The following is a 57,671-nucleotide window of genomic DNA, read 5'->3' on the forward strand; positions in this document are numbered from 1 at the left end:
GGAAAAATTTTTAATTTTTCCAACGGGTAATTTGGAAACAATCTATTATATGGCAGGGGCGGCTGGATTCGAACCAACGGATGCCGAGATCAAAACCCGGTGCCTTACCACTTGGCGACGCCCCTAACGTGTAACTGAGAAATGTCTTAACGGAGACTCTGCTAAACTGTTGACCAAGTAAGATTTACAAGGCGAGTTTTGCAAAATTTGCGCTGTATCCATTTCACCGGTTACTTCAATAAAAACACAAGCACCTGTACCTGTAAGCTTTGCTCGACCAAACTGATCTAAATACTGCATTGCTTCTTCTACTTCAGGGTATAACTGTCGAGCCAGAGGTTCAAAGTTATTTCCAAAATTAGAAGGTTCTATCTGATAGGCGCAAAATTTAGTGATCTTAGAGTCTCTTGTCAATGTTTTTTGCGAAAAAAGCTGTTGAGTGCTGATAAAACAGTCAGGTTTCAGGATTATGAATTTTTTTTGAGCTAAGTCTATGAATGATAAATGTTCACCGATGCCTTCAGCCCAAGCATTGCGGCCAAAAACAAAGATCGGGACGTCCGCACCTAGTTGTACACCATAGTCGGCGAGTTGCTGCTCGTTTAAGCCACATTGCCAGAGCTGGTTCAGCACAATCAGGGTGGTCGCGGCATTGGACGAACCGCCACCGAGCCCAGCACCCATCGGAATATTTTTTTCAATCCGGATATTCAGCCCACATGATTTTTTGGCATGTGGACGCAATAACTGTGCAGCGCGATAGATTAAATTTTGTTCGAGTTGTACTTCTGCCAGACCTTCAATCTGAATATTTTCTTCCGCATGCGGTTCAAAAGTCATCCAGTCGTATAAATCAATCAACTGAAAAATGGTCTGTAATTCATGATAACCATTGTCACGACGACCGGTGATATGCAGAAACAAATTCAGCTTGGCGGGGGAAGGCACTCTAATCATAAAAAATAATCTAAAAAATTATCGGTTTTGAATCACCATTGTAATACGGTTTTCTTTACCGTCTGCAAGAGCTTGCTTCAACAAAAGCTTATTCGGAAGGGTTTGTGCATCGTTATAACTGAAATCTACAGTCCAGCCATCTTCAACCAGCTGTTTAAGACGATTTTGCTCATCTTTACTGACTTGAGCATTTTGGGTTGCAGGTTTGGCTTGTATCCAGTATGCAAGATGCATGATGGGTGCTTGCCAACCGGTTGCTTTTTCCAGTAATTCTTCTGGTGTTGCGGCCGTAATCAAGCCTGTTTTGGCACTATTTAAAGTGACTTGACCAGGTTTGCCTTCAATCTGGGTTTTACCTACGCCGAGGATACCGGTCAGCTCAATATCAAACTGATCCTGTTGTTGTACCCATGTAAAAAATGCACTGCCAGATTGTTGCGGTGTGCGGACACCGATTTTACCTTGCAGGTTAAAATTATTTTCGTCTTGTAGTTGTGGTGAAGCAATCACTTTATTGGGCTGGCTCAAACTCTGACAACCGGTTAAAAACAAAATGCTACTGCTACACACGGCGAAGCATAATTTTGAAAACACGCGCATGGGTTTAACTCTTTTTTACAGTGATGGGTAAGATTAAGCTATCAAGCTGTTGTAATTGTGGGGCATTGGCATGTTTTTGTTTCAATTGCTGTAACACCTCGCTAAATTGCGTGAGTGCGCCTTGCATATACAAGGCTTTGGCATAGCGAATACCAATATTGACATTTTGACTGAGCGAATAGGCCTGACCGAGTACTTTGGCAGCCGTGTCAAAATCATTTTGTAAGAAAGCGATATAACCCAGAGTATCCAGAATCGATGCCTGTTCAGGTGCAAAATCCAGTGCCATCTCGGCGTATTTACGCGCCTCCTTGAGGCGACGGTTTTGCAAAGCTAAGGTGTAGGCATACGCATTTAGATAAGTTGGGCTATTCGGCTCAAGTACCAGCAATTGCTTTAAGGTTTTGTCTAATTTGTCCCGATCTGTGTATGGGTCGAGTAACAGGACCTCAGCATAAATCAGTTCCGGATCATCCGGCAAATTCTTGATGGCTTCATCCAGCAACGCCAAAGCGGCCTTTTTGTTATCCATTTTCTTGAGAATATCGGCCTGTGCCTGATAGAGGAAACTGGCATGTTGCGGATAGTTAACACGTTCCTGCGTCAGGAAGCGTAAGGCATCATTGAGCTGTTCTTGTTTCTCGAAAATCGCAATCATATTGCGTCGGGAAACGATATATAGGCTACCATCGACCAGACGATAATAAGCCTTTGCCGTTTCATAATGCTGTTTGCGCTGGGCATTGATTGCCAAATAGTAATAGGCTTCATTTTGATATTTGGCCGATGAACGCAATTCCACCAGATATTGCTCGGCTTTTTCATATTGCTTCAGGTCAATACTGGTCAAACCTGCAATAAACAGCGCTTCTTCGGCTTTGGGATGATCTTTAATGATATCTTCAAGTTTGTCTAAAGCTTGCTGCTGCTGGTTGATCTGAATGTAATAGCGTGCTTCGGCCAGACGAATATCAATATTGTTTTTATTCTTGCGACTTGCCTTGGCAAACCATTTCTGTGTTTCTTCATCATCTTGCAAAGCCATGAGCAGGTTGGCTTTCATTAAAATGAAACTGGTGGTTTTCGAGCGTTTTCGTAATGCCCGATTAATATTTTTAAGCGCTTGTTCATACAAACCATCTTGCGCTTCTAAACCAGCAATCAAGGCCAGAATAGAGGGATTGTTACGCTCTTCGCTGGCACGCAGGGCATTTAACAGCACTTCGCGATCTTGCGCCTGTTCGGGGGCAATCCCGGCTAAAATTTCTTCCAGATCGGCAGTCGGATCAATATTTAAAATTTTATCCAGCGTTTTTGCAGCCAGCTCGTACTCATGCGTTTTGAGCGCGATATGCGATAAATAGAATAACGCTGGTACATCTTTGGGTTCTTGCTCCACCCAGTGGGTTGCAATGTCTAAGGCAGACTGTAAGTCATTATATTCTAAGGCAACATCTAAGGCGCGCTGCTTGATGGTGGTTGAATTACTACGAATTGCAAGCACGGTATAATTGTGTAGAGCGGTTGCAATATCATCATAAGCAAGAGAAAATTCAGCAATCATGCTTTGTTGTAAAGCATTTTCAAAGCTGTTATCTGCATACATGTCGTGTATTGCTTGTGCAGAGACATAAGAGCTCATGCTACCTAACAACAAGATTGTGGTAGAATACCGTCTAATCGTCTTGCCGCTAAAAAGGGTACGGCGATATAGCTGACGCAATTTTTATTGATCCAAAGTAATGCTTTTTATGACACCGATGTTGCACAATAACATAAATTTAGCGAAATGATGATCTGATATGTCTTTCTTTGCATTGGGTGTCAACCATCAAACAGCTTCTGTTGAACTTCGTGAACAAATTGCTTTCAATGCAGAGCGATTAGCTGCGCTATTGCTTGAACAAAACCAGAAGTCATCCTTGAATGACCTTGTGGTGGTGTCGACCTGCAACCGTACCGAAGTCTATGCCATGACAGAAGATGCAGAAAGTGTCCTGAACTGGCTGGCCCAAGTGAATAATATTGATGTAAAACAGTTAATTCATCATGTTTATCGTTACGAGAATGCTCAGGCTGTTACACATTTGATGCGGGTTGCCAGTGGTCTGGATTCGCTGATGCTGGGTGAACCGCAGATTTTGGGACAGGTAAAAAGTGCCTTGGCGCTGTCAAAAGAGGCAGAAACCGTTTCGCCTGAACTGAACAGTGTCTTTGAGTATGCCTTTTATGCCGCCAAGCGGGTCCGTTCTGAAACCTCTGTCGGAAGTCATGCCGTTTCAATGGGTTATGCCGTTGCTCAGTTGGCATTGCAAGTATTTAGCCGTCCAGAAAAACTGACCGTAATGGTGGTGGCTGCGGGAGAGATGAACAGTTTAGTCGCTAAACATTTGGCTGAAATGGGGGTGGCAAAGATCCTGATCTGTAACCGTAGCCGTGAACGTGCCGATGTTCTGGCACAGGAAATTGCCCATCAGGTCGATGTTGAAATTATTCCTTTTACGGAACTTGCACAGAATTTGTATCGAGCAGATGTCATCTCAAGTTGTACAGGTAGTTTGCATCAAGTGATTGAATATTCAGATGTCAAAGCGGCATTGAAAAAACGTCGCTATCAACAGATGCTGATGGTCGATTTAGCGGTACCACGTGATATTGATCCCAAAGTTGAATCACTGGATAACGTGTATTTGTATGGCGTTGATGATTTGCAAAGTGTGATTGATGAAAATCTGGCACAACGTCGTCAGGCAGCGGTTGAAGCCGAGGTTATGGTTAATCAATTGGCCACCCAGTTGATGACCCAGCAAAAAGTCAAAGAGGCGAGTGGTACCATTCAGGCCTATCGTCAGCATAGTGAAGAAGTCAGTCAGAAAGAATTGACGCATGCCTTAGAGTCATTACAGCATGGTCATGCCGCCGAACAGGTGTTACACGAGTTCGCGCATCGTTTAACCCAAAAGTTAATGCATCCGACCTCAATCTTGCTAAGAGAAGCCGCCAAAGCTGAAAATCCGGATTATTTCGAATGGTTACAGCAGCATTTACAAGACGTGTTTGAGCACGAACGTAAACCGAGACAGTAAGGTTGTGGTTCTAAGATAGCAACCGCAAACTAATCTGTTTGGTTAACTCATTCAGCTGTTGACGCAAATTGCGTGATTCAATCAAGGAAATCGGCGATTTAAGTTTTAAGCGCAGATATTTTTCTTGTAAACCCAATGCATATTCTTTAGCAAGTTTATCTGCAATTTCAGGTGCCTGAGTTAATGACTGAATATTAGTGCGTTGCATAATATCAGCCAGCTCATGGCTATAACTGCTACATGCACCTAGCACATAATAAGTTGCCAGCTCCTGATCATCAGGCAATTCATCAAACACAATATTCAATACGGCTAAAATTTTTGCCAACAGTTCATCCTGATCAATCACCGCGCGTAATTCTTCAAAATGAATGTACAAGAAGGGATGGTGCATCAAAATCGCTACTGCAAAATCTTCATCTTTGGTCTGAATGTTAAAAGACAACGAGGCATCATGGCTGACTTGGGGGGTAAAACGTTTGCCTAAACCCAGCTTTTCACGGAAAGATTGACTCAGCAAATAGCGGAATGAACCGTGCTTCGGCAACAAGTCGGTCAATTCACGCAGTTCACCCATCACCAGACTTTTACCCTCAGGCGTGCTGACGTCATGCTGGCCGGTTAAATGGGCAAACACAAAGTCGGATAACAGCGGCGCCTGTTGCAGTAATTTCTGGAAGTTTTCCAGACCCTCACGGCGGATCAGCGAGTCAGGATCATGTTCATTGGGCAAAACAAAGAATTTTAATTCACGGCCATCATTCAGTAGCGGCAGTGCAATTTCCAGCGTGCGTCGTGCTGCCTTTTGTCCTGCGGCATCCCCGTCAAAGGCAATAGTAATACGGGAGTTCTGTTTAAATAACGTGGTTAAGTGATCCGCATTACTGGCTGTTCCAAGTGTTGCGACGGCGCCATTGATGCCGTATTGCTGTAGTGCAATTACGTCCATATAGCCTTCCACCATCAACCAGTCATTGGCTTTCAGTTTACGGCCTTCATAGAGGCCGTAAAGCAACTGGTTTTTATGGAACACTTCCGAGTCAGGCGAGTTAATGTATTTCGGTTTAATCTCATCATTCAGTGCACGACCACCAAAACCGACCACACGACCTTTATGATCGCGAATGGGAAAAATCACCCGTTCACGTAACAAGTCAAAATCCCGGCCACTGTCGCTTGAGCGAATCAGGCCGAGCTGTTTTAAGCCTTCAATATCTTGTGGAAAGGCTTTTTCAAGATGCTGCCAGTCTTCTGGTGCATAACCTAAACGCCAAAACTGGATGGTTTGTGCCGAGAGACCACGTTGTCTGAAATAGTGTTGTGCTTTTTGACTATTCGGTAACTGGCGTTCATAAAACTGCGCCACATTCTCCAGCAGATCATACAGATTACCTTCCTGTACCTGCTCATCCATGTTGAATGAGGGATCAAACTGGGCAAACGGATCATCCATCACCCGATCCATATCGACAAAATGTCCATCGATAAATTCGTCGACTACAGGTGGTGCGACTGGATTTTCTTGTGCTGGTTTTACTGGCTGAGGTGTAGCGGCTTGTTGTGGACTGCGTTTATAAGAGAGTTTTTTATTGTCGTGATTATCTTTGGGGAGGTCGACACCGGTCTTGTTAGACAGCTCTTTCATCACATCGACAAAGTTACGGCCGTCGATATCCATCAGGAAACGGATGGCATTGCCGTTGGCCTGACAACCAAAGCAGTGATAATACTGCTTGTCACGATAGACGTGGAAAGACGGTGATTTTTCCTGATGAAATGGACAGCAGCCGGAGTAGGTACGGCCCGTCTTTTTTAACTTCACACGCTGACCGATCAAATCGACAATGTCGGTTCGATCCAGAATTTGATCAATCGTATGCTGTGGAATTGCCATGTGCGTTAAACCATTTCAGACAGAAAATAAAACATCGTTGCTCTGCAAAAATGTCAGCAATCATTGTTGCATAAAATAAAAAACAGGCAAGGGAGACTTGCCTGTTTGCTGTATCAGATGATTGCAAATTAGTTTGCAGCATCGTCCTCAGTCGTGGTTTTTGCTTCCGGCTTGTCTAACAGGCCAAAGCTTAAACGGTTTTTCCAGCTTGGTTTGTCTGTACTTGCTGCTGGTGCTTCCGGAGCAGCCACAGGTGCTGGTGCAACAGTTGCTTCAGTTTCAGGTTTATCCAGTAGGCCAAAACTTAAGCGGTTGGTTAAGCTGCGTTGTTCCGTATCGCTTTTGGCTTGTTCTTTCACCTGTACGGTTTTTGATTCACGTCCTAACAGACCTAAAGTGGCACGGTTGACCCAGCTACCTTCTTTACGTGCTGCACGTAAATTCACTTCACCATTCGATTTAACTAAATTCGGATAGTTCAGCTTGAGAATTTCAACATATTGTTGAGAGGTCGCCTGATCACCAAGTTTTTGATAGCTATATGCCAGAGTGGCTAAAGCTTCAGGTGTTTGCGGAGTTTGTGGGTAATGTTCAATCACCCATTGTGCGCGTTCAGCCGCAGCCAGCCATGCTTTACGTTCAATGTTGAAACGCGCTGCATTCATTTCACTTTCAGCCAGTTCCTGACCAATAAATTTCATGCGCTGTGCAGCATCTACAGAATACTGGCTACTTGGGAAACGACGGATCAGGTCAACAAAGTTCTGATACGCCACTTTGACATAGCTCACATCACGGTGTGATTGCTGTAGGGAAGTGTAACGAATCAGGCTGTCGTAATTCATTTCCATGTTGGCGACGCCACGCACGTAGTAAGCATAGTCAACATTCGGGTGTTGCGGGTTTAAACGAATAAAACGCTCTGCAAGCGCAATCGTCCCTTCATAATCTTTCTGTTTGAATTTCGCGTAGAGAAGCTCAAGCTGTGCCTGTTGGGTATATTGTCCCGTTGGATAGTAGGTATCTAACGCTTCAAGTGATTTGACCGCGTCGGTATATTGATTGCGTTCAAGTGATTTCTGCGCTTTTTCGAAATAAACTTGTTCACTTGATTGTGGTCCTTTATCAACCACTTCTTTCTTACTTGGATTGCTGCTACAGCCCACAAATGCAGACGCTACACCTAAAGATAGTGCAAGCACCGTAATTTTATAACGTGGTAGCGACATAAAAACTCCTCTGTTATTCTGGGCAATGAGCTACAATGGTGCTATTAAACCATTTTTGTACCGATCATCAAATGACTTCAGCACAATCTTCCAATTCAAACATCTCTGAAACAGATTTCTTACTCGAAGATTCTGTCGATGCAGATAATCATAATTCTGACTCAACTGCAACACGTTTATCGTTGCAAATTCAACTCGATGAAAACTATTTAGGGCAACGTATTGATCAGGTTGCCGCAATGGTATGGAGCGAGTTTTCACGGGAAAAACTCAAGCAATGGATGAAAGACGGCCATCTGTTGGTAAATGGTAACATTGTCAAGCCAAAGTACCGCTGTGAAGGAAATGAGCTTCTTACACTTGAAGTTGAACTTGAAGCGCAAACCTCAAGCCAGCCAGAAAACATTCCGTTAAATATTGTCTATGAAGATGACGATATCATCGTGATTAATAAAGAAGTCGGCATGGTGGTGCATCCGGGTGCAGGTAATCCATCTGGAACTTTGGTAAATGCATTGCTTTATCATGAACCAAAACTGGCCGAACTTTCTCGTGCCGGTCTGGTGCATCGTATTGATAAAGACACCAGTGGTTTACTGGTGGTGGCTAAAAACCTGGAAGCTCAGTTTTCACTGAGTAAGCAACTGGCAAAGAAAACGGTTTATCGCGTTTATGATCTGATTGCCTACGGCAATATCATCGCGGGTGGCACCATTGATGAGCCGATCAAACGTCATCCAGTGGATCGTGTCAAAATGGCAATCTTGCCAGGCGGTCGTGATGCAGTGACACACTATAATGTGAAAGAGCGCTTCCGTGACTTTACCCGTGTTCAGGCCCAGCTTGAAACAGGGCGTACTCACCAGATTCGCGTCCATTTTAGTTATTTAGGCCATGGTCTGGTTGGAGATCCGGTATATATCAACCGTGTGCGTTTTCCTGCAGGTGCTTCAGAAAAGTTAAGTAATATGTTGCGTAACTTTAAGCGTCAGGCCTTACATGCAGCCAAACTGGGTCTGGTGCACCCGCGCACAGGCGAAGAAATGATGTTTGAGGCGCCGTGGCCAGAAGACTTCACGCAATTGGTAGAAGTGCTACGCAGTGAAAATGAAGCCTATTAACTGAAGCGCTAGCTCCCTCTAAATCTTCCTCGTTAAAGGCGGAAGACTTTGGTGAATTTAATGTCTTACAGTGCTTTAAATTCCCTCTTCTTTGAGGAGATGAGGAACGATTATAGTTCCGCAAGGGAGAGGTTGAGGGTAGGAAATATAGCTCAGGAGATATTTATGCAATTTGTACAAGGTCTGCCCCAAGGTGTTTTTGTCGGCCAAACACGCATTGACCATCCAGACACAGTCGCAACGCCGAATCAGAGTTTGTCAGGGTTCAATCTGGCTTTGCATGTCAATGATGAGGCGCAGCGTGTTCAGCAACATCGTATGATCTTGCTGAATCAACTGAGTGAATTCGGCGTGGATAAAATCACCTGGATGACGCAAACCCACAGCACCATTTGTCATACCGTGAATGAACAGATTCCATTTGTTGCCCTTGAGGGCGATGGTCTGGTCACACAACGTGCCGGTCATGCCTTGATGATGATGACAGCTGATTGTCTGCCTGTGGTCTTGGGCAATGCTGAAGGGACTGAAGTTGCCAATCTGCATGCCGGCTGGCGCGGTTTGGCGGCAGGCATTGTGGAAAATACAATCGCTGAAATGAAATCTCAGCCGAGTTGGGCATGGTTAGGCGCCGCTATTAGCCAGCCATGCTTTGAAGTCGGGGCAGAGGTCAAGGCTGCTTTCTGTGAGAAATATCCTGAACTGGCATCTGCATTTATGGCAGGGCAGGTCGAGGGTAAATATCAGGCAGATCTGTATGCAATCGCTCGTTTTATCTTAAAGCATTTGGGCGTGGAAACGGTGCTGGGGGGGGATCAGTGTTCGTATCAGCAAGCTAAGGATTATTTTTCCTATCGCCGTGATGCCAAAACCGGTCGCATGGCCAGCTTTGTATTTATGCAATAAATTGCCGGCATTGCATTGCCGATTGGCCTTGTCGCGTTTAAAAATGTTAAACTTGATCTAATTCCTTGGTTTTTTAAATTTTCCATGTCTGTTATTGAGTTGAATTCTTCCCAGGTCAAAGTGTGTGTGGTTTATCACAGTCCTTATGGGCACACGGCCAAAGTTGCGCAATACATTGCTCAGGGCGCAGAGCAGGCAGGTGCCGAAGTGCATCTGTTGTCTGTGGCTGCACCGCAATGGGACTTACTTGATCAGGCGGATGTGATTGTCATGGGCTGTCCAACTTATATGGGAAGCTTAACTTCTGCCTTGAAACAGTTTATGGAAGATTCCTCCAAACGCTGGTTGGCACGTACCTGGCAAGGCAAACTGGCTGCCGGTTTTACCAATGGCGGTGGACTCAGCGGTGATAAGCTGGCCGTGTTGCAGCAGATTAATTTATTTGCAATGCAGCATGGCATGTTATGGGCCGGTTTACCGTTTATGCCCACTGGACGTGGTCAATCGGATATTAACAGGATGTCAAGCTTTCTCGGTTTAATGACGCAATCAGACAATGCCAGTGTTGAAGTAACGCCGCCAGAAGGTGATCTGGAAACAGCACGCAAGTTTGGCCAATATCTGGCTGAATTAAGACTCAAACATGTGTAAGTTGAAGATCGAAATAAAAAAAACCTCCATCAATTGGAGGTTTTTTTTATTTGTGCAGGATACGTGCTTTATCACGCTGCCAGTCACGATCTTTTTCGGTGGCACGCTTGTCATGTAATTGCTTACCTTTTACCAGGGCAATTTCAAGCTTGACCAGATGACCTTTCCAGTAACATGCCAATGGTACACATGAATAACCTTTTTGATTGACTGCACCGAGTAGCTTTTCCAGCTCACGGCGAGACAATAGCAACTTGCGGGTGCGGGTTGCTTCTGGAACCACATGTGTTGATGCAGACAGTAACGGCTGAATTTGTGAACCAAATAAATAAGCTTCACCATTTTTAAAAATGACATAGCTTTCCGTCAGGCTCATACGCCCAGCGCGTAGGGATTTTACTTCCCAGCCTTGGAGAGACATGCCTGCTTCAAATTTTTCTTCGATAAAGTAATCGTGGCGCGCTCTTTTGTTTTGAGCAATCGTGCCACCATTATGTTTTTTTACAACTGTTGCTTGCGCCATAATTCAAACTTCCACAATTGCTTCTATTGTGCCGCAAAACGCAATCTTTTTCCAATGTTTAGGAATTTCGCGTTTAGGCTGAAGATTTGTTAAAATACGCACCTTATCTCATTCACTAGAGTACACCGCATGTCTAAAACACGTGTGATTTATCCGGGGACTTTTGATCCAATAACCAATGGACATGTTGATTTGGTTGCAAGAGCATCAAAAATGTTTGATGAAGTTGTGGTTGCCATTGCGATTGGTCATCATAAAAATCCGGTATTTAGTTTAGAAGAGCGTGTTGAATTGGCAAAAGCCTCACTCAGTCATTTGAACAATGTTGAGTTTGTCGGTTTTGATGGCTTACTGGTCAATTTTTTCCGTGAACAGCGTGCGACAGCAGTACTGCGTGGTTTAAGAGCAATTTCAGATTTTGAATATGAATTTCAACTGGCCAATATGAACCGTCAGCTTGATCCACATTTTGAATCGGTATTTTTAACTCCATCTGAGCAATATTCATTTATTTCATCGACACTGGTGAGAGAAATTGCCCGTTTAAAAGGTGATGTAAACAAATTTGTGCCTGCCGTTGTGGTCGAGGCCTTTGAACGTAAACATCAACAAGGTTGGTAACGTGTCTTTATATATTACAGATGAATGCATTAACTGCGATGTCTGTGAACCTGTCTGTCCTAATGACGCCATTTATATGGGTGAGCTGATTTATGAGATTGATCCTGCACTGTGTACAGAGTGCATCGGACATCATGATCAGCCCCAGTGTCAGTTATTTTGCCCGGTCGACTGTATTCCGCTAGATCCTCAGCATGTGGAATCGCATGATGAGTTGATGGAGAAATATAAAAAGCTGACTGCGCAAAAAAATGCAAGCAATTAACAGCGAACTTTGGTAAGATGCGCCACGAAGTGGGCCGGACGGTCGCTGCTGTGGAGGTCTCCGTGACTGAAGCAGGGGAGGAAAGTCCGGGCTTCAAAGGGCAAGGTGCCAGGTAACGCCTGGGCGGCGAAAGCCGACGGCAAGTGCAGCAGAGAGTAGACCGCCTCATTCGTGAGGTAAGGGTGAAAGGGTGCGGTAAGAGCGCACCGCGTGTCTGGTAACAGTTCACGGCAAGGTAAACCCCACCTGAAGCAAGACCAAATAGGAATCCTGAGGCACGGCCCGTGCTGGATTCGGGTAGGTCGCTTGAGCGTATGAGTGATTGTACGCCTAGAGGAATGATCGTCCTCGACAGAACCCGGCTTATAGGCCCACTTCTTAAATTTTTTGAAAATTGTGCTTGACGTGTGTAGCGAAAGTTAAGATAATGCGCCCACAGTTTTCGGCTATGTAGCTCAGTTGGTTAGAGCACCGCACTCATAATGCGGGGGTCACAAGTTCAAGTCTCGTCATAGCCACCATTTTATAGACCACGCTCCTGCGTGGTCTCTTTTTATCTGCTGTTTTTAAATAGATAACTCTAATCCGACTTTGACCCGATCTAAAACGATCAGTGTCCGATAAGTGCTGACATCCTGATTATCTGCAAAGTGCTTGCGTACCAACGCCTCAAAATGGGATAAGGTATCGGAAATCATAATGATAATAAAAGAAACGCCACCATTGACGAAATAACACTGCTGGATCTCATCGACATGGGCAAAATATTGTTTGGCCCGATCCATCACAATAGAACGGTCTTCTGCTAAACGCACCTCAATAATTGATGTAATTTTTTCGCCAAACTTTTTGGGGTTGAGTACGGCACAATTTTTCTCAATCACCTGTTCTTGTTCAAGTCTGGCAATACGCCGTTGTACAGACGCTTGGGAGAGATTGACCAGTTCGGCTATTTTCCGATGTGACATTTTATTATCGTGTTGCAATTGTCTTAAAATTGCATAATCGAACTGATCCAATGAAATGTCTGACACGATTAAATCTCTCATCCTAAGAATAATAAAGCGTAATTTACTCGTATTCTTGCATAAAATTGCAGAATTAAACGCAGAGGTGTGAATTAAAATTGCATCTCTATATTACAGGGCATGGTCATGGTCGGACTGGATTCGCGACAAAGCATTGCATTTCTCGCTGCGACATTATCGTTGGTGTCTGTACAGATCGGGGCATCAGTGGCCAAAACCCTGTTTCCGGTTTTAGGCCCAGAAACAGTCGCATTGGTTCGTCTGGGCATAGCCGCCATTCTTCTCTGTGTTATTTTCAGGCCGTGGCAATTATTCTATCAGCAGACCAACTGGCGCAATCTGGTGATTTACGGCATGTTTATCAGTGGAATGAATGTATTGGTTTATAAAGCTTTTGCTTATATGTCGGTTGGTCTTGCAATTTCAATTGAAGTTCTCGGTCCGTTGACTGTTGCGATGTTAATGTCCAAGCGTAAGCAGGACCTGCTGTGGGCGGGGTGTGCATTGATTGGAATCGTCATATTGCCATTGGGAGGCGTTAACCAGAATTTTAGTTACCAAGGCATGGGGTTGACATTGGCGGCGGCGATCTGCTGGGGGTTGTATATCATCTATGGACGTCGAGTCGCTTCTGCCGGTGGCAGTTCTGTCGCCGTCGGAATGTTGGTGGCGGCGTTATGTGCTCTTCCTGTAGGTTTTCAGCATTTAGATTTAGTGGTGAGCTCGTATAAGGTTTTCTTTACCTGCGTATTTGTGTCCTTATTCTCAAGCATGATTCCTTTTTTGCTGGATATTGTGGCGATGAAAAGACTGGCTGCACATGTGTTCGGGATGTTACTCAGCGCTTCACCTGCCATTAGCGCTATGGCTGCATGGTGCATTCTGGGGGAAGCATTGAATCTTTACCAGATTCTGGCAATTATCATGATTATGGTGGCGTGCATTGGCTGTTCCTACGCGTCTTATCGGGAAAAACATTAAGCCGAAAAGAAGTATTCAGAGCAATATCGGCTGGAAGATGAGGTGGAAATTGCTATCAGAACAGACTTTGAGTTAAAAATATACAGTTGATAATATCTTTGTGCAAAAACCACGCATATGTCTTCTGTTTTCAAGATCATAGACTTGACCCGTTGCACGTAACACTAGATAATGCGCACACAGTTTACGGCTATGTAGCTCAGTTGGTTAGAGCACCGCACTCATAATGCGGGGGTCACAAGTTCAAGTCTCGTCATAGCCACCATTTTAAAAACCACGCTCCTGCGTGGTTTCTTTTTATCTATATGATTTGAAAATAATTGATACGTATATAAGCCTGTAAATGATGTATTTACAGGCTTTATTTTTATAGGTGTTTTTCGATGGCGGCAAGCGTGTCAGCGCTGTCATAGAACGGTTTCAGGATCAGGGTAATGATCGGTTCGAGGACACCGTGCTGGTCTAAAGCGGCCACAACTTTGGGATAAAAACGCACCGCCTCATTCAGTAGGTCGGCTTCTTCCAGTCCAATGGCAGCAAAGACATCGGCCAGACTTTCATCTTTATAGAAATCATAAAAGACTTTGACGCCGTAGAGGATTAAATCCTGTATGAAAGCAGACTGACGTAATTCTTTCCAGTATTCATAAATCATGACAAAGAATTCTTCCACATCCAGTGGCGTGACCTGTTGGGTATATTCTGATAAAGGTTTGGCTTTATTGTCATCCCAGACATTACGGGCCAGACTTTCCAGATCATCATTAGACAGCAGGCTAAGATCGGCCAGCTGTTCTTGAATAAACCGGGCAATACTTTCTTCAATTTTCTGTTCAATACGCTGTTGCTGGCGATGTGAAAAGCTTTTTAGTTTTTGTTGCCACTCATATTTACTTTCTGAAATTCTATCGTCATCTGACTGAGTAAATAATTTAGGTAGTTTGTTCTGTAAGGTTGTGGTCGCAATGTATTGGCATAATTGCTGAATAGAAGGGCTTTCTTTTAGAAACTGGTTTAAATAATGACGGATATTTTCAAGTTCCAGAAACTTGGACAGCCACATTTCAAACTGATGGTCTGAAAATACATCTTGTAACTGGGCGGATGACTGTAGCGAAAACACATGCAGTCTTTGTGCAATCTCGCCAATAAATTCCAGTAAGCCTGCACCCAGCTGCATTTCAAAAGCATAACGTTTGACCACAGCCTGAATCTGTGCTAATTCGACTACTTCTTTGAGTTGAATATTGGGTGCATGTTGCAGAAAGAGCTGGATAAATTGCTGGAAGAAATCAGCGGAAAGTTGTGTTGTAAGTTGATTTTTATAAAACTTAACTTGCTCAAGCAAAAGTGCTTGAGCAAGTAATTGTGACTTTTCAGAAACAATTTTTTCAGTCATTCGCGGTCCATCCGTTGACGATCGGGTAGCGTCGCTCACGACTGAAAGCACGTGAACTGATCCGCGGCCCAATCGCGCCCTGACGACGCTTGTATTCATTACGATCCACCAGACGAATTACTTTCTCGACTACATCGCTTTCATAACCTTTGGCAATGATATCGGCCTGGCTGAGATCTTCTTCTATATAAGCATACAAGATGGCATCAAGTACATCATAAGCAGGTAATGAGTCCTGATCTTTTTGATCTGGACGGAGTTCTGCTGATGGTGGACGGCTAATCACACGTTCCGGGATAACAGGGGTGTCTTCCAGTGTGTTACGGTATTTTGCCAGTTCAAACACGATCGTTTTGTAGACATCTTTAAGCACCGAGAAACCACCGACCATATCACCATAAAGTGTACAGTAACCGACTGAAATCTCGGATTTGTTGCCTGTCGCAAGAACAAGGTTGCCAAATTTATTAGATAGGCCCATCAGCAGGGTACCACGGGTACGTGCCTGCAGGTTTTCTTCTGTCGCATCCGCAGGGGCATTGCCGAAGAACGGGAATAGGGTTTGCATGAAGCTATTCACGATTGGATGAATCTCGGCAATACCGAAAGTCACGCCCATACGACGTGCCTGCTCAGTCGCATCTTCAACACTCATTTGTGAAGTGTAGGTATACGGCATCATCACGGCCTGGACTTTGTCTGCTCCAATCGCATCAACAGCAATTGCCAAGGTTAATGCTGAATCGATCCCGCCAGATAAACCCAGAATAACCCCAGGGAAACCTGAGCGTTGTACATAGTCACGGGTTGCCATGACCAACGCTTGATAAATTTCAGCAAAGGTTTCTAAAGCTGGAACTGCTGCAGCTGCCTTGAACTGTTTTTGTTCTGCATCATATTCAGCAAAATGAACAGCTTCCTGGAAACTCGGTGCCTGTAATGCCAGCTCACCGCTATTGTTGCTGACAAAGCTACTGCCATCAAAGATCAGGTCATCTTGACCGCCAACCTGGTTGACATAAACAATATTGAGGTGCAACTGTTTCGCCAACTCATTCAGGGTCTGAATACGGTGCTGTGGTTTACCCACTTCATAAGGCGAAGCATTGAGTACCAGTACGGTTTCAACATTGAGCTGGCTAAGCTGCTTCACCGTGTTGAGTGACCAGACATCTTCACAAATCAAGACGCCAAATTTATGACCGAGATATTCAAAAACAAGGTGCTGATGGCCTTCCTGGAAGTAACGTTTCTCGTCAAACACACCGTAATTTGGCAGGTTATGTTTGTTATAAATACCCAGTACCTGACCGTCTTTCATCACCGCAGCAGAATTATAACGGTGACCATCTTCAGTCTGATGTACAAAGCCAAATACCATCACGATGTCTTTGACTTCACTTAGCTGGGCAAAAGCTTTTTGAGTACGTTTTTGAAGATTTGGGCGAAGCACTAAATCTTCCGCAGGGTAACCGATGGTTGAAAGTTCTGGAAAGATGATCAAATCAGCCTGTTGTTGTTTCGCTAAATTTGCTTGCTCAATCATCTTTTGAGTATTTGAGTCAACATTGCCAATATGCGGAGAGAACTGAGCAAGGGCAATTTTAAAATTTTTCATTCAAACCTAATCCTAAGTCTTAACAAGTTTTGATACACAAGTTTTTGATTTATATAAGTATAGTTGTTAAAAACGATTGTATATCATGGCGCCAAACATTTTATATCTTAAAGAAAAATGACAAGTTTACTAATATATACTAAATGCGCATTTTTCTGCGTAAAAATAACGAGTTTTTCTGTATGAAAAAGCAACATTTCTCAATGTTTAGGTAGTTATGGTGCATGATTGTGAATAAATTGAATATAACCACATCAAGTTTTTTTCATGTCATCTTCGCCTATTGAGATGACACCCCGGTGACAAGTGCAATAAATTCTAAAATTTCTAATAAAAAGAGCGGCTTTGATAAAGCTATTAAATAATTCAAAAAAATTAGGAACAGCTGTACCTGATAAAAAATAGATTTATTTCAAGCACTTGTTTGGTTTTTGTATGTTTTATATACCGTTTATCGGGAATATCTTTGCTACACTTGAGTGTACATTTGTGCACTGCTATGATCCTCATTAATGTGAATGGCTATACACTTTGAGCTTACTCAAGTGTATTGCAACACTTAAATCAAGAGGTGGTTGATATGTCAGTTTTATTATTTCCAGTTGTTGCGTTTGGTTTAGCGGTTGTGGTTGGTCGTATCGGTACGGTCATGTTCCGTGAACAAGAGCCACAAGCTTAAATATCAGATTCGCTTTTAAATAACGTGAGGTGAGAGATTATGAGTTCAACGATTTTATTGCCAGTGATCGCTTTAGGTTTAGCGATAGGCTTTGGACGTATGGGTACCATTGTTAAGGATGCAATGCGTGTAGATTTTACAACAGATATGGATGTCGATCATGAACCTGCTAATGAAACTGGCAAAGGCACAGCTGCATAACACCGGTTGCGATGCTTTAACTTAAAAAGCCCTGTATAGAATGACAGGGCTTTTTTTATTTTTTCAGAATAATATTGGGAATTTTCTTGAAGAAGATATCGCGTGCAATATCTCCCTGCTGTTCGATGTTGTAGCTGGAAAAGGCTTTATCGGGTTCGAATTGATATTGATAAGGATCGTATGTTTTAAAACTGAGATAATAGCCCAATTGCAGCATTGCCCCTTTAAAAATGACATGGACCTGTTGCTGAAACTGTAAAACATGGGCCAGCTCATGAATAAAAATCCCTTGTAAGGGGGCAGAGCACTTTGAATAATCCGTACTAAAATATTTTTGATGTACAAATAAATTGCCATTTGGTGCCATAAATATATTTACGGGTTGCCAGGGCAGATAGGGAATATTAAAAACTTTGACCTGTGCATAATCAATCAGGTCACCAAACACAGGACGTGCAATTTCAATCTCGCCAGAGCTTAAGCCGCGATAGTGAAACTGATTCATTTTGAGATGTACGATCAAGTTTGCAATGAACCAGTTATTTATTTGTCTTAGCGCCTGTTGAAGTGCTTTGATCATCTGAAATTCAAGTATGAAAATTGATAGGATGTATTGAATTCTAAAATAAAAAAACCTCAGTTAGAACTGAGGTTTTACAACAACCAGAATAACCACCGCAAATAAGATCAGGGTCGGCATCTCATTAAAGAAGCGCCAGAACTTATGTGTTTTGTAGTGGGCATTGCCAATCAGTTTTTTACGATAATAACCACACACTAGATGGTAAATCACCAGAAGACCGACCAGACCGACCTTGAGATAAAACCATAAGGCTTCATGATAATGCCGGGTTGCATCACCCCAGTCGACCAGAAAGTGGGCGGTAATTAATGTGGCAATCATGGACGGCCACATAATCCCGCGATACAACTTACGTTCCATCACTTCAAAGCGTTGATGACTGACGGCATCTTCACTCATGGCATGGTAAACATAAAGGCGTGGTAAGTAGAACAAAGCAGCGAACCAGCAAACCACGGCAATAATATGTAATGCTTTTACCCACAAGAAAGCATCAGAAGGTGCATCCATCGATAATCCTGCTAAGCGGGATTATGCATCCCACTTCTTGAAAATAAGGCAGGCGTTTACACCGCCAAAACCAAAACTGTTACTCATGACAGTATTCAGTTTTGCATCACGTTTTTCAAGTACAATATCGAAACCTTGTGCACCTTCATCCAGCTCAGTCACGTTGATGTTCGGTGCAATAAAATCATTTTGCATCATCAATACAGAATAAATCGCTTCCTGAACACCTGCAGCACCCAAGCTATGGCCAGTCATCGATTTGGTTGAGCTGAGTGGTGGAACCTGACCTTCACCAAATGCACGTTCCATTGCCTTAAGCTCGGTTACGTCACCTGCCGGTGTTGAAGTACCGTGAGTATTGACATAGTCAATCTGCTCAACGCCATGCTGCTTTGCTTCATCCAGTGCCATGATGATACAGCGTGTTGCGCCTTCACCACTTGGTGCAACCATATCGGCACCGTCACTATTTGCTGCATAACCAATCACTTCGGCAAGGATATTGGCACCACGTGCCTGTGCGTGTTCAAGTGATTCAAGCACGACGAAACCGCCACCGCCAGCAATAACGAAACCGTCACGGTCTTTTGAATATGGGCGTGAAGCAGTTTCCGGGGTGTCATTATATTTTGAACACAATGCACCCATCGCATCAAACAGCAAGCTTTGTGACCAGTGATCTTCTTCACCACCACCTGCAAGCATCAGATCCTGTTTACCTAATTGGATCAGGTTGTAGGCATAACCAATTGCATCGGCAGAAGTTGCACATGCACTGGTAATCGAATGCGCCACACCTTGAAGTTTAAAGGCAACACCAACGTTTGCAGTAATGGTATTTGACATGTTGCGCGGCACGAAGAAAGGACCGATTTTACGTGCACCTTTTTCTTCTAGCAGTTTGATCATTTCTGCAACAGAGGCAGTTGAGTTACCACCAGAACCACCGGCAATACCGTAGCGTGGATTATTTGCCAAATCTTCTTGTTTTAGTCCCGCATGCTCAACTGCTGCGACTGCCGCGTTATAGGCATACATGGCGCAAACGCCCATAAAACGTTTCAGTTTGCGGTCAATGCCATCAAAATCCTGTTCAGCTGCAGCGCTAACATGGCTCTTGAAATTCAGTTCTGCATAAGTTGGGTTTAAACGTGTGCCTGAGATTCCATTTTTTAAAGAATGAGTGACCTCTTCTAAAGAGTTACCGATACATGAGTTAATGCCCATACCAGTGATTACAACACGTTTCATTTACAGATCCCTTTTATGGTAATACTTAAGCCCTGTGCATCTCGCTATGAATACAAATCAGGAGAAAATAACGATTAGAATGGCTTATGAGTGAATGACACCATGATAGCAGAAAGGTTTTTTATTTCTTATGGCAAATCTTATGCCTATTTCTAGTTGTGTAAATATTCGTAAATATTGCAGTTCTGGTGACGAAACGTAATGAAAGTACACACATAAAAGTTGAGATAAATCTGCATTCAACCTAGTATTTACCTAGAAATTCACATATTACACAACAGAGGTTCTTGATGACAAAATCTAAAAACAAGCAATCTTCAGGTTTATTTGCACAAGCCTTTGGAGTGGCTAAAAAGCTCAGTTCTGAATTACAAAAATTTCAAGTAGCGCCAATTACATCTGGGGCGGAACTTGCAAACACTTCCAAGACGGTTGAAGGAAAAGCTCGTTTTAAAAGCCCGTTTGAAGTGGAGAAATATGAAAGTCCACAACAAATGTTACGTCAGCAATTTCCTAAACTTTCACATCAGTTTCTAGGTCGTCATTACACGCGCGTAAACAGTATCGCATCTTTCGTATCGCCTGATCTGGGAGAAAAAGCCTCTGACTATTTATTCCAGTGGCTGAACGAGTTCAGTTCGAATAGTTCCCTGACTGAAAAAATCCTTGAAGAAGCTGGGGTTAAGGACATTATCGAACTCACCAAAGATACAGGTCGTTCCCAACGTTTAAGTCAGGCCCTGATTGAGCAGAATAAATTATTGGCAGCTGTTCAGGGTGCGGTCACAGGGGCAACAGGTGTATGGGGTGCAGCCATCGATATTCCTGCATCAATTGTTTTGACCTTGCGAACCATTTATCAGACAGGACGTTCCCACGGCTTCGATTTGTCCGAAGAGACTGATCAAGAGATTGTGGCATTTATCTTCAAGGAAATTGACCTGAGTCTAGTGGCAGAAAAACAAACCCTGCTGGTGGCCTTGAAAGCCTTGAAGTCAATGCTGGAAACACATGACCTGCAACAGTTTCAGCAACTACTCGGATCGAATAATGATTTTGATTTGGTCAAGAAGTGGCTGGTAGATGAACAAGGACAATTTAAGTTTGGCTGGTTAAACCGTGTTCCTCAAGTTTCTGTGGTCGGTAAGCTAACCCCTGTTGCCGGGGCTGTCTTGAGCGGTTTTTATAGCTGGAGATTGCTGGAAGATGTCGGGCACAAATCACAAGCTATTTTTGGTGCAGCACGATTCTATTTAAATGAGCACCCGGATGAAAAAATTTCTCCACTGGAAGCCTACTATAAAGCCGAGACTTTATTGAAAAAGGCAGCACCGCGCTTGTTAAATGCAAGTGGGGAAGAGGTTAAGCAGGGTGTGATTTCAGATGCACCAAAAAATGATGTCATTAGCAGTGTTTCAATTCAGGCTAAAGATAGTGATGTTGCCAAAACGCCGGTTGATGAGAAGGTAGAGCAGGGAATTCAACAGCTTGCAGAACAGCATGTGGTTGAACATGAGCATACTGAACAGCAACCTGCGTTAAAAACGGAACAGGATCAGACTCTGGATGGGGAGGGAGCTGAAGTTACCTCTGAACAGAAGTCGGATAAGGTAGAAGCTGCTGCTACGCAGACTACAGCTTCAGATGCGTCAAAGAATGATGTGATTGCCAAGGTTTCGATCCAGGCAAAAGACACGGATGCAGTCAAACCGCCAGTGGATGAAAAAGTAGAGGAAGGAATTCAACAACTTGCAGAGCAGCATGTGGTTGAGCATGAGCATACTGAACAGCAACCCGCATTGAAGGCAGAACAGGAAGAGATTTTCGATGAAGCTGAAGCGCAAGTTGCGCCTGAGCAGAAATCAATTGATGTCGAACCTGCTTCAACAAAACATAGCTAATCCTAGGATGATGTCTCAGACATCAAAACACAACAAACCCAAGAAATGGTCAGCACTAACAATGTTGACCATTTTTACTTCTTAGCTTACAATTATGTGCCCTTAAAAAGAGGTCGTTTTCTTTTTTTAAGGTTGTTTAATAACGGGAGAATTGCCAAATGGCAACAACAAATCAGTTGATCCGTAAGGGTCGTACGACTTTGATTGAAAAATCAAAAGTTCCTGCGTTGAAGGCTTGTCCACAACGTCGTGGTGTATGTACACGTGTTTATACTACTACACCTAAAAAACCTAACTCAGCAATGCGTAAGGTTTGCCGTGTTCGCTTAACTTCAGGTTTTGAAGTATCTAGCTATATCGGTGGTGAAGGCCATAACCTACAAGAGCACAGTGTTGTTCTTATCCGTGGTGGTCGTGTTAAAGACTTACCAGGTGTACGTTACCATACCGTTCGTGGTTCTTTAGACTGTGCTGGCGTTAAAGATCGTAACCAGTCACGTTCTAAATACGGTGCTAAGCGTCCTAAGAAGTAATTCTAGGAAACTAGCCCAAGCAACCCTTTAGCGTTTCGCTTGTTTGAATTCTTCATAGATTTGTAATTCAAGCGACGTATAGTAAGGCCAGCGTCGTGTACATGACACTTGTACAAACTGCTGGATTATCCTGAAGTGTCATATTATTAGGTGTATTAAAATGCCAAGACGTCGCGTAGTCGCTGCTCGTGAGATCCTTCCAGATCCAAAATTTAGCAGCCAAACAATCGCTAAATTCATGAACCACGTAATGCAAGATGGTAAAAAATCTATTGCTGAAAGTATCGTTTACGGTGCTTTAGACCGCGTTCAAGAAAAAAACAAAGTAGACCCAGTTGAATTTTTCGAGACTACTCTTGAAAAAGTTCGTCCTATGGTTGAAGTAAAAGCACGCCGTGTTGGTGGTGCTACTTATCAAGTACCTATGGAAGTACGCCCATCCCGTCGTACTGCTCTAGCGATGCGTTGGTTAGTAGATGCTGCTGCTAAGCGTTCTGAAAAAACGATGGCTTTACGTCTTGCTGGTGAGTTGCTTGATGCAGCTGAAGGTAAAGGTGCAGCGATCAAAAAACGTGAAGACGTGCATCGTATGGCTGAAGCCAACAAAGCCTTCTCTCACTACCGTTTCTAAGCGGATAAAACAGTCCCTAATCAGGAGAATATTCATGCGTACTGCAGCTCGATTCAACATCGCTCTCTATCAAAGTGGAGGCTTTGCGGGTATTTAAGTTGCCTGCTTGGATATTCGTGCGCATCAATTTAATTGATGCGTCCTGTTTTAAATATAACATTTAGGAATGTAGACATCATGGCTCGCCAAACCCCAATTAGTAATTACCGTAACATCGGTATTTCTGCGCACATCGACGCAGGTAAAACAACTACAACAGAACGTATTTTGTTCTACACAGGTGTATCTCACAAAATCGGTGAAGTACACGACGGTGCAGCAACAATGGACTGGATGGAACAAGAGCAAGAGCGTGGTATTACAATTACCTCTGCTGCTACAACTTGTTTCTGGTCTGGTATGGCTAACCAATTCCAACAACACCGTATCAACGTAATTGATACACCGGGACACGTAGACTTCACAATCGAAGTTGAACGTTCTATGCGTGTTCTTGACGGTGCGTGCATGGTTTACTGTGCAGTTGGTGGCGTACAACCTCAGTCTGAAACTGTATGGCGTCAGGCAAACAAATATAAAGTGCCTCGTTTAGCATTCGTGAACAAGATGGACCGTACTGGTGCAAACTTCTTCCGTGCTGTTGAGCAAGTTAAAACGCGTTTAGGCGGTAATCCTGTACCTATCGTTGTGCCAATCGGTGCTGAAGATACATTTACAGGTGTAGTTGACCTTATCGAAATGAAAGCGATTATCTGGGATGAAGCATCTCAAGGTATGAAGTTCGAATACGGTGATATTCCTGCTGACCTCGTTGAAACTTCAAACGAATGGCGTACTAAGATGGTTGAAGCTGCGGCTGAAGCATCTGAAGAGTTAATGGACAAGTACCTAGAAGAAGGCGATCTTTCTAAAGAAGAAATCATCGCTGGCTTACGTGCTCGTACATTGGCATCTGAAATTCAAGTTATGCTTTGTGGTTCTGCGTTCAAGAACAAAGGTGTTCAACGTATGTTGGATGCTGTAATTCAATTCTTGCCTTCTCCAACAGAAGTTAAAGCAATTGAAGGTATCCTTGACGACAAAGACGAAACTAAAGCGTCTCGTGAAGCATCTGACGAAGCTCCGTTCTCTGCGCTTGCGTTCAAAATCATGAACGACAAGTTCGTAGGTAACTTAACATTCGTACGTGTTTACTCTGGTGTTCTTAAACAAGGTGATCCGGTTTATAACCCAGTTAAATCTAAGCGTGAACGTATCGGTCGTATCGTGCAAATGCATGCGAACGAACGTCAAGATCTTGATGAAATCCGTGCAGGTGATATCGCAGCGTGTGTAGGTCTTAAAGACGTTACTACGGGTGATACATTATGTGATGAGAAAAACATCATTACACTTGAGCGTATGGAATTCCCAGAGCCAGTAATTTCATTGGCTGTTGAACCAAAAACTAAAGCTGACCAAGAAAAAATGTCAATCGCTTTAGGTCGTTTGGCGAAAGAAGATCCATCGTTCCGCGTTCGTACAGACGAAGAATCTGGTCAAACAATTATTGCTGGTATGGGTGAGCTTCACCTTGACATCATCGTTGACCGTATGAAGCGTGAGTTCAGCGTTGAAGCGAACATTGGTAAACCAATGGTTGCTTACCGTGAAACCATCAAAAAGTCTGTTGAACAAGAAGGTAAGTTTGTTCGTCAAACAGGTGGTAAAGGTAAATTCGGTCATGTATATGTTCGTTTAGAGCCTATGGATGTTGAAGAAGCTGGTAAAGAATACGAATTCGCTGAAGAAGTTGTCGGCGGTACTGTACCTAAAGAATTCTTTGGTGCGGTTGACAAAGGTATTCAAGAACGTATGAAGAATGGTGTATTGGCTGGTTACCCTGTTGTGGGTATCAAAGCGACATTATTTGACGGTTCTTACCACGATGTCGACTCTGATGAATTGTCGTTCAAAATGGCAGGTTCATACGCTTTCCGTGACGGTTTCATGAAAGCAGATCCTATCCTTCTTGAACCAATCATGAAAGTTGAAGTAGAAACTCCAGAAGACTACATGGGCGATATCATGGGTGACTTAAACCGTCGTCGTGGTATGGTTCAGGGTATGGACGATCTTCCTGGCGGAACAAAAGCAATTAAAGCAGAAGTTCCACTTGCTGAGATGTTCGGTTACGCGACTCAAATGCGTTCTATGTCTCAAGGTCGCGCGACTTACTCTATGGAATTCGCTAAATACGCTGAAACTCCACGTAACGTGGCGGAAGGCATCATCGCTAAGTTCCAAGCTGGCGGTAAAAAAGGTGACGACGAGTAATCTTTCGATTACTATATTACCCAACTAAAATTTAGTTAAAAAACCAAGTGCTCATGGGCGACCCTCATGAGCAGTTTATAAAGGAAGATCATCATGGCTAAAGCCAAGTTTGAACGTAATAAACCACACGTAAACGTGGGTACAATTGGTCACGTTGACCATGGTAAAACAACTTTAACTGCTGCGATTGCAACGATCTGTGCAAAAACTTACGGCGGTGAAGCGAAAGATTACTCACAAATCGACTCAGCTCCTGAAGAAAAAGCACGTGGTATTACAATTAATACATCACACGTAGAATACGATTCTCCAATCCGTCACTACGCTCACGTAGACTGCCCGGGCCACGCCGATTATGTTAAAAACATGATTACTGGTGCTGCTCAGATGGACGGCGCGATCCTTGTATGTGCTGCGACTGATGGTCCAATGCCACAAACTCGTGAACACATCCTTCTTTCACGTCAGGTTGGTGTACCTTACATCGTTGTGTTCTTGAACAAGTGTGACCTTGTTGATGACGAAGAATTACTTGAATTGGTAGAAATGGAAGTTCGTGAACTTCTTTCTACTTATGACTTCCCAGGTGATGACACTCCAGTTATCCGTGGTTCAGCGCTTAAAGCGTTGGAAGGTGATGCTGGTCAATATGGCGAATCAGCAGTTATCGCTCTTGTTGAAGCGCTTGACTCTTACATTCCAGAACCAGAACGTGCAATCGACAAAGCATTCTTGATGCCAATCGAAGACGTATTCTCAATTTCTGGTCGTGGTACTGTAGTAACAGGCCGTGTGGAAGCTGGTATCGTTAAAGTTGGTGAAGAAGTCGAGATCGTTGGTATTAAAGATACAGTTAAAACAACTGTAACTGGCGTAGAAATGTTCCGTAAACTTCTTGACGAAGGCCGTGCAGGTGAGAACTGTGGTATCTTACTTCGTGGTACTAAGCGTGAAGACGTACAACGTGGTCAAGTACTTGCTAAACCAGGTACAATCAAGCCGCACACTAAATTCGATGCAGAAGTATACGTACTTTCTAAAGAAGAAGGTGGTCGTCACACTCCATTCCTTAACGGTTACCGTCCACAGTTCTACTTCCGTACAACTGACGTAACTGGCGCGATCAAATTACAAGATGGCGTAGAAATGGTAATGCCTGGTGACAACGTAGAAATGTCAGTAGAGTTAATCCACCCGATCGCAATGGACCCAGGTCTACGTTTTGCGATCCGTGAAGGTGGTCGTACTGTAGGTGCTGGTGTTGTTGCTAAAGTAACTGCATAATCGCCTAGAGTGATAAAAAAACACCCCTTTGGGGTGTTTTTTTTGCCTATTGTTAGACAATCCTTTTGTAAGAGTGTCCTTAACTGATAGCTTGCTGTCCTAAACTGCACTTAATTGATTTGCATAAAAACGTAATATAAAACGCAAGAAACAGATAAAAGTGCTCAGTGGAATGTTTCACTGAAAAGGAGTTGGCAGCATGAATGCTAAAGTAAATATTTCAAATCGTGCGGGTGCAAGCTTTCCAGTCCGTCGTATGAATTTTGATTTTGATCAGGTCCCAGAATACTGGATGGATGGTTCAGCAGGTTTAACCCATTTCATGACAGGTTTATCTGCACTGTTTCCAGATGGTGAAAAATTATTTATTGATGCCGTACGTGCGGTTCGTTACTACCCAGCGATTAAAGACAATGAAGAACTACAAAAAGAGATCAGTGCCTTTATTGGTCAAGAAGCCATGCATACGCAAGAGCATGTCAATTTTAATGCTTCTGCCCAGAAATATGGCCATGATGTAAGAACCTTGGAACGGATCACAGGACGTTATATCCAATTTGCCTTAAGCAACTTCGCTAAAGTGGTCAAACCGTTTGGTATGACCAGAGAAATGGTCAACCTTACCGCGACAACAGCTTTAGAACATTTTACCGCGACCATTGCGTCTGAATTATTACGTAATCAGCATATTCAGGATTTAATGACCGATGAGACCATGTCGTATATGTGGTTCTGGCATGCAATAGAGGAAAATGAGCATAAAGCCGTTGCCTATGATGTTTATGAAGCCGTATTTGGTAAAGGTTTAAAAGCCTATAGCTTGCGTACCTCTGCGCTGGTGTTTGCGATGGCCCTGATTTTTATTCTGCAGTCTTATTTCACTTTACGTTTATTGCAACAGGACAAGAAGCTGAACTTTAAAGAATTGGCCATGATTTATAAATATGGTTATAGTCCTTCAAAAGGCATTATTACCGGCATGGCCGCGGAGATGCTGGCTTATTTTAAACCTGGTTTCCATCCTAATGATCTCGATACAGTTCAGCTGTTAAAAGACTGGAAAGCAAAACTTGGTTTCTAACTTTTCATTTTGACGTGAAGGGTTTAAAAAGGGCAATTATAATTGCCCTTTTTTTATTTTGTAGCCTTTATTTCATAGATGATTTTTAGTGTGGTGACATGTCCTAATATGATGTTTTTCTGACCTTATCTGCACTTATGAGAACGACTGAAAAGGGCGTATAAATGAACTATTCAGCATGATTTATCAAGAATATTCACGGATAGGAGAAAAGGGTATGAATGCTAAAGTCAATATTTCAAACCGAGCTGGCGCCAGTTTCCCTGTACGCCGAATGGATTTTGAATTTGGTGAAGTACCACGTTACTGGGCCAATGGAGATGCTGCCTTAACCCATTTTATGACTGCGCTTTCAGCACTCTTTCCAGAAGGTGAGCAATTCTTTGTCAATAGCACACGTGCAGTCCGTAATGATCCTAAACTGGCAGATCCGAGGTTGCAGAAAGAAATCAGTGCTTTTATCGGTCAGGAAGCGATGCATTCAAAAGAGCATTTGGCTTTCAATGCATCTGCCCAGGCCTATGGATACAATGTCCGTAAAATGGAAGCACAAACCGGCCGTTTGATTAACCGAACCATTGGAGTAACCTCGAAACTCCTGAAACCTTTTGGTTTCACCAAAGAAATGATCAGTTTGACCGGGACCTGTGCTTTAGAACACTTTACCTCGACCATTGCCGAAGAGTTATTGAGTAATCCGGATATCCAGGCCATGTTTATGGATGAGACCATGTACCACCTATGGATGTGGCATGCGGTAGAGGAAAATGAGCATAAGGCCGTCGCTTTTGATGTGTATGAGTCGATGTATGGTCAGGGTGCTAAAGCCTATTTTATGCGTTCATTGGCCTTGGTGATTGCCATGGGGCTGATCTTTATTACCCAATCTTATTTCACTGCAAAATTACTGCAGGTAGATGGCAAACTGACCTGGCGTGATACCAAGTACATGCTGAAGTTTATGTATGGTTATAAAGGCTTTATGACACGTCAGATTCCAACATTGCTGTCTTTCTTAAGACCGAAATTTCATCCCAATGATGACGATACGACCGAACTACTGAATAAATGGCGGGCTGAATTGGGCTTTAATCCAAGTTAATGTTCAAGGGCAGTAAAACTGCCCATTTTTTTATTCAATTTTCAGCTGAAATTGTCGATAATCTGCCACAGTAATTTTTAGAGTGTTAACTTGTGATTCGATTGATGCGAGACAGTGATCTGGAAAGTGTGGCAGCCATTGAACGCTTGGTCCAGACCCATCCATGGAATAAGCAGCAGTTTCAGGAGTCTTTAGCTTCATATCAATGTACGGTTTACGAACAGGCTAATCAGGTGGTCGGTTTTTGTATTCTGCAGCCCGTTTTGGATGAGGCTAATTTATTGTTGATGGCGATCCATCCGAGTCAGCAGGGCAAGGGTCTTGGTTATAAATTATTGGACCAATCTATCCAGCAATTAAAAAACAATCCAATCCAGATTTTTTTAGAAGTCCGTGAAAGTAATACAGCCGCAATTCGTTTGTATGAAAAAACAGGTTTTCATCAAATTGACTTACGTAAGAATTATTATCCAAACCCTGATGGCTCAAGAGAGCATGCCGTGATTATGGTCAAGACATGCACTGATGATTTTGCAGCGTTATTTAATAATTAAATTGTTCCACTCGGAAGGCAATGTACTCATTAATGAATTCCCGAGTTGCTGGATTTCATTGTCTGCGAGTGGGCGGTTGAGTCTGCGCCATTGACCATCCAGTAATAATTCCAGTGGGGTATATTGCGATTTATAATTCATTTTATCTGAATGCGGGACCCAATAACCCAGATATAAATATTCCAGATTCAAACTGCGGACATATTCAATCTGTTTCAGGATTGCGAACACCCCTAACGAACGGCGCTGCTCATCTGGATCGAAGAAGGTATAAACCGCTGACAGTCCATCATCCATCAGGTCACAGGTGGAGACCGCGACCAATTTCTGGTCTTTCCATAGTTCTATAAAGAAGCTTTCGGTGCAGCTATGCACCAGAAATTTTTCAAACTGGTCCAGACTCGCAGGGTACATATCGCCATCTGAGTGGCGTTCATTAATATAGCGTTCGTATAAATCGTAATGTTGCTGAGTGGCCTGCGAGGTCGGCAGAATACTCATTTGTAAATCTTGATTGCGTTTCCAAGCCTTTTTCTGACTGCTATTCATGCTGAATTCTTGCACGGGAACACGACAGGATAAACATTGACGACATAAGTGACATTCAGGACGATAGACAAAATCACCACTACGACGAAAACCCACACGAGAAAGTTCTGACAATGTCACCACATCAATACGGTGAATCGGGTCCAGAAAGACCATCCGCGCAGATTTATTATCGAGATAACTACAATCATGCGGTGGGGTAATGTAGTACTGTAAGTCATTTAAAAGGGACTTGGGTTGGTATAATTTCATTAATCTGTCCCTCCAAGGTGTTAATCCGTTAACCGTCTAATGTGGCAAAAACTGCTATTGTTTTACTTGAAAATACACGTTCTTGATAACTTTTCCAATTGATAGAGGGGGCAATAATTACATCTTGTAACGATTTAAGATAGGCTTGGCGAGAAAGTGTACTCGCACCAAGGCTTAAAAGATGGTCATTGACCAGCTGGCAATCAATCCACGGCAGCTGGTTTTCCCGTCCGATCAGCATCAGGGCGTAGAATGCCATTTTCGACACGTCGGTTTCAGTGCTAAACATCGACTCACCAAAACAGCCTTTACCGATGCTGACGCCATATAAACCACCCACCAGTTTCTCTTGCTGCCAGACTTCCACACTATAGGCATAACCGGCATTAAATAAGTCACAATAGCCTTGAATAATGTCTTCACTGATCCAGGTTTCATTGGCATAACTGCGAGGTAAGGAACAGGAACGAATCACCTGTTCAAAAGCACGATTCACGGTGATTCGATAATCATGCTTTTTCATATTGCGAATGAGTGACTTACTGGGCTTGTATTGCTGTGGTTCAATCACACAGCGCGGTTCAGGACTCCACCAACAGATCGGCTCATCTGCATTGAACCAGGGGAACAGACCATGTGTATAGGCTTCAAATAAGGTAGAAGGATGAAGATCAGCACCAATACAGATAAAGCCATGGCCTTCAGGATCGGCTTCTACAGGATCTGGAAAAATATATTGAGAAGGGGGAAGTGATTGCATAGCAAACAAAGTAAATAGGAATGATTCTAAACTAACTGAACTGGGTAGGAATGGCAATCTTTGGAGCTACCATTCCCAAAACAGCTTTAATTAAATAAGCGTAGCTGTTTCGCAATTTGTAGTTTGTTACTATCCAAGAAAAGCTGTGCTTTAGCTTGAATAACTTCGAGACTTTTTTCTCGGTCAGTAATGGATTTTCCATCACTGTCTAAAACCAACCAATTTAACTGACTGATGACATTCTGAACATAATGTGCAAAGTCACTTACTGACGCTAAACCATCAATGAAATGTGCGCGATAGAACAGTTGATGGAAATGCTCCGTCGGAATTCCGATACCTGTAATTGGGCTAATTAAGACCTTATAGTTTTGATGAAAACTCGCCTGTTCTAATAAATAATGATTTAAGCGATGACTTTGTTGCAGTATTTCATTATTCGGTTCCAGTGTCTGGCAAGGCTGAGCCAAACCTAGATGTGATAAAATCACCAAAGCATTGAGAATTTGGGCGTAATTCAGTTCAGGAAAACTTTGTTCTAGTTCGGCAATGGTGATTGGACGATAATTTTCCTCTGAAAATTTATTTCCGATCGGCGTATAAATTTCTTCAATTAAATTAAATGTACCTAAAAGTCCATTGATACTATGAGGCAGTTTCTCCTTGGCGGTCAGTAAGACAAAGGCAGTTTTTCTCAAACGTTCTTGAACTTGTAAGGGGGTTAAATTATTTTTGCCACGGATAAATAAATCGCGTCTGAATTGAGTATTGGCAAAATAATCACGACATTGCTGTTTAAAAATCGGGTGTTCAATTGCTTTTAAAAATGCTTGGTGTTGTTCAGAAAAATTGATGTTATCTAAGTGAGTACTTAGATCCGTTGAACCCGCATATGACAATTTAATTTCATCCATTATGCGAACGACTTGCTGAAACGAAAAACACTGCCAGTCCTGATTGAGATACTCATGAATTAAATAATTGGGATTTTGCTGCTTGAGATCAGCCACTTTATGAGCGGTATTAGGATTACGTTGAACAAAAATAGGATTTTGTTTTAATAGTTCTTCGCTAAAATTAAGGGCTTCATTGACCTTTTGTAAGGGATTGGTACTTTTACTATTAAATTTAAAATGACTATGAAACAGTTCACGGATCGGCATATTGGCTGCCCAGCCGGTGAGGCAGTTATAGCTGATATAGACAATGCCATTGGGCTTTAAGAACTGACGTATAAATTTTAAAATAATGTGCTGGTTTTCATGACTGATCCAGCTCCAGATCCCATGTAAACTAATCGAATCGAACATCGGTAAATCCTGACGGTTGAGTAGCTCTTCAAAACTGTCGTCATAGAAATAATGCTCAACCTTACTTTGCTCCGCCAGTTGATTGGCATGTGCGGCGTGTGCTGGATTGAAGTCGCTGCCATAAAAGCTGGATTGGTTGCTAGTGGCATGAATATTGATACTAACGCCTTGACCAAAGCCAAGTTCGCAGTGATTCTGGTTTTCCTGAAAGTCTGGACTGTCGATTCCATTGAGTAATAAACAAAACTTTTGGAAATTCGGACTAAGATCTCGATAATAACCATAGGTATAATTCACTTCAGTTTGATAGCCATTGGTCCAGCTTGTTGTCATTTATTATCCATCCTATTCATCAATATATTTCTGTCTAGAAAATAACTTTGTTTAGAAAGACATCATTTTGATTGTAGGGAGGCAGGCATAAAAAAACCACCAATGACTGGTGGTTTTTAAATTTTGGCCTAATTAGTTTAAATTATCGAGATATTTTTCTGCATCAAGCGCTGCCATACAGCCTGAACCCGCTGAAGTAATCGCTTGACGATAAACGCTATCCGCAACATCACCCGCTGCGAATACACCTTCAATTGAAGCCGCAGTGGCATTACCCGCCGTACCACTGTGTACCTGGATATAGCCATCGCGTAAGTTCAATTGTCCATCAAACATACTGGTATTAGGTTTATGACCGATTGCAACAAACAGACCTTGAACCTGAACATCCTGAGTGCTTGCATCCTGGGTCGATTTAATACGAACAGCGGTTACACCGGTATTGTCACCTAAGACTTCATCGACCTGATGGTTCCAGATAATACTGATTTTGCCTTCTTTTTCTTTGGCAAAAAGATGATCTTGCAAGATTTTCTCTGAACGTAAGCTATCGCGACGATGCACCAGCGTGACATGCGCTGCAATATTAGAAAGATACAGTGCTTCTTCAACGGCAGTGTTACCGCCACCAACCACCATCACATTCTGGTTCTTATAGAAGAAACCATCACAGGTCGCACAGGCACTGACGCCTTGACCCATAAAGGCAGCTTCAGATTCAAGACCTAAATATTGTGCGGTTGCCCCCGTTGCAATAATCAGCGCATCACATGTGTACTCTTCCATATCACCTTTCAGCACGAATGGACGAGTCTTAAGATCAACTTCATTGATGTGATCATAGACGATTTCTGTACCGAAACGTTCTGCATGGGCTTGCATACGTTCCATCAGTACAGGACCAGTTAATCCTTCAGGGTCACCAGGCCAGTTATCAACTTCAGTGGTTGTGGTTAACTGACCACCAAGTTGTATACCAGCAATGAGTGTCGGTTTGAGATTCGCACGTGCTGCATAGACTGCCGCACTATAACCTGCAGGACCAGAACCCAAAATAATTAACCGTGAGTGACGAGCGCTCATTAAAGAACATCCTTTTTATATTGAAACTGCTAAAATTATACGTGAATCGAGAGGGGAGTGGGGCAAATCGATCCGGATAATATTGATTAACTCAATCGAATTGGGCTATATCCGTGCAGAATGTTAACAACAACAGTAAATAATCGTGCATCTTTTTTGTAAGAACGAGTGCATAATATAAAACTTATTGATTAAGGTAAGTTAGGCCTTAAAAGATACCAACAAATAACGAATTGGGTTACAGGACTGTATATGACTGCGGTGTCAAGTGTTTATGCACAACGCTTTTTAATGACATTATTTTTGATTTCCTTTGGCATTTATTTATTTCTTGCCACAGTCACCTATACACCGTTTGATCCGGGGTGGATGCATATTTCCAGCGATACCCAGCAGGTTTCGAACGCAAGCGGTGTGGCCGGTGCTTGGATCGCAGATTTACTCTTTGGCTTTTTGGGATGGGCAAGCCTGCTTATTCCCTTATTCCTGTTTATAGAAGCAATTCAGGTCTGGTGGCCGAGAAGCTTTCTGAACCGCCCATTTCGTTATGCTGCCCAGTTCTTCCTGATTCTTTCAATTTCAAGTTTGTTGTATCTACATTGGAATATGCCGGCAGATACGCTGGAGAATGCCGCTGGCGGTATTATCGGTTATGAGTTGGGGGGAAGTCTCTCTCAATTGCTGACGATTTATGGCGCGACCTTATTTTTACTCGCTTTCAGTATCTTGTTGCTGACTTTGGCTTTTGGGATTCAATGGAACAAAACCTGGGTAACCTTGAAGAATACGCCTGCGTATTTGCAAGACCTGTTCTATAAGAATGTGCCGCAAAATGAATCTGCATATGATTTAACCGAACAGTTGACGCCGGCTGAAACACCAGCGGTCACGACCAAGGCTCAAGCAGAGAGCGAGAGTCAGGCTAATACAAACCAGAGCAAAACCAATCAGGTTCAGGCCAAGCTGATTAAAATTGATGATTCACACCATCAACTCATGGCTGAAAAATTATTTGCCGATGTGGTGGCGAAAGAACAGCAACAAAGCGCTGAGCCACATCCAGCGACTGTGCCAGATGAAGAGTTCGAACAGACCTTACAACGTGCACGTCAATTTGAAACTGAAAGTCAGCGTTTAGTCAAAACAGGTGAAGTATGGCGTGCATTACAACGTGATGATGCCAGTCATAAACAGGAGATTGATGCATTACTCCGTGCTGCTGATGAGTCAGCTCAGATGACTACAGCACTTGAACCCTCAGCCCACGCTGAAGCAGTTATGCAGCAAGCCAATTCTAGCCATCTGGACTGGAATGATGACCAGATCTTTGATGAGCTGTTGGCCGCGGTACCGAATAGTAAAACTGCTACAGATGCGCATACGCCATTCACGCAAAACGTTCCGGCAATGCCACATACACCGGTTGAGCAGGAAAACGAGTTTGAGGCAGACATTGAAGCTCTGATTCATGAATCTAATCAGAACAATGCTGCTCAAACTCCTGCTACTGTACAAAATACCGTACACGAGGAAAAGCCGCATGCTGTTGCAGAGGAATTTGGTGAATTCAATGATCTTCTGGTTGAAGAGGAGCGTGAACATGCTGCTGCTCCACGGACCACAAGTTATGCGCAATCATCTGCTTTCGTCAAAGCACCGATTGAAGTGAAGTCTGCACCGAAAGAAGCTTTGTCTAAAGAAGCATTTATTGAAGCATGGCAAGAAACAGCAGGTAAAGCTGAACCCGAGCCAGACTTTGATCTTGAAGAAGATTTTGATCTGGATGCACCTTTAACCGATGCCTTTGGCCGACCAATGTCACGCGCCATGCAAGTCGCGCAAAAACGCCATGATCTGCCGACCTTACCGGGTCTGGAATTGCTGGATGAGGTTGATCCAAATAAAAAGGTCAATTTTACTGCCGAGCAATTAGCCCGTCTTTCTGAACTTTTAGAGATCAAACTACAAGAGTTTAACGTTAAGGCTCAGGTAGTCGAAGCCCAGCCGGGACCCGTAGTAACACGCTTTGAACTGGATTTGGCGCCTGGTGTAAAAGCCTCTAAAGTCACCAATATTTCCCGCGATCTGGCACGTTCCATGTCGATGGCATCGGTCCGTGTGGTTGAAGTGATTGCAGGAAAACCATATATCGGAATTGAAGTGCCGAATAGCAGCCGTGAAATGGTACGCTTGATTGAGTTGTTGAAAACGCCAGCGTTTGAAGACCCTGCGGGTATGCTCTCTATGGCGATGGGTAAAGACATTTCAGGCAATCCTGTTATTACTGACCTTGGTAAAGCGCCGCATATGCTGGTTGCGGGGACCACAGGTTCGGGTAAGTCGGTTGCAGTGAACTCGATGATTTTATCGATGTTATTGAAATATACACCAGAGCAGCTTCGCCTGATCCTGATCGATCCAAAACAGCTGGAATTGGCCAACTATAACGATATTCCTCATCTACTCACACCTGTTGTCACTGACATGAAAGATGCGGTTAGCGCATTAAACTGGTGTGTCAATGAGATGGAACGCCGTTATAAACTGATGTCATTCCTGAAAATCCGTAAGCTTAGTGACTATAACCGTAAAGTCGAAGAAGCAATTGCCAACGGTGAAGATCTGATTGATCCAACCTGGAAAGCCAGTGATTCAGTTGTGGGTGAGCGTGCACCGCGTTTAACGCCGTTACCTTCCATTGTAATCGTGGCCGATGAATTTGCCGACATGATTATGCAGGTCGGTAAAAAGGCTGAAGAAATGATTACCCGTCTGGCACAGAAATCGCGTGCTGCGGGGATTCACCTGTTACTTGCCACACAACGTCCTTCGGTGGATGTAATTACCGGTTTGATCAAGGCGAATATTCCAACCCGCGTGGCATTACGTGTCAATAGTAAGATTGATTCACGCACCATTCTGGATGCGGGTGGGGCAGAAGACTTGCTCGGTCATGGTGATATGCTGTTTCTTGGCCCTGGTAAAATTGAACCTGAGCGTGTCCATGGTGCTTTCATTAGTGATGATGAAGTGAACCGTATCTGTGACGCGTGGCGCGAACGTGGTGAACCAGATTATGTGGATGAGATTCTTACGCCATTTGATGAAGAGCCTACATCGCGTGGTTTTGAAGATGGGGATGGTGATCCAAGCCGAGATGCGCTGTATGATCAATGTGTCTCTTTCGTTCTAGAAACTCGAAAAGCATCGACTTCATCATTACAGCGTAAATTTAGCCTGGGTTATAACCGTGCAGCGCGAATCATTGACCAGATGGAAGAAAATGGCATCGTCAGCTCGATGGGTGCCAATGGTAAACGGGATATTCTGATTTAACCCAAATATCATCTAAAAGAAGCCTCGTTATCGAGGCTTTTTTGCTTTAGGTTTTCAAATTTTTATATGGTAAAAATCACGTTTTTTATTTAAGCTTGCGCTTTAAAATCTCAACCTTGAGGTGAGTCGTGTTCGTTGCATTAACTACACTCATTTTTATTCATTTCTGTGCCTTGATTACACCTGGACCTGACTTTTTCTTAGTCTCACAAACCGCAATTAGCCGCTCGCGTAAAGAAGCCTTGCTGGTGGTACTGGGTATTTGTCTAGGAGCAATGTTGTGGTCACTGCTTGCCTTAATGGGACTCAATATCATCTTTGAAAAAATGGCATGGCTTAAGCAAGGACTGTTGATCGCTGGCGGGCTATATTTGTGCTGGCTTGGTTTTCAAATGCTTCGCTCTGCTTTCTCTAAAAATAACCAAACCATAAATCCAATAAGCTTACCTCAGTCACCTTATTTATTTTTTATGAAAGGCTTGTTGACCAATCTTTCCAATCCTAAAGCCATTATCTACTTTGGCAGTGTCTTCTCACTGTTTCTGGCAAATCCCTTATTTGACCAGCATCATTCTTTACTTTTTATTATTGTTTCGATTGAAACGATTTTATGGTTTGTCCTGGTCGCTTTTGTATTTTCTCTGCCGACATTTCGCAATGCATACCAAAACTTTGCCAAATGGATTGATGGAGTATCAGGCGGAATATTTACCTTACTCGGTATTTATCTGATCGGCAGCCGCTAATTCAGGGATAACAAAGCCTGCATCATGCAGGCTTTATGATATACGCTAATCTTATGGTCTTTTTAACCCTTAAACTTCAAGAAAAAAACCTATCAATAAGAGTATCCAGAAGATAGACCCAATAATAATCACAAAAATTTGGGCAATATTAAATTTTTCCTGTATCACCGCATTAAGTTGATCATCCTGTTTTTTGGCATGATTAAGGGTTACAAAAGCGGGAATAAGGAACATAAAACTGACTGATGAAATTAACCAGTAAGGATCTGGTAAGTTGGCGAATACTAAGGCGAAAAGGATATAGCCGATATACATCCAGCCTGCAGAAAACTCCTGAACATCGCCTTGCGCTTTGGCATATTCCCGGATTTTCTTAAACAGGGAATATAAGAAGAAAATGGAAAAAATAGCTCGGGCAGCCGGCATGATATTTAAATGATCTTTAATTGCGAAAAAGCGCCATGCCTTAAAAATCCACCATAGCTCGTATAACCCTAAAGAAATAATTGATAAAAAGATAAATTTCTTTAGGCTAATGATGGTTAAATCGGCTAAATGATGGTTTACAGGATCAGTTTTAATTACAGTTGTGTTTTGATCAGTCATGGTCTTAGTTAGAATAGCTAAAATATAAAAATTGTATTATTGGCAATCTATTTATCAGAGAATTTAAGAAATATCATTATTTTAATTAAAAACCACATAATTTACGCTTCAATTTATTGATATTGATAAATTATGTGGCCTTTATTGTAGCGTTGATTAAGCAAATTTCGCTAAAACTTCCAGAAAACCCGCTTTCTGGCGAGGAAATTGTGCAATCACATCATGAATGCGTTGGCCTTCAGGATTGGTAGCATTCAAGTCACGGCCATCTGCCAGGAACTTGGTAAGCAAGCGCTCATAATCATTTGGACGCATATGTTTGAAGGCATGGTAGAGCACATGAAAGTCGGCATTTACGCCAGCTGGAGGAAGCTGGTTAAGGTAGGCAAACACACGCTCATCTGACCATTCTTCATTGAAAGTTGCTGGCTGTGATAATGCCATGACAATCTCCTCAGTCTTATAAAATAATAAAGGCAAAATATGAGGCAGGATGAGAAAAGTCATACTTTTCAAATTCTGCGACGTATTTTGCCCTTATTTACGAAAAATCGCTAATGAAAAAACTTCTAACGATCTTCAGGTAAATTGATATTCATTTCTAGCATTTCAATGTTTGCTTCTGAACGAACCTGCATTTGAATATGCTGTTCATCCACCCCACGAACATAACGGCTGACGACCTGCATGATTTCTTTTTTCATTTGGTCGATTTTGTCCTGGCCTAAGCGACGGCCCAAGCCTTGTTCAGATGCAACAATAACTTTTAAACGATCTTTGGCAGTTTGTGCACTTGATGGTTTTTCATCACTGCTAAAAAGTTTACTCCAGAATCCTGCCATAATTACGCTCCAAATAGTCTAGCTAACCAACCTTTTGGCTGTACTGCAATGTGTCGATAAGGACGGTCTTCGCCAAGGAAGCGAGCCACTAAGTCATCATAGGCTTGTCCAGCTTTTTCATCTGAATACAGAATCACTGGTTTACCTTCGTTTGATGCTTGAAGTACGCTTGGGCACTCAGGAATTACCCCTAAAGTCGGCACACGTAAAATATCTTTAGAAATATCGTCGATCGTTAACATTTCCTGTTTATCCGCACGTTCCGGATTGAAACGGGTGATACATAAATGCTTACGGATACGACCTTCGTTTTGTTCAACTTTTTTGGTCTTGCTATCAAGCATACCAATAATACGGTCAGAGTCACGTACTGATGAGATTTCAGGATTCGTCACAATGATCGCTTCATCGGCATGATACATGGCTAGAATCGCACCACGCTCGATACCAGCAGGTGAGTCACAGATGATGTAATCAAATTCTTGCGAAAGTTCGTCGATCACACGTGCCACACCATCATCACTCAATGCATCTTTATCGCGGGTTTGTGACGCAGGGAGAATATATAAGTTCTCAATATCTTTATCACGGATGAGTGCTTGTTGTAAGCGAGCTTCATTATTGATGACATTGACAAAGTCATAAACTACACGGCGTTCGCAGCCCATGATCAAATCAAGATTACGCAAACCCACATCGAAATCGATCACAACAGTTTTATGACCACGTAGGGCTAAACCTGTTGCAAAAGATGCACTTGTTGTAGTTTTACCTACACCACCTTTGCCTGACGTTACGACAACAATTTTGGCCACCGAATCCACTCCTATTTATGGTCATACGCCCCTAAAAGGGCTTTTTTGGTGTTTAATGAGATAAATTAAAACTGCAAGGCCTCAAATTCAAGTTCTTGCTTGTTATTTAAATAAATATGTACAGACTTTTTGATCATATCTTTGGGAATATCATCGGCTACACAATAGGTCCCTGCAATCGAGATGAGTTCGGCTTCTAGCGAATGGCAGAAAATACGTGCTGCAGCTTGTCCACCTGCACCTGCAATGACTCTACCACGAGCATTGCCATAAATGTGAATATTTCCAGATGCAATCACTTCCGAACCACTATTCATGCCTGCATTTAAAATGATATCACCCTGATCTTGCACCAAACATTGGCCTGTACGCAAAATTTCATCATGATACGAGCTGATATAGGCATTCGATGTGTTTTTTTGTGGTGTTTGTATTGCTGAATTATCTGCAGCTTTTGCCGGAGCAGGATCAACCACCTGTTCTTTTGAGGCCTTGATACGTTGCAACGGCTGATCGACAGGTAGTACCGGGAATTGAATGGCGCGGGCTTCATCACCCAAGATGCCGTCAATCACCGCCATCGGCTGTAAACCCAGATCAATCAAGAGTTGAATCAAGGCAATCAGTTCTTGCTCAACCGTACTGTCAATAATGACCAGGGTACCGATATAGGAACCTTCATTCAGGGTGCTGGTAAGTTGCTGTCGGATTGCATTATGGTCATTTGTGTCGAACGTGAGTCGACTAAAATTCACCATTCTGCCCGTAATCCGTATATCAGCCATAATTTATCCTTCAGGGCTTTTTAAGCGCTCTATATGTGTTAAAGCAGTTGTAAATAAAAGCAAATGCTAGAACAAATTACACGAATTCTCTAGCTCGATTGGTAATTTTTCTTGTAATCATTCTGCTTTTTTATCCAATTGATCAGTTTCTTGCAAAGTTTGCTGCCATTGCTTCACTTTTACTTGTTTTCTGATCGCTTCCAGACTTTCAAATACCACCGATTCGACCAGTTCTTCCAGATATTGATTATCAATATTTAACTGGCTGACCTGCTCGGCAATATATTGATAATTTGCATTTGGTCGCTGAGCTGATCCCGCTATAAAAGGATCAATCAAACCAGCCGTGATATTTTCACCTAAACGTTGACCAATACTTTGAATCTGTTGCTCGATTCTTCCCCCAACAATCGGGATCAAGCGTAACAGTTGCGTCAGTTCCGGCGTATCTTCAATGGCCTGATTGACAATAACGCCAACTTTCTGGGTAATCAGAGGTTGCTGTTGTTGTAATGCTGCAGCAAGCGACTCCTGTAGCATCGAGGCCAAGGTCACCGTAAACAGTTGTCGATGATGATCGACCAGATCATGAATAATTTTTTTATGATGCGAACTGGTTTGCAGTTCATGACGGATTCCGTCAATCACGGTAATCACAACACGATCTGATAATTCTTCCATGACTACACGATAATAAAACACGGCTTTGATGCGGATGCCGTCTGGTACGACTTTATAGCCGAGTTCATATAAACGGTAAGCAATCACGCCTGCACGGAACAAACGTAAAAAACGGAAATAGGGAATGATCGCCAGAATTTCATACCAGTGCACAAAAGGAAAGAACCACCAGCGTGCATGGTGTTTTTGCACAATCGACAGAAACCAGCGAATCACCAGTTCAACAATTAAAAAGATAATAAACCAGGCTTCGGTGGTAATCACCCACGGGTGTAGGTGAGTCCGGTAAAACTCCAGCACCGTCGGAAGCTGGATGGTATTAAAAAACCAGCTCCCAATATTGCTCATCAGGAAAAAGTTCATGCCCAAGCAGAACAGGTTAAAAACAATAATAAAGACCATAAAAATGTCATAGACCAGAAACAGCTTGAAGAACTTGCTGTTCGGATTGACATAGTTATATTTAGAGTTGTTTCCTGAGTCCGGCTGGGTCATGTCTTACTACAATTCCTTGTGCAACTATTGCTGGTATTTGGCTTTCATCTGGCTAATCAGCTGATCTTTTTCAGTCCAGATCTGGTCCACCCATTTCTGGAAGCGCTCACGGTAAACCGGATCATCCTCATAATGACCACCCAGTACCCAGTCTGGAATTTCAATCTTACGTAAATCTACAGCGATACGAGACACATCACCGAGCCAGAATTCGCCGTAACCCGGCGCACCGTCTGGATAAACAATGGTCATGTCGACCAAAGCATCAATTTTATCGCCGAGAATATTCAGTGCTAAAGCCAGACCACCGGCTTTAGGTTTAAGCAGGTTCTGATAAGGGGATTGCTGTGCAGTATGTTTTTCAGGGGTAAAGCGAGTCCCTTCTAAATAATTCAGTAAGGTAAACGGTTGACTGAGTAACTGTTCACAGGCTTTACGAGCTTCCAGCATATCACGCGATTTGAGTTCCGGATTCTTTGCGATTTGCTCTTTGGTGTGACGTTTCATCATCGGGAAGCCGAGGATTTTGAATGCCTGCCCGACAAATGGAATAAAAATGAGTTCCCATTTGGTAAAGAAGCGGGTCAGCGGCATACGGGTTAGGCCAAAATATTGATTGACTGTGGTATCGACCCAGCTTTGATGGTTGCAGATCATCATATATCGGCCCTGCAAATTCAGGTCAAGGTTTTCATCAATGCTGATATCCCAGTGTAAATCTGGCAATACATTATCAATTAACCAGTTATTTACCCCGAGCCAGCTGTTGGTGATCTGAATATTGGTTTCGTCTACTTTTGATGATTTTTTAAATAATTTGGTTAAACCTAATGCCAGGACAGGAGGACCATGAAAAAATGTACTGCCTGTAATCACTGAACTAACGGTTAATCCTTTACTGACTTTTTGCAATAAGGACGCTTTTTTATTGGCGTTAGACATAAATCGAGCCTTGAGTGCAGAGGTTTGAAAAATGAGATGTTCCAACTATAAACAACAGATGTTGAAATACAACTGTATATTTTCAGATGTTGACAATTTTTATATATTTAAACGGCATAATGCTACTTTTTCCGATTAAATACCGGTTTTCCCAGGTTGAGATCAGAAAAGGTATCCATGTGATGAGTGTCACATAAAAAAAATATTGTGTGAAAAGCATAAACATGAAGAAATTGTGATGCTTTATTCAAGTAAAATGCATCAAAATATTACAAAAATACAAATAAAGTGTTTATTATTAACAAAATATCAATGGTCTAGGGCCGTTTTCTCATTCATTATTTGTCCAGACAACAAAATACATAGACAGGAGCTACGCAATGCGTGCATTAGTAATTTCAACACTCGTAGGGGCTGGATTGGTACTTTCTGGTTGCCAAACGACTGGTAATAACATCGGTGGCGTAGAATATGACAAATCTGCTTTAGGTGCATTAATTGGTGCAGCAGCAGGTTATGGCGTATCTAAAGGTAATGCAAATACAAGTAAACAAAACAACCGTGCTGCGGCAATCGGTGCTGTTCTTGGTGCTGCTGGTGGTTTGTATCTCGACAATAAAGAGAAAAAATTACGTGAGCAAATGGCTGGTACTGGCGTAGAAGTAGGCCGTAACCCAGATGGTTCTGTTCAGTTAATCATGCCTGGTAGCATTACCTTTGATACCAACAAATCAAACATCAAACCTAACTTCTACAGCACTTTAAACAAAGTAGCGCAAACTTTAGGTGAAGATAACAAGAGTGCGATCTTGGTAACTGGTTATACAGATAATACCGGTAACGATTCAATCAACATCCCATTATCTCAAGCACGTGCTCAATCAGTTAAAAACTATTTAGCTAACCAAGGCGTATCTTCTAGCCGTATCGATGCACAAGGTTATGGTTCTTCTAACCCGATCGCTTCAAACGCGACTGCTGCTGGTAAAGAGCAAAACCGTCGTGTAGAAATCAGCATTTATGCAAAACAGTAATTTTTACTGATTTCTAAAAAACCACCTTCGGGTGGTTTTTTTATTGTCTATCCAGTCAGGCGACAAGCCGTGGCGCAGCATTTGTACAAGGCATCATAATTTATACATATCCCTAGATTTACTATTGGGTTTCTAAAACATAGATGTCTATAATTGTGCTCGAAAAATCAGGCTCGGAAACGAGAGAGGAATAACCAATGTCATCTGCCAGTCAACTTAATGACAAGCAACTTGAAGCCATGAAATATGTTCAGGGGCCTTTGTTGGTACTCGCAGGTGCAGGTTCGGGTAAAACATCGGTGATTACCCGAAAAGTGGCTTTCCTGGTACAGCAATGTGGCATTCCAGCCTACCGTATTACCGCAATGACCTTTACCAATAAGGCTGCACGTGAAATGAAGGAGCGTGTCGGTAAATTACTGTCACGTGAAGAAGCAAAAGGACTTTCGGTTTCGACCTTCCATACCTTTGGTTTGAATTTACTCCGTCTTGAATTAAAACATTTACCGCTTAAAAACAACTTCTCTATTTTAGATGCGGACGACTGTAAGCGAATCCTGATGGATTTGATGCAGCGTGACAATTTGTCAGGGGCAGAGAGTAAAGAACTGCTGGCCAAGGCAATGAAGAAAATTTCGGACTGGAAAAACGACCTGATCGTTCCAGAACAAGCCCATTCAACTTGTGAAACGGTTGAAGACGTCCAGTTTGCCCATCTTTATCAGCTGTATGAGCGTAACTTGCGGGCCTATAACGCGGTAGACTTTGATGACCTGATTGTCATGCCGACACGTTTACTTCAGGAAAATGCTGAAGTACGGGATAAATGGCAAAACCGTGTTCGCTATTTGCTGGTCGATGAATATCAGGATACCAACACTGCGCAATATACTCTGGTCAAGCTATTGGTTGGGGTGATGGGGCAGTTCACTGCCGTAGGGGATGATGACCAGTCGATTTATGCATGGCGTGGTGCCAAGCCTGAAAATATGGCGTTATTGAAAGAAGACTTCCATAATCTCAAAGTGATTAAGCTTGAGCAGAACTATCGCTCGACCAGCCGTATTTTAAAAGCGGCCAATGCCGTGATTGAGAATAACCCGCATATTTTCGACAAGAAATTGTGGAGTGATAAAGGGCATGGCGAAAGTATTCGCGTGATTACCTGCCTAAATGACGATGATGAAGCAGAACGCGTGGTCAAAGACCTGATCACGCATAAATTGATGAACGGTAAAAACTGGAAAGATTATGCGATCTTGTATCGTGGTAACTTCCAGGCCCGCGTGATCGAAACCCAACTGCGCCAGATGCAGATTCCTTATAAATTGTCGGGTGGTCAGTCCTTCTTCGCGCGTGCCGAGATTAAGGATGTGATGAGCTATTTACGTCTTATCATTAACCCAGAAGATGACAGTGCATTCTTGCGTATTATTAATACGCCAAAACGTGCCATTGGCCCGGTGACTTTGGAAAAACTCGGTTTATTTGCCCAGGAAAATACTCTGTCTTTGCTTACGGCATCGTCTGATCAGCGTTTAAGCATGGTGTTGCCGAAGAAAGCGGCCACCCAATTACATGAGTTTGCAGATTTTATCGCGACATTTACCCGTGAGTTACTTGATGATGATGAGCCGATGCCAAAGGTTCGTCAAATGATCAATGAAGCGGGCTATATCGATTATATCCGCGAACAGGCGGCGACACCTGCCCAGGAAAAAACCAAGCTCGACAGTATCGAAAGTTTGTATAGCAGTATTCAAAATCTGTTGAATCGAACCGATGATGTCGATGAGAAAAATATTGAAAGTGTAATTCGTAAACTGGTATTGCTGGATATGCTCGAGCAGCAACAGGAAGAAGAAGACACCGATAAGGTGAACTTGTTGACGTTGCATGCGGCAAAAGGTCTGGAGTTCCCTTATGTGTATATGATCGGTCTGGAAGAAGAACTGTTACCGCATAAGAACTCGATTGCATCGGAAACCATCGAAGAAGAACGCCGTTTGATGTATGTGGGCATTACCCGTGCGCGTCAGGGCTTAACTTTGACACTGGCTGAACAGCGTAAGAACGGTGGACAAATGCGTCAGATGACCCCAAGTCGTTTCCTAGATGAAATGCCGCAAGATGATCTGGAATGGCATGGCCGTAAAAAGAAACTGGCACCGAATGTAGATCCAAAAGAGCAGGCGCAGCAGTATCTTGCCAATTTAAAAGCACTGTTGAAACGATAAAAGTTTGTAAGTAGGAAGTTGTAATGAAAGTCCAAGTTAAAGTATTAGATGCGCGTTTAGGTCAAGAGTGGGCTTTGCCTTCTTATGCCACCACAGGTTCGGCAGGTTTAGATTTACGTGCATGTTTAGATGCAGCGATTGATATTGCACCAGGTGAAACGGTTCTGGTGAAAACCGGTTTGGCGATTTATATCGAAGATCCAAACTTTGCAGGTTTGATTTTGCCGCGTTCAGGTCTAGGCCATAAACACGGAATCGTTTTAGGTAACCTGGTCGGTTTGATTGATTCGGATTATCAAGGCGAATTGATGGTCTCGGTCTGGAACCGTGGTCAAAATATCTTCCGTTTAGAGCCAGGTGAGCGTTTGGCACAATATGTGCTGGTACCTGTGGTACAAGCCGAGTTTGAACAAGTCAGTGAATTTGTGGCTACCGAGCGTGGTGCGGGTGGTTTTGGACATACCGGTCAACAATAAGTTTCCGGTAAATATCACTTAAAATGCAATGTTTTACTGGAAAACGTTGCATTTTTCATATTGATTGTTTGTTTAAAGTATATTACAAAGCAACTGATTAATTATTTTAATTTTTCTGAACAAGGGTTAGTTAATTACTTAATAATTTCGCCATCTTGCATAATCAGAATGATTATAAAAATAGGGGCTTGCTGTGAATATACAACAAACTTTTCCTTTGAATATTTTCCGTGCCTACGATATTCGCGGAAAACTTTCAAATTTAACGCCAAATATTATTTGTTCAATTGCGCATGCCCTGGCGTTACACTATAAAAATGCTGGACAGCATCAGGTTGTGGTTGGGTATGATGCGCGATTAAGTAGTCCTCATTATGCTGAAATTATTCAGCACGTTCTTCAGCAACAGGGTTTGCAAGTCACCAATATCGGTTGCTGCTCATCGCCAATGATGTATTACATTGCTCGTGATTTTGGGGGTAATGGCATTATGGTCACCGCCAGTCATAATCCAAAGTCCGATAACGGCATTAAATGGATTGTCAAAGGGGAGCCTCCGAGTCCAGAGATGATTCAATCCGTTGGACAGCTTGCCCAGATTTCCCAACCAGCCGCAAATGAAAATTTCACCGCCGATATCCGACCGCATCAGATCATTTCTCAATATTGTTTACCTTACCAACAGTCCTTAATTGATGATATTCATCTGGCACGTCCCTTAAAAGTAGCTTTGGATGGTTTACATGGCTCGGCAGGCCGTTGTGCAAAACAAGTGCTGGAAAAGTTAGGCTGTGAGGTGATCGCATTACGTTGCGAAGCCAATGGACATTTCCCTGATCATGCACCCGATCCTTCCCATGCCGAGCATTTAAAACAGTTACAGGCTGTGATCCTGTCAGAGCAGGCGGAACTGGGTATTGCTCTGGATGGAGATGGTGATCGGGTTGTATTGCTGGATCAGCAGGCAAATATTATTAGCCCTGACCGGTTGTTGTCCCTATTTGCACAAATCTGTTTACAGCAGCATCCGCAAAAAGAAATTGTATTTGATGTGAAATGCTCGCGTATGGTGGCGGATACGGTTCAGCAACTGGCAGGTCAGGCCAAAATGATCCGTACCGGCAGCAGCTTCTTACGGGCCTATTTATCTCAATCCAAAGGTGCGGCCGTTTTTGGCGGAGAATATGCAGGCCATTATGTCTTTAATGACGGACGTGGCTATGGCTATGATGACGGCCTCTATGCGGCCCTGCGGGTAATGGAATATCTGACCCAATCCACCGCAAAAAGCTTGTCTGAATTACTGAGTATTTATCCTGAACGTTACTGTACAGAAGATACTTATATCAGTACCCATGATGCCAACCCGCAACAGGTTTTAAATGAAATAGAGATTTTAAGTCACCGTCTAGGCGCACGTTTAAGTAAAATAGATGGGGTAAGACTTGATTTTGACGATGGTTTTGGCATTATTCGAGCATCAAATACGGGTGAATATTTTACCGTCCGCTTCGATGCAGACAATCCGGACCGGTTAATCGATATTCGCCAGAAGTTTGTTTCCATGTTGCAAGATCATTATCCACAGATTGCACAAGAACTCGCACAGGCTTAATAAGGAGAGACGCATGCCACATGAACATATCGGCATTGATAAAGCAAAAATTTTGATTGAAGCTTTGCCGTATATCCAACGATTTGCAGGAAAAACGTTGGTTGTAAAATATGGTGGTAATGCGATGACTGATCCTGAACTGGAAAGTTCATTTGCCCGTGACATCGTGTTATTAAAAACAGTCGGTTTAAACCCGATCGTTGTACATGGTGGCGGTCCACAAGTGGATTCATTATTAAAACGTCTCGGGCAGGCATCTGACCGTATTGATGGCATGCGCGTAACCGATGAAGCAACCATGGAAGTGGTTGAGATGGTATTGGGCGGTAGTGTCAATAAATCGATCGTGAACCTGATTAACAAACATGGTGGTCGTGCCATCGGTTTAACCGGTAAAGATGGCAACCTATTGCGTGCGCGTAAGTTATTGATGGAAAAGCAGGAAGCGGATGGTTCCGTTTCGCAAATTGACTTGGGCATGGTGGGTGAAGTCACAGGTGTAAAAACCGACGTCCTTGAAATGTTTACTCAAAGTGATTTTATTCCTGTGATTGCACCACTCGGTGTCGATGAAGAAGGCAATACCTATAATATCAATGCAGACCTTGTGGCTGGAAAAGTTGCAGAAGCATTAGGTGCAGAAAAACTGATTTTATTGACCAATATCAGTGGTGTACTGGATGAAAATAAGAACCTGTTGACAGGCCTGACTACGCAAGAAGTTGACCGCTTGATTGAAACCGGTGTGATTTACGGTGGCATGATTCCAAAAGTGGGTTGTGCACTCGATGCGGTAAAAGGTGGTGTGGTGAGTGCGCATATCGTTGATGGACGCGTACCGCATGCAAGTTTGTTGGAAATCTTTACCGATCATGGGGTAGGGACTTTAATTACCAATCGCGTCAAGCATTAATTCTGCTGATGAAAACAAAAGGGGCCTTAAATTGGCCTCTTTTTTTCGTCATGTGTTGTTCATGTTTTAGTCATCTCAATGTCATTTACGCGCTTTAAGGTAAAGCTAGTCATAAGGAGCATTCATTATGCTAGAAAAATTAAATCAATATCGTCAGACATTGACTTTACCTTTACGCCACAAACCAGCTCAAAACCAGTTCCGTTTTGAATGGGTGGATAATTTAAAAGAATTACAAGATGTACAACGTTTTAGAGCGACGCAATTTAGCCATCAGTTTGGCATGTCTTTTGAAGACGGTTTAGATCAGGACCTGTATGATTTTGGCTGTGAACATGCCGTTTTACGTGAGAAGTGGACAGGTGAAATTGTTGCCTATACCCGCTTGAAATTATTTCAAGGCCATGAAATCGGGCAGAGCTACAGTGCGCAAGAATTCGAAATTGTTCCACATTTATCACATTTACCGAGTGTTTTAGAAATTGGTCGAACCTGTGTTCACCCTCAATTTCGTTCTGGTAAAGCACTCTCCATGCTATGGTTAAATCTGGTGCCTAAAGTATTATGGTCAATGCGTGCCAAATATTTAATGGGCTGTGTCAGTATTCATTTAGATGATAATCTGGCTCGTGCTTATTATACCCATCGCCAGATTCAGCAACTGGGTGAGCATCAAAGTATTGATATCCGTTCAAAGCGTATATTTGAACCAGAACGTCCTGAATATAGCTTTCCGCAGGATGAGCGCATGCCAAAACTATTCCAGACCTATCTGGGCATGCAGTCGAAACTTTCAAAACAGGCATTTTATGATGAAGACTTTAAATGTCTGGATTATTTTGTGTTTCTGGAAGTGAACAAGATTGCCATGTCTTTTGTGATGAACAAAATGGTGCAGCGTTAGTGCTTTATCATTCTTAATCTAATAGTGAGCACATATTCAGATTTACAAGCGATCTCAACCTCATGCACAATAGGCATAGATGTTAGATAGTTAAAAGATATGTGCCAGCTATTAGGAATGAATTGTGCTACCCCGACAGATATTACCTTTTCGTTTCGTGGGTTTTCCCAACGAGCAGGGGTCACGTCTGATCATTGTGATGGTTTTGGTATCGCATTCTTTGAAGATAAGGCTTGCCGCCTATTTGTCGATAACCAGTCCGCAGTTGAATCTCCGATTGCCGACCTGATTCGTAACTATCCGATCAAGTCCCGCAATGTCATTGCGCATATCCGTAAAGCGACCCAAGGCAAAATCAACTTAGAAAATTCACATCCTTTCTTGCGAGAGTTGTGGGGCCGACACTGGATTTTTGCCCATAATGGCGATTTACATGACTTTAAACCTGAATTAAGCGGTCGATTCGAACCGGTTGGCAATACTGATAGTGAGCTGGCATTTTGCTATTTACTCGATCAGATGGTTGAGGCATTTGGTTATACCGAGCCAAGTCTAGAAGAAATTTTTTCATTATTGCAGTGCATTTCTCCACAAATTGCCGAGCATGGAACTTTCAATTTTTGCTTGTCTAATGGCAAGGCGCTGTATAGCTATGCCACCACCAAATTGCACTGGCTGGTACGCGAATATCCTTTCCAGCATGCACACTTAATTGATCTCGATGTCGAAGTTGATTTTAGTCAGGTCACGACGCCTGACGATCGTGTGGCAGTGATTACCACAGAACCTTTAACGCATAACGAAGCGTGGACTGCCTACCAGCCTGGGGAAATGATCTTATTCCAGTGTGGCAAACCGATTTTGCATGCTTTAACCCGAGTCGAGCGTTTAATCCGCGAGGCAGAAAATCCTGCATTAAAACGAATCACTAAAGCAGACCAATATTAATATCGAAGATATAACCAGAATATATGTTTTAACTGTTTTTATTAAAAAAATTAGTACTCATTTTTCTGGTTATATCAATAAAATTAGATAGATAGTTTTTCTTACTGGTTAAAAAATACTTGAGTGTTTTGATCGGTAAAAATATTAAATTAAATATAAAACAATAGTTTATTATGTTTTGTTAATAAAAAATGCATACCTGACAAAAATGCTGCGTTTTTATTTAAATACTTTACCGATATTATATCCGTATTCAATAAATCAAATATGGTTTGGGGTTCGATATGGGTATGAAATGGTCTGTCGAATATAATACAGGAATCGAGGTGATCGATGATCAACATCGTCGTATTCTAGATTATATTAATGAAATTGATGAATTAAAAGAAGACGATGATCGTGCAAAGTTAAAGGGGATTCTGGATAATATTATTGATTATACCCAGTCTCATTTTACCTTTGAAGAAAGCTTGCAGGAAGAAGCAAATTATAAATATCGTGTGCCGCATAAACGGGTACATGACTTATTTATCAAAAAGATAGAGACTTATCGTCAGCGTTTTGAATTGGGGCAGGAAATTGATAGTGAGCTACATGAAGCACTATCAAAGTGGTTGATTAATCATATTCGTCATGATGATGCCGATTATGTCGGTGCTGTCAAAGAAAATATGATTGGCATTATTAAAGAAAATGAAAAGAAAAAAGGGAAGAACTGGTTTTCTCGATTCTTCTCATAATAATAAGATAATAAAAAAAGATCCCTTGTTATAAAAAATAATAAGGTTGGTATGAGTGATATACAGGGGGTCGAATGAATAAAATAATAACTGGTGCGCAGCAAATCATCTTGACGAGGTGATTTGCTTTTTTCTTTTGCGATCTTTTGTTTTGATTTTCAAGCGTGAGAAAGGCAAAATAGATTGAATATTTCATTGCAAACACCATAAAGCGCAATGAGTTCAAAGATTTTTCAAGGAATGCATTATGCAGGACACAACTCTGTCACGCTGGTTTGCCCCAGTGATGGCGTTTTGCCTATCTTTTGTCATGATTACCACATTGGCACCGACGGTGGGTATCCAGATTGATCGTCAATTCGATTTCTGGTTGCTCTGGTTAGGGACCATGATTTTATTGGCACTGCCAATCGGCTATCTTGAAATCGCTTTAGCAAAGCGCTCACAAACTACTGCATTGCAAGCCCTTTCAAGCCTGACCCGTGATGCCGATGCTTCACCCAAATGGCGTCTGGTTGGCTGGTTAGCAGTTGTTTTCGTCCCGTTTTTTGCAGGTAGCGTATTAAGCACTGCAAGCCATGTGGTGAATGCGCAACTGGCATCTAATATTTCGAGTCAGATCCTGTTCGCGATTCTTGCGCTTGTGGCATTTGCACTTTCTTTTATTCCCCGTCAATTCCTGATTGCTTTGACCACTATTGGTGTGGTTGCTGCGTTCGTTCTTGCTAATGTGATGGGTACCCAGTTACAGGCTTGGCACTGGACAGGTGTGGAGTTTAGCGAGTGGGGCAATGCCACCGTGCTTGCCTTGGTCGCAAGTGGTCTAGGTTTGGGCTTATATTGGCAGAGTAGTCTGGCGATAGTGAAAAAGCAGGAAGCTGCAACCACTTCAGTATTGCCGATCTGGATAGCTCAACTGCTTGCCGTGATTGCATTTGGCTTCTTCTCGATTCAGGCTCAGTTGCCTGCGTTGGCCTGGGGTTTTGCTGCCCTGATGTCAGCTGCTTTATTAATCCAGTTTGCAAAAGAGCAACTGGCGCAGCGCCAGCTGGCGGTTGTAGTGCAATGGGCAATTTTACTTGCAGCTGTTGCAGTATGGGCAGTGCCTCAAGTTGAGCAAGTTTTTAATACTGTATTGATGCTATGGGGCCTGGTCATTTGCCTGATCTATGCCTTGTTTGCGGGCTGGATCATGAAGATCAGTCATCTGCGTAAAGCCATGGGCTTTAGCAATGAGCTGTTCTATAACCTGTGGCGTATTGCGATCCGTATTGTGTTACCCCTTTCAATTGTGGTCGCGATTATTGCAGTGATCGGGCAAGTGATCTAAATGGAACCGATCAAACAAGTCTGGGTGGCTTACACCACATCTGAGCAGCAGTTCCATCTTAGGGTTGCATTCAGTGAGGGAATGACGGCTCAGCAGGCGATTGATGCCAGTGGCTTAGCCGAGCAGGTGGGCCTGCCAGAAGTTTTACATTTGGGAGTTTTTGGTAGCAAGATTGAAGCTGAGACTGTGCTACAGGCCGGGGACCGGGTCGAAATCTATCGTCCCTTAACCATTAATCCCAAAGATATCCGTCGGAAACGGGCAGAAAAGAATCCGGTTGGACGATTTATCAAGGGTAATCGCTTTAGACCATCAAGCTCATAAAGAAAACCCCTCACGATTCTCTCGATGAGGGGTTTCTTTTTACGGCAAAGCCGTTATAGTGGGGGCGCAGTCAAAATCGCTTCTTTTGATGCCGGTAAACCAGGTTGTGATTCTGGAATCGTATCCAAGCCTTCCAGACGTTCGACATTACCATTCGCATCAAAATAAACTTTCAAATGCTGGCCGTGTGCCGCAGGTATTTTTGCTTTTTTCGCATAGGTACCCGGGATGTAGTTGTAGATGTAGTCCCAACGTTGTGGATTCAGTGGATCTGTCACTGTTGGACTACCCAGCAAGAAACGGACTTGCTGAAAGCTCATGCCCACTTGTACTTGAGATGCTTGTGCTTTGGTTAATGGTGTTCCCTGTGGAATATCGACTTTATAAACACCAAAGACTGAACAACCGCTAAGTACTGAAGTGACGAACAACGCCAGCATGATTTTTTGCATTTTGCTACACTATCCTGATAAATGATGATGCATTTGGTTCAAGGATAGATCATACTGCATCTAAACTCTATTGCCTATTCCAACTTAAGATTTGTTGAGAGACCTTTTTTTATGCCGATTTCCAATCAAGACTTACGCAAAGCTGGACTTAAAGTTACCCTTCCTCGTATTAAGATTTTGGAATTATTAGAAAATTCAAAACAACATCATTTAAGTGCTGAAGATATTTATAAAACTTTGCTTGAGCAAGGTGAAGATGTAGGTCTAGCAACGGTTTACCGTGTGTTAACACAATTCGAAGCTGCCGGTATCATTCAGCGTCACCATTTTGAAAACAACCATTCTGTTTTTGAAATCATGCAGGAAGATCATCATGATCACCTTGTATGCTTGAACTGTAACAAAGTTGTTGAATTTACAAATGATATTATTGAGCAAGAGCAACATGCGGTTGCTGATAAGCATCAATTTGCCTTAACGGGCCATTCTTTAAATCTTTACGGCTATTGCAGCGATGCAGAATGCCAAGAGGCTTATCGTAAAAAATAAGCTGAGTTGAGTTAACATTTTTAAAGTTCACGAAAAATGAACAAATAAAAAGGGAAGGTTACAAAAACCTTCCCTTTTTTTAATGGCTTAGTTTGAACTATTGCCCATCGAAGGTAATGTTACGGCTAGCGCTCAGTAACTGGTCTGCGCCTTCTTCGGAAAGTTTGATGGTGAGACGCAAGTCGTTTGGCGAATCGGCATGCTTTAAGGCATCTTTGTAGGTGATCTGACCTGCCTTATAAAGGTCGAATAGGGCTTGGTCAAAGGTCTGCATACCCAACTCACGTGAACGCTTCATCAGGTCTTTGATTTCGTGAATTTCACCCTTACGGATATAGTCGGCCAGAAGCGGGGTGTTAATCAGAATCTCAATCGCAGCACGACGTGAATTGCCGTCAGGCGTCGGAATTAGCTGCTGCGCCACTAACGCTTTTAAGTTCAGCGACAAGTCCATATACAGCTGACTGTGACGATCCGCTTCAAAGAAGTGAATAATACGATCCAGTGCCTGGTTGGCATTGTTGGCGTGCAGGGTCGCGAGTACCAGGTGTCCTGTTTCTGCGAAGGCAATCGCGTAGTCCATGGTTTCACGCGAACGGATCTCACCAATCAGGATCACATCCGGTGCCTGACGTAGCGTATTTTTCAAGGCCACTTCAAATGAATCGGTATCAATGCCGACTTCGCGTTGCGTCACAATGCAGCCTGCATGTTGGTGTACGAATTCGATCGGGTCTTCAATGGTAATAATATGGCCTTTGGAATTCTGGTTACGGAAACCGATCATCGAAGCAAGGGAAGTCGACTTACCTGTACCTGTTGCCCCTACAAAAATGATGATACCGCGTTTGGTCATTGCCAGTTCTTTCAGTACTTCAGGCAGTTTCAGGTCATCCATGGTGGGGATATGGGTCTCGATCTTACGCAGAACCATGCCCGGCATATCACGTTGCTGAAAGGCACTGACACGGAAACGGGCCGTTTTTTCGCGATTCATGATCGCGAAGTTACATTCACGGGTATCGGCAAATTCTTTACGCTGTTTGTCCGTCATGATGGACTGTACCAGTTGACCGACAATTTCCCCAGACAGCTTGGTTTTTGAAACAGGCACAATCTGCCCGTTAATTTTCATTGAAGGTTCAACATCCGCCGTGACAAATAAGTCTGAGGCATTCTGCTGAATCATCAAATTGAGTAAGTCATTAAAATCCATGATATTTCTCTAATCCCTTTATTTTTATAAGAATGACTCAGGCTGTTTCGCCACGGTACGTGCCGTTTGCGGACTGATTAAACCTTTAGATACCAATGTTTTCAAACTTTGATCCAAGGTGGTCATACCGTAGTTGGCACCTGTCTGGATCGCTGAGTACATTTGCGCGACTTTATTTTCACGCACAAGGTTACGGATTGCCGGAATCCCGATCATGATTTCATGTGCAGCCACACGGCCACCGCCGTTCTTTTTCAATAAGGTTTGTGAAATCACCGCTTGTAGAGATTCAGACAACATGGCACGTACCATGTCTTTTTCTTCAGCAGGGAATACGTCGATGACACGGTCAATGGTTTTTGCGGCAGAGGTGGTATGCAGGGTACCAAACACCAGGTGACCAGTTTCCGCAGCCGTCAATGCCAAGCGAATGGTTTCCAGGTCACGCATCTCACCGACCAGAATAATATCCGGGTCTTCACGCAGGGCAGAACGCAGTGCAGCATTAAAGCCATGCGTATCACGGTGTACTTCACGCTGGTTGATCAGACATTTTTTCGACTGGTGTACAAATTCGATTGGATCTTCTACCGTTAAAATATGGTCATAACGGTTTTCATTAATATAGTCGATCATTGCTGCAAGAGTGGTTGACTTACCTGAACCTGTCGGGCCTGTCACCAACACAATCCCACGTGGATAATCACAGATTTCCTTGAAAATTGTACCGAGGCCTAAATCTTCCATCGTCAGGACTTTAGAAGGAATGGTACGGAACACGGCACCAGCGCCACGGTTCTGATTGAAAGCATTGACACGGAAACGGGCAATATTCGGTACTTCAAACGAAAAGTCAGTTTCTAGGTCTTCTTCAAAATCACGACGTTGTTTATCATTCATAATGTCGTACACTAGACGGTGTACATCTTTATGTTCCAGTGCTGGCAAGTTGATACGACGGACTTCACCATCTACGCGAATCATCGGAGGCATACCCGCTGAAAGGTGTAAATCTGACGCACCGTTTTTAACCGAAAAGGCGAGTAATTCTGTAATATCCATAATTTCCCCGAAACAAACTCAAAAAGTCTCATTATTTTGTAGAATAATATAAGGCTTTCATTCCGGCTTACCAACACCTTAAAGAATGGGAAAGCAAAAAAACATTTCGTAAATGAGAACTGTGTCAATGAATCAATCGCAACAATCCCGCCAAACTGTTTTAAATCAAATAGAACACGCCTGTCAGCAAGTTCAGCGAGATCCTGCGACTGTGCAATTGTTAGCCGTTTCAAAGACTCATCCTGCTTCAAGCTTACGAGACATGTACGCAGTGGGGCAGCGTTGTTTTGGTGAAAACTATCTACAGGAAGCCTTGGAAAAAATTGAGGAATTACAGGACTTAGAAATTGAATGGCATTTTATTGGGCATGTACAGCGTAATAAAACCAAGCATCTGGCTGAGAAATTTGATTGGGTGCATGGGGTTGACCGTTTGATTATTGCCGAGCGTTTATCTGGCCAGCGTCTGGAATCGCAAGCGCCGTTAAATATTTGTCTACAAGTGAATATTGATGGACAAGATTCAAAAGATGGTTGTCAGCCAGAAGAAGTGGCTGAACTAGTTCAGCACATCAGCCAGCTTCCTAATATTCGTTTACGTGGTTTGATGGTCATTCCAGCGCCTGAAAATCATGCTGCATTTGCAGATGCCAAAACACTATTTGATCAGATGAAATCCCAGCATGCACAACCTCAAGATTGGGATACCTTGAGTATGGGGATGTCGGCTGATCTAGAAGCTGCGATTGCGGCGGGTTCTACGATGGTTAGAGTGGGGACCGCATTGTTTGGTGCAAGGGATTATTCAGCAAAGTCTTAATAATTATTTAA

General features: G+C 42.9%; 57 protein-coding genes, 3 tRNA genes and 1 other RNA gene (1 of these 61 running past the window's edge). 33 read left to right on the top strand and 28 right to left on the bottom strand.

Annotation, left to right across the window (positions count from 1 at the left end; all coding sequences use genetic code 11):
* Positions 1-50: 50 nt before the first annotated feature.
* The 4 genes from MSG93_RS00005 to MSG93_RS00020 form a co-directional block, all read right to left on the bottom strand.
* Positions 51-125, bottom strand: a tRNA-Gln gene (locus MSG93_RS00005).
* On the bottom strand, positions 124-957 hold the full coding sequence (gene ispE / locus MSG93_RS00010) for a 4-(cytidine 5'-diphospho)-2-C-methyl-D-erythritol kinase (RefSeq protein WP_324618841.1): 834 nt from the start codon (positions 955-957) through the stop codon (positions 124-126). Before ispE ends, MSG93_RS00005 begins: the two co-directional genes overlap by 2 nt.
* Before the next feature lie 18 nt (positions 958-975).
* A complete protein-coding gene (lolB, locus tag MSG93_RS00015) occupies positions 976-1,557 on the bottom strand; it encodes a lipoprotein insertase outer membrane protein LolB (protein ID WP_032867926.1) in 582 nt (193 codons plus the stop codon).
* A gap of 4 nt (positions 1,558-1,561) precedes the next feature.
* Positions 1,562-3,280, bottom strand: a complete 1,719-nt coding sequence (locus tag MSG93_RS00020; protein WP_005229029.1) for a tetratricopeptide repeat protein — start codon at positions 3,278-3,280, stop codon at positions 1,562-1,564.
* Between the two features lie 79 nt (positions 3,281-3,359).
* Between MSG93_RS00020 and hemA the strand changes: the two genes are divergently transcribed.
* On the top strand, positions 3,360-4,643 hold the full coding sequence (hemA, locus tag MSG93_RS00025) for a glutamyl-tRNA reductase (protein ID WP_324618847.1): 1,284 nt from the start codon (positions 3,360-3,362) through the stop codon (positions 4,641-4,643).
* Positions 4,644-4,653: 10 nt separating this feature from the next.
* Here the strand turns inward: hemA and MSG93_RS00030 are convergent, their stop codons facing one another.
* Both MSG93_RS00030 and MSG93_RS00035 read right to left on the bottom strand, forming a co-directional pair.
* Positions 4,654-6,537: a DNA primase gene (locus tag MSG93_RS00030; protein WP_324618849.1), complete on the bottom strand. Its 1,884-nt coding sequence runs from the start codon at positions 6,535-6,537 to the stop codon at positions 4,654-4,656.
* 128 nt (positions 6,538-6,665) lie between these two features.
* The gene (locus tag MSG93_RS00035; RefSeq protein ID WP_032876929.1) at positions 6,666-7,766 is read right to left on the bottom strand and encodes an outer membrane protein assembly factor BamD; all 1,101 of its coding nucleotides are present in this window, start codon (positions 7,764-7,766) and stop codon (positions 6,666-6,668) included.
* Between the two features lie 71 nt (positions 7,767-7,837).
* Between MSG93_RS00035 and rluD the strand changes: the two genes are divergently transcribed.
* From rluD to MSG93_RS00050, 3 genes are all read left to right on the top strand, one after another.
* The gene (gene rluD / locus MSG93_RS00040) at positions 7,838-8,887 is read left to right on the top strand and encodes a 23S rRNA pseudouridine(1911/1915/1917) synthase RluD (RefSeq protein WP_032868283.1); all 1,050 of its coding nucleotides are present in this window, start codon (positions 7,838-7,840) and stop codon (positions 8,885-8,887) included.
* Positions 8,888-9,052: 165 nt separating this feature from the next.
* Positions 9,053-9,793 (top strand): peptidoglycan editing factor PgeF, encoded by a 741-nt coding sequence (gene pgeF / locus MSG93_RS00045; protein ID WP_324618852.1) that lies wholly within the window; start codon positions 9,053-9,055, stop codon positions 9,791-9,793.
* Positions 9,794-9,877: 84 nt separating this feature from the next.
* Positions 9,878-10,444 (top strand): flavodoxin family protein, encoded by a 567-nt coding sequence (locus tag MSG93_RS00050; RefSeq protein ID WP_005283927.1) that lies wholly within the window; start codon positions 9,878-9,880, stop codon positions 10,442-10,444.
* A 46-nt stretch (positions 10,445-10,490) separates the two neighbouring features.
* On the opposite strand, the gene smpB is transcribed toward MSG93_RS00050, so the two are convergent.
* Positions 10,491-10,967 carry an SsrA-binding protein SmpB gene (gene smpB, locus MSG93_RS00055; protein WP_005229036.1) on the bottom strand — a complete coding sequence of 159 codons (477 nt, stop codon included), beginning with the start codon at positions 10,965-10,967 and terminating at the stop codon, positions 10,491-10,493.
* Positions 10,968-11,096: 129 nt separating this feature from the next.
* On the opposite strand from smpB, the gene coaD reads away from it, so the two are divergent.
* From coaD to MSG93_RS00075, 4 genes are all read left to right on the top strand, one after another.
* Entirely contained in the window at positions 11,097-11,588 is a 492-nt protein-coding gene (gene coaD, locus MSG93_RS00060; RefSeq protein WP_004770918.1) for a pantetheine-phosphate adenylyltransferase, read from the top strand.
* 1 nt (position 11,589) lies between these two features.
* Positions 11,590-11,853 carry a YfhL family 4Fe-4S dicluster ferredoxin gene (locus MSG93_RS00065; protein ID WP_005229038.1) on the top strand — a complete coding sequence of 88 codons (264 nt, stop codon included), beginning with the start codon at positions 11,590-11,592 and terminating at the stop codon, positions 11,851-11,853.
* Positions 11,854-11,879: 26 nt separating this feature from the next.
* Positions 11,880-12,235, top strand: an RNA gene (gene rnpB / locus MSG93_RS00070) — RNase P RNA component class A.
* A 62-nt stretch (positions 12,236-12,297) separates the two neighbouring features.
* Positions 12,298-12,374 (top strand) — tRNA-Met (locus MSG93_RS00075).
* 45 nt (positions 12,375-12,419) lie between these two features.
* On the opposite strand, the gene MSG93_RS00080 is transcribed toward MSG93_RS00075, so the two are convergent.
* The gene (locus tag MSG93_RS00080) at positions 12,420-12,887 is read right to left on the bottom strand and encodes an Lrp/AsnC family transcriptional regulator (protein WP_009507109.1); all 468 of its coding nucleotides are present in this window, start codon (positions 12,885-12,887) and stop codon (positions 12,420-12,422) included.
* Between the two features lie 120 nt (positions 12,888-13,007).
* Between MSG93_RS00080 and MSG93_RS00085 the strand changes: the two genes are divergently transcribed.
* Positions 13,008-13,862, top strand: a complete 855-nt coding sequence (locus MSG93_RS00085; protein WP_324618862.1) for an EamA family transporter — start codon at positions 13,008-13,010, stop codon at positions 13,860-13,862.
* A gap of 188 nt (positions 13,863-14,050) precedes the next feature.
* Positions 14,051-14,127: transfer RNA gene (locus MSG93_RS00090), tRNA-Met, on the top strand.
* A 102-nt stretch (positions 14,128-14,229) separates the two neighbouring features.
* Here MSG93_RS00090 and MSG93_RS00095 read toward each other — a convergent pair.
* The gene (locus MSG93_RS00095) at positions 14,230-15,261 is read right to left on the bottom strand and encodes a hypothetical protein (protein WP_005229041.1); all 1,032 of its coding nucleotides are present in this window, start codon (positions 15,259-15,261) and stop codon (positions 14,230-14,232) included.
* Positions 15,254-16,879: an NAD+ synthase gene (locus tag MSG93_RS00100; protein ID WP_005229042.1), complete on the bottom strand. Its 1,626-nt coding sequence runs from the start codon at positions 16,877-16,879 to the stop codon at positions 15,254-15,256. The genes MSG93_RS00095 and MSG93_RS00100 overlap by 8 nt, the downstream gene beginning before the upstream one ends.
* A 718-nt stretch (positions 16,880-17,597) precedes the next feature.
* Here MSG93_RS00100 and MSG93_RS00105 point away from each other — a divergent pair.
* Positions 17,598-17,759 (top strand): hypothetical protein, encoded by a 162-nt coding sequence (locus tag MSG93_RS00105; RefSeq protein ID WP_005229043.1) that lies wholly within the window; start codon positions 17,598-17,600, stop codon positions 17,757-17,759.
* 55 nt (positions 17,760-17,814) lie between these two features.
* Here MSG93_RS00105 and MSG93_RS00110 read toward each other — a convergent pair whose 3' ends face one another.
* Genes MSG93_RS00110 through MSG93_RS00120 form a run of 3 tightly spaced genes read right to left on the bottom strand, consistent with a single transcriptional unit; the run spans position 17,815 to position 20,103 of the window.
* On the bottom strand, positions 17,815-18,339 hold the full coding sequence (locus MSG93_RS00110) for a hypothetical protein (RefSeq protein ID WP_005229044.1): 525 nt from the start codon (positions 18,337-18,339) through the stop codon (positions 17,815-17,817).
* Positions 18,340-18,399: 60 nt separating this feature from the next.
* The gene (locus tag MSG93_RS00115; RefSeq protein ID WP_005229045.1) at positions 18,400-18,852 is read right to left on the bottom strand and encodes a CopD family protein; all 453 of its coding nucleotides are present in this window, start codon (positions 18,850-18,852) and stop codon (positions 18,400-18,402) included.
* A gap of 21 nt (positions 18,853-18,873) precedes the next feature.
* Positions 18,874-20,103, bottom strand: coding sequence for a beta-ketoacyl-ACP synthase II (locus MSG93_RS00120; protein ID WP_004805136.1), 1,230 nt, complete (start codon positions 20,101-20,103; stop codon positions 18,874-18,876).
* A gap of 290 nt (positions 20,104-20,393) precedes the next feature.
* Between MSG93_RS00120 and MSG93_RS00125 the strand changes: the two genes are divergently transcribed.
* The 8 genes from MSG93_RS00125 to rimI all read left to right on the top strand — a co-directional run bounded on the left by MSG93_RS00125 (position 20,394) and on the right by rimI (position 29,505).
* The gene (locus tag MSG93_RS00125) at positions 20,394-22,004 is read left to right on the top strand and encodes an EcsC family protein (RefSeq protein WP_420714288.1); all 1,611 of its coding nucleotides are present in this window, start codon (positions 20,394-20,396) and stop codon (positions 22,002-22,004) included.
* 158 nt (positions 22,005-22,162) lie between these two features.
* Positions 22,163-22,537 carry a 30S ribosomal protein S12 gene (gene rpsL / locus MSG93_RS00130; protein WP_004638184.1) on the top strand — a complete coding sequence of 125 codons (375 nt, stop codon included), beginning with the start codon at positions 22,163-22,165 and terminating at the stop codon, positions 22,535-22,537.
* A gap of 160 nt (positions 22,538-22,697) precedes the next feature.
* Complete coding sequence (rpsG, locus tag MSG93_RS00135; RefSeq protein WP_004655203.1) at positions 22,698-23,168, top strand: 30S ribosomal protein S7; 471 nt, start codon at positions 22,698-22,700, stop codon at positions 23,166-23,168.
* Between the two features lie 177 nt (positions 23,169-23,345).
* Positions 23,346-25,484: an elongation factor G gene (gene fusA, locus MSG93_RS00140; protein WP_005229047.1), complete on the top strand. Its 2,139-nt coding sequence runs from the start codon at positions 23,346-23,348 to the stop codon at positions 25,482-25,484.
* 93 nt (positions 25,485-25,577) lie between these two features.
* Complete coding sequence (tuf, locus tag MSG93_RS00145) at positions 25,578-26,768, top strand: elongation factor Tu (RefSeq protein ID WP_005226388.1); 1,191 nt, start codon at positions 25,578-25,580, stop codon at positions 26,766-26,768.
* 199 nt (positions 26,769-26,967) lie between these two features.
* The gene (locus MSG93_RS00150; RefSeq protein WP_324618898.1) at positions 26,968-27,849 is read left to right on the top strand and encodes a metal-dependent hydrolase; all 882 of its coding nucleotides are present in this window, start codon (positions 26,968-26,970) and stop codon (positions 27,847-27,849) included.
* Between the two features lie 217 nt (positions 27,850-28,066).
* Positions 28,067-28,951, top strand: coding sequence for a metal-dependent hydrolase (locus MSG93_RS00155; protein ID WP_324618900.1), 885 nt, complete (start codon positions 28,067-28,069; stop codon positions 28,949-28,951).
* 104 nt (positions 28,952-29,055) lie between these two features.
* Complete coding sequence (gene rimI / locus MSG93_RS00160) at positions 29,056-29,505, top strand: ribosomal protein S18-alanine N-acetyltransferase (protein WP_005283959.1); 450 nt, start codon at positions 29,056-29,058, stop codon at positions 29,503-29,505.
* Here the strand turns inward: rimI and MSG93_RS00165 are convergent.
* The 4 genes from MSG93_RS00165 to trxB all read right to left on the bottom strand — a co-directional run bounded on the left by MSG93_RS00165 (position 29,491) and on the right by trxB (position 33,792).
* On the bottom strand, positions 29,491-30,306 hold the full coding sequence (locus MSG93_RS00165) for an arginyltransferase (protein ID WP_324618904.1): 816 nt from the start codon (positions 30,304-30,306) through the stop codon (positions 29,491-29,493). The genes rimI and MSG93_RS00165 overlap by 15 nt on opposite strands.
* Positions 30,307-30,334: 28 nt before the next feature.
* The gene (gene aat / locus MSG93_RS00170) at positions 30,335-31,066 is read right to left on the bottom strand and encodes a leucyl/phenylalanyl-tRNA--protein transferase (RefSeq protein ID WP_324618906.1); all 732 of its coding nucleotides are present in this window, start codon (positions 31,064-31,066) and stop codon (positions 30,335-30,337) included.
* Between the two features lie 86 nt (positions 31,067-31,152).
* Entirely contained in the window at positions 31,153-32,709 is a 1,557-nt protein-coding gene (locus MSG93_RS00175; protein WP_324618908.1) for a class I SAM-dependent methyltransferase, read from the bottom strand.
* Between the two features lie 132 nt (positions 32,710-32,841).
* The gene (trxB, locus tag MSG93_RS00180) at positions 32,842-33,792 is read right to left on the bottom strand and encodes a thioredoxin-disulfide reductase (protein ID WP_005283969.1); all 951 of its coding nucleotides are present in this window, start codon (positions 33,790-33,792) and stop codon (positions 32,842-32,844) included.
* A gap of 252 nt (positions 33,793-34,044) precedes the next feature.
* Here trxB and MSG93_RS00185 point away from each other — a divergent pair, with 252 nt between their 5' ends.
* Together MSG93_RS00185 and rhtC are read left to right on the top strand one after the other, a co-directional pair.
* Positions 34,045-37,128 carry a DNA translocase FtsK gene (locus MSG93_RS00185; RefSeq protein ID WP_324618911.1) on the top strand — a complete coding sequence of 1,028 codons (3,084 nt, stop codon included), beginning with the start codon at positions 34,045-34,047 and terminating at the stop codon, positions 37,126-37,128.
* A 128-nt stretch (positions 37,129-37,256) separates the two neighbouring features.
* Entirely contained in the window at positions 37,257-37,874 is a 618-nt protein-coding gene (gene rhtC, locus MSG93_RS00190; RefSeq protein ID WP_324618913.1) for a threonine export protein RhtC, read from the top strand.
* Positions 37,875-37,943: 69 nt separating this feature from the next.
* Here the strand turns inward: rhtC and MSG93_RS00195 are convergent, their stop codons facing one another.
* The 7 genes from MSG93_RS00195 to MSG93_RS00225 form a co-directional block, all read right to left on the bottom strand.
* Positions 37,944-38,480 carry a hypothetical protein gene (locus MSG93_RS00195; RefSeq protein WP_324618914.1) on the bottom strand — a complete coding sequence of 179 codons (537 nt, stop codon included), beginning with the start codon at positions 38,478-38,480 and terminating at the stop codon, positions 37,944-37,946.
* A 156-nt stretch (positions 38,481-38,636) separates the two neighbouring features.
* Positions 38,637-38,924, bottom strand: coding sequence for a PA4642 family protein (locus MSG93_RS00200; protein ID WP_005283978.1), 288 nt, complete (start codon positions 38,922-38,924; stop codon positions 38,637-38,639).
* Between the two features lie 125 nt (positions 38,925-39,049).
* Positions 39,050-39,322, bottom strand: a complete 273-nt coding sequence (gene minE, locus MSG93_RS00205; RefSeq protein ID WP_004655180.1) for a cell division topological specificity factor MinE — start codon at positions 39,320-39,322, stop codon at positions 39,050-39,052.
* 2 nt (positions 39,323-39,324) lie between these two features.
* Positions 39,325-40,137 carry a septum site-determining protein MinD gene (gene minD, locus MSG93_RS00210; RefSeq protein WP_005229058.1) on the bottom strand — a complete coding sequence of 271 codons (813 nt, stop codon included), beginning with the start codon at positions 40,135-40,137 and terminating at the stop codon, positions 39,325-39,327.
* Between the two features lie 65 nt (positions 40,138-40,202).
* Positions 40,203-40,922: a septum site-determining protein MinC gene (gene minC, locus MSG93_RS00215; RefSeq protein WP_005283982.1), complete on the bottom strand. Its 720-nt coding sequence runs from the start codon at positions 40,920-40,922 to the stop codon at positions 40,203-40,205.
* 117 nt (positions 40,923-41,039) lie between these two features.
* Positions 41,040-42,098: a preprotein translocase subunit SecA gene (locus tag MSG93_RS00220; protein WP_324618923.1), complete on the bottom strand. Its 1,059-nt coding sequence runs from the start codon at positions 42,096-42,098 to the stop codon at positions 41,040-41,042.
* 24 nt (positions 42,099-42,122) lie between these two features.
* On the bottom strand, positions 42,123-43,040 hold the full coding sequence (locus MSG93_RS00225) for an acyltransferase (RefSeq protein ID WP_324618925.1): 918 nt from the start codon (positions 43,038-43,040) through the stop codon (positions 42,123-42,125).
* 380 nt (positions 43,041-43,420) lie between these two features.
* Between MSG93_RS00225 and MSG93_RS00230 the strand changes: the two genes are divergently transcribed.
* The 10 genes from MSG93_RS00230 (at position 43,421) to MSG93_RS00275 (ending at position 53,561) form a co-directional block, all read left to right on the top strand.
* Positions 43,421-44,074: an OmpA family protein gene (locus MSG93_RS00230; protein WP_005256388.1), complete on the top strand. Its 654-nt coding sequence runs from the start codon at positions 43,421-43,423 to the stop codon at positions 44,072-44,074.
* A gap of 197 nt (positions 44,075-44,271) precedes the next feature.
* Positions 44,272-46,311 (top strand): DNA helicase Rep, encoded by a 2,040-nt coding sequence (gene rep / locus MSG93_RS00235; protein WP_005229067.1) that lies wholly within the window; start codon positions 44,272-44,274, stop codon positions 46,309-46,311.
* Positions 46,312-46,334: 23 nt separating this feature from the next.
* The gene (gene dut, locus MSG93_RS00240; protein WP_324618930.1) at positions 46,335-46,787 is read left to right on the top strand and encodes a dUTP diphosphatase; all 453 of its coding nucleotides are present in this window, start codon (positions 46,335-46,337) and stop codon (positions 46,785-46,787) included.
* 193 nt (positions 46,788-46,980) lie between these two features.
* Positions 46,981-48,402: a phosphomannomutase/phosphoglucomutase gene (locus MSG93_RS00245; RefSeq protein WP_324618932.1), complete on the top strand. Its 1,422-nt coding sequence runs from the start codon at positions 46,981-46,983 to the stop codon at positions 48,400-48,402.
* A 13-nt stretch (positions 48,403-48,415) separates the two neighbouring features.
* A complete protein-coding gene (gene argB / locus MSG93_RS00250; RefSeq protein ID WP_324618934.1) occupies positions 48,416-49,315 on the top strand; it encodes an acetylglutamate kinase in 900 nt (299 codons plus the stop codon).
* A 127-nt stretch (positions 49,316-49,442) separates the two neighbouring features.
* Positions 49,443-50,219 carry a GNAT family N-acetyltransferase gene (locus MSG93_RS00255; RefSeq protein ID WP_324618936.1) on the top strand — a complete coding sequence of 259 codons (777 nt, stop codon included), beginning with the start codon at positions 49,443-49,445 and terminating at the stop codon, positions 50,217-50,219.
* 99 nt (positions 50,220-50,318) lie between these two features.
* Complete coding sequence (locus tag MSG93_RS00260) at positions 50,319-51,167, top strand: class II glutamine amidotransferase (RefSeq protein WP_324618938.1); 849 nt, start codon at positions 50,319-50,321, stop codon at positions 51,165-51,167.
* 284 nt (positions 51,168-51,451) lie between these two features.
* On the top strand, positions 51,452-51,907 hold the full coding sequence (locus tag MSG93_RS00265) for a bacteriohemerythrin (RefSeq protein WP_004770972.1): 456 nt from the start codon (positions 51,452-51,454) through the stop codon (positions 51,905-51,907).
* A gap of 247 nt (positions 51,908-52,154) precedes the next feature.
* On the top strand, positions 52,155-53,237 hold the full coding sequence (locus tag MSG93_RS00270; protein WP_009516183.1) for a sodium-dependent symporter family protein: 1,083 nt from the start codon (positions 52,155-52,157) through the stop codon (positions 53,235-53,237).
* Entirely contained in the window at positions 53,238-53,561 is a 324-nt protein-coding gene (locus tag MSG93_RS00275; RefSeq protein ID WP_324618942.1) for an RnfH family protein, read from the top strand.
* A gap of 53 nt (positions 53,562-53,614) precedes the next feature.
* Here the strand turns inward: MSG93_RS00275 and MSG93_RS00280 are convergent, their stop codons facing one another.
* Positions 53,615-54,013 (bottom strand): outer membrane protein assembly factor BamE, encoded by a 399-nt coding sequence (locus MSG93_RS00280; protein WP_004655148.1) that lies wholly within the window; start codon positions 54,011-54,013, stop codon positions 53,615-53,617.
* A gap of 111 nt (positions 54,014-54,124) precedes the next feature.
* On the opposite strand from MSG93_RS00280, the gene fur reads away from it, so the two are divergent.
* Positions 54,125-54,562, top strand: coding sequence for a ferric iron uptake transcriptional regulator (fur, locus tag MSG93_RS00285; protein WP_004770976.1), 438 nt, complete (start codon positions 54,125-54,127; stop codon positions 54,560-54,562).
* 97 nt (positions 54,563-54,659) lie between these two features.
* Here fur and MSG93_RS00290 read toward each other — a convergent pair whose 3' ends face one another.
* The gene (locus MSG93_RS00290; protein ID WP_004770977.1) at positions 54,660-55,778 is read right to left on the bottom strand and encodes a PilT/PilU family type 4a pilus ATPase; all 1,119 of its coding nucleotides are present in this window, start codon (positions 55,776-55,778) and stop codon (positions 54,660-54,662) included.
* 24 nt (positions 55,779-55,802) lie between these two features.
* Complete coding sequence (locus MSG93_RS00295; RefSeq protein ID WP_004770978.1) at positions 55,803-56,840, bottom strand: type IV pilus twitching motility protein PilT; 1,038 nt, start codon at positions 56,838-56,840, stop codon at positions 55,803-55,805.
* Positions 56,841-56,967: 127 nt separating this feature from the next.
* On the opposite strand from MSG93_RS00295, the gene MSG93_RS00300 reads away from it, so the two are divergent.
* Positions 56,968-57,660: a YggS family pyridoxal phosphate-dependent enzyme gene (locus tag MSG93_RS00300; protein WP_324618948.1), complete on the top strand. Its 693-nt coding sequence runs from the start codon at positions 56,968-56,970 to the stop codon at positions 57,658-57,660.
* Here the strand turns inward: MSG93_RS00300 and MSG93_RS00305 are convergent.
* Positions 57,657-57,671, bottom strand: the end of a protein-coding gene (locus MSG93_RS00305; RefSeq protein WP_005256407.1) for a hypothetical protein. It continues 570 nt past the right edge of the window; 15 of the gene's 585 nt are visible here — the last part of the coding sequence; the start codon falls outside the window, past its right edge — the gene reads right to left on this strand; it ends in the stop codon at positions 57,657-57,659. The two genes, MSG93_RS00300 and MSG93_RS00305, sit on opposite strands and share 4 nt — an antisense overlap.

It is taken from the genome of Acinetobacter sp. IK40 (assembly GCF_035615075.1).
In the GTDB taxonomy this organism is placed as follows: Bacteria; Pseudomonadota; Gammaproteobacteria; order Pseudomonadales; family Moraxellaceae; genus Acinetobacter; species Acinetobacter courvalinii.

Coding starts and splice junctions, on each gene's coding strand:
- ispE (WP_324618841.1), bottom strand. CDS start 957: ATGATTAGAGTGCCTTCCCCCGCCAAGCTGAATTTGTTTCTGCATATC.
- lolB (WP_032867926.1), bottom strand. CDS start 1,557: ATGCGCGTGTTTTCAAAATTATGCTTCGCCGTGTGTAGCAGTAGCATT.
- hemA (WP_324618847.1), top strand. CDS start 3,360: ATGTCTTTCTTTGCATTGGGTGTCAACCATCAAACAGCTTCTGTTGAA.
- MSG93_RS00030 (WP_324618849.1), bottom strand. CDS start 6,537: ATGGCAATTCCACAGCATACGATTGATCAAATTCTGGATCGAACCGAC.
- MSG93_RS00035 (WP_032876929.1), bottom strand. CDS start 7,766: ATGTCGCTACCACGTTATAAAATTACGGTGCTTGCACTATCTTTAGGT.
- rluD (WP_032868283.1), top strand. CDS start 7,838: ATGACTTCAGCACAATCTTCCAATTCAAACATCTCTGAAACAGATTTC.
- pgeF (WP_324618852.1), top strand. CDS start 9,053: ATGCAATTTGTACAAGGTCTGCCCCAAGGTGTTTTTGTCGGCCAAACA.
- MSG93_RS00050 (WP_005283927.1), top strand. CDS start 9,878: ATGTCTGTTATTGAGTTGAATTCTTCCCAGGTCAAAGTGTGTGTGGTT.
- smpB (WP_005229036.1), bottom strand. CDS start 10,967: ATGGCGCAAGCAACAGTTGTAAAAAAACATAATGGTGGCACGATTGCT.
- coaD (WP_004770918.1), top strand. CDS start 11,097: ATGTCTAAAACACGTGTGATTTATCCGGGGACTTTTGATCCAATAACC.
- MSG93_RS00085 (WP_324618862.1), top strand. CDS start 13,008: ATGGTCGGACTGGATTCGCGACAAAGCATTGCATTTCTCGCTGCGACA.
- MSG93_RS00095 (WP_005229041.1), bottom strand. CDS start 15,261: ATGACTGAAAAAATTGTTTCTGAAAAGTCACAATTACTTGCTCAAGCA.
- MSG93_RS00100 (WP_005229042.1), bottom strand. CDS start 16,879: ATGAAAAATTTTAAAATTGCCCTTGCTCAGTTCTCTCCGCATATTGGC.
- MSG93_RS00105 (WP_005229043.1), top strand. CDS start 17,598: ATGAGTTCAACGATTTTATTGCCAGTGATCGCTTTAGGTTTAGCGATA.
- MSG93_RS00110 (WP_005229044.1), bottom strand. CDS start 18,339: ATGATCAAAGCACTTCAACAGGCGCTAAGACAAATAAATAACTGGTTC.
- MSG93_RS00115 (WP_005229045.1), bottom strand. CDS start 18,852: ATGGATGCACCTTCTGATGCTTTCTTGTGGGTAAAAGCATTACATATT.
- MSG93_RS00120 (WP_004805136.1), bottom strand. CDS start 20,103: ATGAAACGTGTTGTAATCACTGGTATGGGCATTAACTCATGTATCGGT.
- MSG93_RS00125 (WP_420714288.1), top strand. CDS start 20,394: ATGACAAAATCTAAAAACAAGCAATCTTCAGGTTTATTTGCACAAGCC.
- rpsL (WP_004638184.1), top strand. CDS start 22,163: ATGGCAACAACAAATCAGTTGATCCGTAAGGGTCGTACGACTTTGATT.
- rpsG (WP_004655203.1), top strand. CDS start 22,698: ATGCCAAGACGTCGCGTAGTCGCTGCTCGTGAGATCCTTCCAGATCCA.
- fusA (WP_005229047.1), top strand. CDS start 23,346: ATGGCTCGCCAAACCCCAATTAGTAATTACCGTAACATCGGTATTTCT.
- tuf (WP_005226388.1), top strand. CDS start 25,578: ATGGCTAAAGCCAAGTTTGAACGTAATAAACCACACGTAAACGTGGGT.
- MSG93_RS00150 (WP_324618898.1), top strand. CDS start 26,968: ATGAATGCTAAAGTAAATATTTCAAATCGTGCGGGTGCAAGCTTTCCA.
- MSG93_RS00155 (WP_324618900.1), top strand. CDS start 28,067: ATGAATGCTAAAGTCAATATTTCAAACCGAGCTGGCGCCAGTTTCCCT.
- rimI (WP_005283959.1), top strand. CDS start 29,056: ATGCGAGACAGTGATCTGGAAAGTGTGGCAGCCATTGAACGCTTGGTC.
- MSG93_RS00165 (WP_324618904.1), bottom strand. CDS start 30,306: ATGAAATTATACCAACCCAAGTCCCTTTTAAATGACTTACAGTACTAC.
- aat (WP_324618906.1), bottom strand. CDS start 31,066: ATGCAATCACTTCCCCCTTCTCAATATATTTTTCCAGATCCTGTAGAA.
- MSG93_RS00175 (WP_324618908.1), bottom strand. CDS start 32,709: ATGACAACAAGCTGGACCAATGGCTATCAAACTGAAGTGAATTATACC.
- trxB (WP_005283969.1), bottom strand. CDS start 33,792: ATGAGCGCTCGTCACTCACGGTTAATTATTTTGGGTTCTGGTCCTGCA.
- MSG93_RS00185 (WP_324618911.1), top strand. CDS start 34,045: ATGACTGCGGTGTCAAGTGTTTATGCACAACGCTTTTTAATGACATTA.
- MSG93_RS00195 (WP_324618914.1), bottom strand. CDS start 38,480: ATGACTGATCAAAACACAACTGTAATTAAAACTGATCCTGTAAACCAT.
- MSG93_RS00200 (WP_005283978.1), bottom strand. CDS start 38,924: ATGGCATTATCACAGCCAGCAACTTTCAATGAAGAATGGTCAGATGAG.
- minE (WP_004655180.1), bottom strand. CDS start 39,322: ATGGCAGGATTCTGGAGTAAACTTTTTAGCAGTGATGAAAAACCATCA.
- minC (WP_005283982.1), bottom strand. CDS start 40,922: ATGGCTGATATACGGATTACGGGCAGAATGGTGAATTTTAGTCGACTC.
- MSG93_RS00220 (WP_324618923.1), bottom strand. CDS start 42,098: ATGACCCAGCCGGACTCAGGAAACAACTCTAAATATAACTATGTCAAT.
- MSG93_RS00225 (WP_324618925.1), bottom strand. CDS start 43,040: ATGTCTAACGCCAATAAAAAAGCGTCCTTATTGCAAAAAGTCAGTAAA.
- MSG93_RS00230 (WP_005256388.1), top strand. CDS start 43,421: ATGCGTGCATTAGTAATTTCAACACTCGTAGGGGCTGGATTGGTACTT.
- rep (WP_005229067.1), top strand. CDS start 44,272: ATGTCATCTGCCAGTCAACTTAATGACAAGCAACTTGAAGCCATGAAA.
- dut (WP_324618930.1), top strand. CDS start 46,335: ATGAAAGTCCAAGTTAAAGTATTAGATGCGCGTTTAGGTCAAGAGTGG.
- argB (WP_324618934.1), top strand. CDS start 48,416: ATGCCACATGAACATATCGGCATTGATAAAGCAAAAATTTTGATTGAA.
- MSG93_RS00255 (WP_324618936.1), top strand. CDS start 49,443: ATGCTAGAAAAATTAAATCAATATCGTCAGACATTGACTTTACCTTTA.
- MSG93_RS00260 (WP_324618938.1), top strand. CDS start 50,319: ATGTGCCAGCTATTAGGAATGAATTGTGCTACCCCGACAGATATTACC.
- MSG93_RS00265 (WP_004770972.1), top strand. CDS start 51,452: ATGGGTATGAAATGGTCTGTCGAATATAATACAGGAATCGAGGTGATC.
- MSG93_RS00270 (WP_009516183.1), top strand. CDS start 52,155: ATGCAGGACACAACTCTGTCACGCTGGTTTGCCCCAGTGATGGCGTTT.
- MSG93_RS00275 (WP_324618942.1), top strand. CDS start 53,238: ATGGAACCGATCAAACAAGTCTGGGTGGCTTACACCACATCTGAGCAG.
- MSG93_RS00280 (WP_004655148.1), bottom strand. CDS start 54,013: ATGCAAAAAATCATGCTGGCGTTGTTCGTCACTTCAGTACTTAGCGGT.
- fur (WP_004770976.1), top strand. CDS start 54,125: ATGCCGATTTCCAATCAAGACTTACGCAAAGCTGGACTTAAAGTTACC.
- MSG93_RS00290 (WP_004770977.1), bottom strand. CDS start 55,778: ATGGATTTTAATGACTTACTCAATTTGATGATTCAGCAGAATGCCTCA.
- MSG93_RS00295 (WP_004770978.1), bottom strand. CDS start 56,840: ATGGATATTACAGAATTACTCGCCTTTTCGGTTAAAAACGGTGCGTCA.
- MSG93_RS00300 (WP_324618948.1), top strand. CDS start 56,968: ATGAATCAATCGCAACAATCCCGCCAAACTGTTTTAAATCAAATAGAA.